Annotated in this window: 53 protein-coding genes and 3 pseudogenes (2 of these 56 cut by a window edge); 38 read left to right on the top strand and 18 right to left on the bottom strand. The window is 65.8% G+C overall.

Going from position 1 to position 57,671, the window contains the following annotated elements; genetic code table 11:
• Positions 1-298 carry the 3' portion of a 2-isopropylmalate synthase gene (locus tag MPSD_RS20830; protein ID WP_020786453.1) on the top strand. It extends 233 nt beyond the left edge of the window, so the window shows 298 of its 531 coding nt (coding positions 234-531); its start codon lies off the left edge, out of view; the stop codon is at positions 296-298.
• A 27-nt stretch (positions 299-325) separates the two neighbouring features.
• Here MPSD_RS20830 and MPSD_RS20825 read toward each other — a convergent pair whose 3' ends face one another.
• On the bottom strand, positions 326-1,804 hold the full coding sequence (locus tag MPSD_RS20825) for a cytochrome P450 (RefSeq protein ID WP_012393463.1): 1,479 nt from the start codon (positions 1,802-1,804) through the stop codon (positions 326-328).
• 113 nt (positions 1,805-1,917) lie between these two features.
• On the opposite strand from MPSD_RS20825, the gene MPSD_RS20820 reads away from it, so the two are divergent.
• Both MPSD_RS20820 and MPSD_RS20815 read left to right on the top strand, forming a co-directional pair.
• Entirely contained in the window at positions 1,918-2,568 is a 651-nt protein-coding gene (locus tag MPSD_RS20820; RefSeq protein WP_086085708.1) for a TetR/AcrR family transcriptional regulator, read from the top strand.
• A gap of 72 nt (positions 2,569-2,640) precedes the next feature.
• A complete protein-coding gene (locus MPSD_RS20815; RefSeq protein WP_020786455.1) occupies positions 2,641-3,516 on the top strand; it encodes an SDR family oxidoreductase in 876 nt (291 codons plus the stop codon).
• Positions 3,517-3,559: 43 nt separating this feature from the next.
• Here the strand turns inward: MPSD_RS20815 and MPSD_RS20810 are convergent.
• A pseudogene (locus MPSD_RS20810) lies at positions 3,560-4,159 on the bottom strand (TetR/AcrR family transcriptional regulator); the annotation flags it as partial.
• A 90-nt stretch (positions 4,160-4,249) separates the two neighbouring features.
• Here MPSD_RS20810 and MPSD_RS20805 point away from each other — a divergent pair.
• The 9 genes and pseudogenes from MPSD_RS20805 (at position 4,250) to MPSD_RS20760 (ending at position 15,099) form a co-directional block, all read left to right on the top strand.
• A complete protein-coding gene (locus MPSD_RS20805; protein ID WP_012393466.1) occupies positions 4,250-4,807 on the top strand; it encodes an NAD(P)H-dependent oxidoreductase in 558 nt (185 codons plus the stop codon).
• Between the two features lie 482 nt (positions 4,808-5,289).
• Positions 5,290-6,603, top strand: a pseudogene (locus tag MPSD_RS20800) (PPE family protein); the annotation flags it as partial.
• A gap of 345 nt (positions 6,604-6,948) precedes the next feature.
• Positions 6,949-8,151: an ISAs1-like element IS2404/ISMul1 family transposase gene (locus MPSD_RS20790; RefSeq protein WP_420811952.1), complete on the top strand. Its 1,203-nt coding sequence runs from the start codon at positions 6,949-6,951 to the stop codon at positions 8,149-8,151.
• A gap of 40 nt (positions 8,152-8,191) precedes the next feature.
• Positions 8,192-9,181 (top strand): annotated as a pseudogene (locus MPSD_RS20785) (PPE family protein); the annotation flags it as partial.
• A 511-nt stretch (positions 9,182-9,692) separates the two neighbouring features.
• Positions 9,693-9,932, top strand: coding sequence for a redoxin NrdH (locus tag MPSD_RS20780; RefSeq protein ID WP_012393468.1), 240 nt, complete (start codon positions 9,693-9,695; stop codon positions 9,930-9,932).
• Between the two features lie 46 nt (positions 9,933-9,978).
• Positions 9,979-10,437 (top strand): class Ib ribonucleoside-diphosphate reductase assembly flavoprotein NrdI, encoded by a 459-nt coding sequence (gene nrdI / locus MPSD_RS20775; protein WP_020724596.1) that lies wholly within the window; start codon positions 9,979-9,981, stop codon positions 10,435-10,437.
• On the top strand, positions 10,407-12,572 hold the full coding sequence (gene nrdE / locus MPSD_RS20770; protein WP_012393470.1) for a class 1b ribonucleoside-diphosphate reductase subunit alpha: 2,166 nt from the start codon (positions 10,407-10,409) through the stop codon (positions 12,570-12,572). Before nrdI ends, nrdE begins: the two co-directional genes overlap by 31 nt.
• Before the next feature lie 114 nt (positions 12,573-12,686).
• On the top strand, positions 12,687-13,430 hold the full coding sequence (locus MPSD_RS20765) for a TetR/AcrR family transcriptional regulator (protein ID WP_015355078.1): 744 nt from the start codon (positions 12,687-12,689) through the stop codon (positions 13,428-13,430).
• A gap of 118 nt (positions 13,431-13,548) precedes the next feature.
• On the top strand, positions 13,549-15,099 hold the full coding sequence (locus MPSD_RS20760; RefSeq protein WP_012393472.1) for a flavin-containing monooxygenase: 1,551 nt from the start codon (positions 13,549-13,551) through the stop codon (positions 15,097-15,099).
• Here the strand turns inward: MPSD_RS20760 and MPSD_RS20755 are convergent.
• Complete coding sequence (locus tag MPSD_RS20755; protein WP_020786461.1) at positions 15,089-15,628, bottom strand: TetR/AcrR family transcriptional regulator; 540 nt, start codon at positions 15,626-15,628, stop codon at positions 15,089-15,091. The two genes, MPSD_RS20760 and MPSD_RS20755, sit on opposite strands and share 11 nt — an antisense overlap.
• Entirely contained in the window at positions 15,612-16,058 is a 447-nt protein-coding gene (locus MPSD_RS20750; protein WP_036426393.1) for an SRPBCC family protein, read from the bottom strand. Before MPSD_RS20750 ends, MPSD_RS20755 begins: the two co-directional genes overlap by 17 nt.
• A 210-nt stretch (positions 16,059-16,268) precedes the next feature.
• Here MPSD_RS20750 and nrdF point away from each other — a divergent pair, with 210 nt between their 5' ends.
• Positions 16,269-17,243: a class 1b ribonucleoside-diphosphate reductase subunit beta gene (gene nrdF, locus MPSD_RS20745; protein ID WP_020786463.1), complete on the top strand. Its 975-nt coding sequence runs from the start codon at positions 16,269-16,271 to the stop codon at positions 17,241-17,243.
• A gap of 127 nt (positions 17,244-17,370) precedes the next feature.
• Positions 17,371-17,754 carry a DUF3349 domain-containing protein gene (locus MPSD_RS20740; RefSeq protein ID WP_036449685.1) on the top strand — a complete coding sequence of 128 codons (384 nt, stop codon included), beginning with the start codon at positions 17,371-17,373 and terminating at the stop codon, positions 17,752-17,754.
• Here the strand turns inward: MPSD_RS20740 and MPSD_RS20735 are convergent.
• Together MPSD_RS20735 and MPSD_RS20730 are read right to left on the bottom strand one after the other, a co-directional pair.
• A complete protein-coding gene (locus MPSD_RS20735; protein ID WP_086085173.1) occupies positions 17,743-18,783 on the bottom strand; it encodes an NAD(P)-dependent alcohol dehydrogenase in 1,041 nt (346 codons plus the stop codon). The genes MPSD_RS20740 and MPSD_RS20735 overlap by 12 nt on opposite strands.
• A 133-nt stretch (positions 18,784-18,916) precedes the next feature.
• Positions 18,917-19,996, bottom strand: coding sequence for an iron-siderophore ABC transporter substrate-binding protein (locus MPSD_RS20730; RefSeq protein WP_086085174.1), 1,080 nt, complete (start codon positions 19,994-19,996; stop codon positions 18,917-18,919).
• Positions 19,997-20,189: 193 nt separating this feature from the next.
• Between MPSD_RS20730 and ctaD the strand changes: the two genes are divergently transcribed.
• The 15 genes from ctaD (at position 20,190) to MPSD_RS20655 (ending at position 36,269) form a co-directional block, all read left to right on the top strand.
• Positions 20,190-21,911 carry an aa3-type cytochrome oxidase subunit I gene (gene ctaD / locus MPSD_RS20725; protein ID WP_012393478.1) on the top strand — a complete coding sequence of 574 codons (1,722 nt, stop codon included), beginning with the start codon at positions 20,190-20,192 and terminating at the stop codon, positions 21,909-21,911.
• Between the two features lie 58 nt (positions 21,912-21,969).
• Positions 21,970-23,199, top strand: a complete 1,230-nt coding sequence (gene serB / locus MPSD_RS20720; RefSeq protein WP_015355083.1) for a phosphoserine phosphatase SerB — start codon at positions 21,970-21,972, stop codon at positions 23,197-23,199.
• 181 nt (positions 23,200-23,380) lie between these two features.
• Complete coding sequence (locus MPSD_RS20715) at positions 23,381-23,725, top strand: ArsR/SmtB family transcription factor (RefSeq protein WP_012393480.1); 345 nt, start codon at positions 23,381-23,383, stop codon at positions 23,723-23,725.
• 14 nt (positions 23,726-23,739) lie between these two features.
• Positions 23,740-24,219 (top strand): NADH-quinone oxidoreductase subunit B family protein, encoded by a 480-nt coding sequence (locus tag MPSD_RS20710; protein WP_020786467.1) that lies wholly within the window; start codon positions 23,740-23,742, stop codon positions 24,217-24,219.
• The gene (locus tag MPSD_RS20705; protein ID WP_020786468.1) at positions 24,216-26,180 is read left to right on the top strand and encodes a proton-conducting transporter transmembrane domain-containing protein; all 1,965 of its coding nucleotides are present in this window, start codon (positions 24,216-24,218) and stop codon (positions 26,178-26,180) included. Before MPSD_RS20710 ends, MPSD_RS20705 begins: the two co-directional genes overlap by 4 nt.
• Before the next feature lie 5 nt (positions 26,181-26,185).
• Entirely contained in the window at positions 26,186-27,136 is a 951-nt protein-coding gene (locus tag MPSD_RS20700) for a respiratory chain complex I subunit 1 family protein (RefSeq protein WP_085979883.1), read from the top strand.
• 4 nt (positions 27,137-27,140) lie between these two features.
• Entirely contained in the window at positions 27,141-27,803 is a 663-nt protein-coding gene (locus MPSD_RS20695; protein WP_015355087.1) for a hydrogenase HycP_1, read from the top strand.
• Complete coding sequence (locus tag MPSD_RS20690) at positions 27,803-29,269, top strand: proton-conducting transporter transmembrane domain-containing protein (protein WP_086085172.1); 1,467 nt, start codon at positions 27,803-27,805, stop codon at positions 29,267-29,269. Before MPSD_RS20695 ends, MPSD_RS20690 begins: the two co-directional genes overlap by 1 nt.
• Positions 29,269-30,765, top strand: a complete 1,497-nt coding sequence (locus MPSD_RS20685; protein ID WP_020786471.1) for a hydrogenase large subunit — start codon at positions 29,269-29,271, stop codon at positions 30,763-30,765. The genes MPSD_RS20690 and MPSD_RS20685 overlap by 1 nt, the downstream gene beginning before the upstream one ends.
• 98 nt (positions 30,766-30,863) lie before the next feature.
• Entirely contained in the window at positions 30,864-31,706 is an 843-nt protein-coding gene (locus tag MPSD_RS20680; RefSeq protein WP_020786472.1) for an ABC transporter ATP-binding protein, read from the top strand.
• On the top strand, positions 31,703-32,545 hold the full coding sequence (locus tag MPSD_RS20675; protein ID WP_015355090.1) for an NUDIX hydrolase: 843 nt from the start codon (positions 31,703-31,705) through the stop codon (positions 32,543-32,545). The genes MPSD_RS20680 and MPSD_RS20675 overlap by 4 nt, the downstream gene beginning before the upstream one ends.
• On the top strand, positions 32,542-33,315 hold the full coding sequence (locus tag MPSD_RS20670; protein WP_012393489.1) for an enoyl-CoA hydratase: 774 nt from the start codon (positions 32,542-32,544) through the stop codon (positions 33,313-33,315). The genes MPSD_RS20675 and MPSD_RS20670 overlap by 4 nt, the downstream gene beginning before the upstream one ends.
• Before the next feature lie 10 nt (positions 33,316-33,325).
• Positions 33,326-34,309, top strand: coding sequence for a class I SAM-dependent methyltransferase (locus MPSD_RS20665; protein ID WP_020786473.1), 984 nt, complete (start codon positions 33,326-33,328; stop codon positions 34,307-34,309).
• 164 nt (positions 34,310-34,473) lie between these two features.
• On the top strand, positions 34,474-35,511 hold the full coding sequence (locus MPSD_RS20660; protein WP_020786474.1) for a THUMP-like domain-containing protein: 1,038 nt from the start codon (positions 34,474-34,476) through the stop codon (positions 35,509-35,511).
• Positions 35,512-35,585: 74 nt separating this feature from the next.
• Entirely contained in the window at positions 35,586-36,269 is a 684-nt protein-coding gene (locus tag MPSD_RS20655) for an esterase (RefSeq protein ID WP_020728139.1), read from the top strand.
• 3 nt (positions 36,270-36,272) lie between these two features.
• Here the strand turns inward: MPSD_RS20655 and MPSD_RS20650 are convergent, their stop codons facing one another.
• Both MPSD_RS20650 and MPSD_RS20645 read right to left on the bottom strand, forming a co-directional pair.
• Positions 36,273-36,662, bottom strand: a complete 390-nt coding sequence (locus MPSD_RS20650) for a DUF6264 family protein (protein ID WP_012393493.1) — start codon at positions 36,660-36,662, stop codon at positions 36,273-36,275.
• Positions 36,663-36,678: 16 nt separating this feature from the next.
• Positions 36,679-37,995, bottom strand: a complete 1,317-nt coding sequence (locus tag MPSD_RS20645; RefSeq protein ID WP_051153650.1) for an outer membrane protein assembly factor BamB family protein — start codon at positions 37,993-37,995, stop codon at positions 36,679-36,681.
• A gap of 176 nt (positions 37,996-38,171) precedes the next feature.
• Here MPSD_RS20645 and MPSD_RS20640 point away from each other — a divergent pair, with 176 nt between their 5' ends.
• Positions 38,172-38,909: an acyltransferase gene (locus MPSD_RS20640; protein ID WP_086085171.1), complete on the top strand. Its 738-nt coding sequence runs from the start codon at positions 38,172-38,174 to the stop codon at positions 38,907-38,909.
• A gap of 20 nt (positions 38,910-38,929) precedes the next feature.
• Here the strand turns inward: MPSD_RS20640 and MPSD_RS20635 are convergent, their stop codons facing one another.
• The 5 genes from MPSD_RS20635 to MPSD_RS20615 all read right to left on the bottom strand — a co-directional run bounded on the left by MPSD_RS20635 (position 38,930) and on the right by MPSD_RS20615 (position 44,348).
• Entirely contained in the window at positions 38,930-39,709 is a 780-nt protein-coding gene (locus MPSD_RS20635; protein WP_086085170.1) for an alpha/beta hydrolase, read from the bottom strand.
• Between the two features lie 24 nt (positions 39,710-39,733).
• Positions 39,734-40,279 carry an anti-apoptotic protein gene (locus MPSD_RS20630; RefSeq protein WP_020786478.1) on the bottom strand — a complete coding sequence of 182 codons (546 nt, stop codon included), beginning with the start codon at positions 40,277-40,279 and terminating at the stop codon, positions 39,734-39,736.
• A 126-nt stretch (positions 40,280-40,405) separates the two neighbouring features.
• Positions 40,406-41,749 (bottom strand): cryptochrome/photolyase family protein, encoded by a 1,344-nt coding sequence (locus MPSD_RS20625; RefSeq protein ID WP_015355096.1) that lies wholly within the window; start codon positions 41,747-41,749, stop codon positions 40,406-40,408.
• An 8-nt stretch (positions 41,750-41,757) separates the two neighbouring features.
• Positions 41,758-42,237, bottom strand: coding sequence for a TspO/MBR family protein (locus MPSD_RS20620; protein WP_012393498.1), 480 nt, complete (start codon positions 42,235-42,237; stop codon positions 41,758-41,760).
• Positions 42,234-44,348: an MMPL family transporter gene (locus MPSD_RS20615; RefSeq protein ID WP_086085169.1), complete on the bottom strand. Its 2,115-nt coding sequence runs from the start codon at positions 44,346-44,348 to the stop codon at positions 42,234-42,236. The genes MPSD_RS20620 and MPSD_RS20615 overlap by 4 nt, the downstream gene beginning before the upstream one ends.
• Before the next feature lie 213 nt (positions 44,349-44,561).
• On the opposite strand from MPSD_RS20615, the gene ampC reads away from it, so the two are divergent.
• Both ampC and MPSD_RS20605 read left to right on the top strand, forming a co-directional pair.
• Positions 44,562-45,770 carry a class C beta-lactamase gene (gene ampC / locus MPSD_RS20610; RefSeq protein WP_086085168.1) on the top strand — a complete coding sequence of 403 codons (1,209 nt, stop codon included), beginning with the start codon at positions 44,562-44,564 and terminating at the stop codon, positions 45,768-45,770.
• Positions 45,771-45,880: 110 nt separating this feature from the next.
• On the top strand, positions 45,881-46,384 hold the full coding sequence (locus MPSD_RS20605; protein ID WP_015355099.1) for a MarR family winged helix-turn-helix transcriptional regulator: 504 nt from the start codon (positions 45,881-45,883) through the stop codon (positions 46,382-46,384).
• Between the two features lie 2 nt (positions 46,385-46,386).
• On the opposite strand, the gene MPSD_RS20600 is transcribed toward MPSD_RS20605, so the two are convergent.
• Complete coding sequence (locus MPSD_RS20600; RefSeq protein ID WP_011739992.1) at positions 46,387-46,794, bottom strand: hypothetical protein; 408 nt, start codon at positions 46,792-46,794, stop codon at positions 46,387-46,389.
• 173 nt (positions 46,795-46,967) lie between these two features.
• On the opposite strand from MPSD_RS20600, the gene MPSD_RS20595 reads away from it, so the two are divergent.
• Both MPSD_RS20595 and MPSD_RS20590 read left to right on the top strand, forming a co-directional pair.
• Complete coding sequence (locus MPSD_RS20595; RefSeq protein ID WP_020786481.1) at positions 46,968-47,609, top strand: SOUL family heme-binding protein; 642 nt, start codon at positions 46,968-46,970, stop codon at positions 47,607-47,609.
• Positions 47,610-47,839: 230 nt separating this feature from the next.
• On the top strand, positions 47,840-48,493 hold the full coding sequence (locus MPSD_RS20590) for an Rv1815 family serine proteinase (RefSeq protein ID WP_232022608.1): 654 nt from the start codon (positions 47,840-47,842) through the stop codon (positions 48,491-48,493).
• Positions 48,494-48,497: 4 nt separating this feature from the next.
• Here MPSD_RS20590 and MPSD_RS20585 read toward each other — a convergent pair whose 3' ends face one another.
• A complete protein-coding gene (locus MPSD_RS20585) occupies positions 48,498-49,853 on the bottom strand; it encodes a TIGR01777 family oxidoreductase (protein WP_086085167.1) in 1,356 nt (451 codons plus the stop codon).
• A gap of 66 nt (positions 49,854-49,919) precedes the next feature.
• On the opposite strand from MPSD_RS20585, the gene MPSD_RS20580 reads away from it, so the two are divergent.
• Entirely contained in the window at positions 49,920-50,897 is a 978-nt protein-coding gene (locus MPSD_RS20580; RefSeq protein WP_020786483.1) for an SDR family NAD(P)-dependent oxidoreductase, read from the top strand.
• Here MPSD_RS20580 and MPSD_RS20575 read toward each other — a convergent pair.
• The 3 genes from MPSD_RS20575 to MPSD_RS20565 form a co-directional block, all read right to left on the bottom strand.
• Positions 50,894-52,138 (bottom strand): glycosyltransferase family 4 protein, encoded by a 1,245-nt coding sequence (locus MPSD_RS20575; protein ID WP_020786484.1) that lies wholly within the window; start codon positions 52,136-52,138, stop codon positions 50,894-50,896. The genes MPSD_RS20580 and MPSD_RS20575 overlap by 4 nt on opposite strands.
• A gap of 91 nt (positions 52,139-52,229) precedes the next feature.
• On the bottom strand, positions 52,230-53,825 hold the full coding sequence (locus MPSD_RS20570) for a 1,4-alpha-glucan branching protein domain-containing protein (protein ID WP_020786485.1): 1,596 nt from the start codon (positions 53,823-53,825) through the stop codon (positions 52,230-52,232).
• Complete coding sequence (locus MPSD_RS20565; protein ID WP_011739997.1) at positions 53,822-54,640, bottom strand: class I SAM-dependent methyltransferase; 819 nt, start codon at positions 54,638-54,640, stop codon at positions 53,822-53,824. The genes MPSD_RS20570 and MPSD_RS20565 overlap by 4 nt, the downstream gene beginning before the upstream one ends.
• A gap of 274 nt (positions 54,641-54,914) precedes the next feature.
• On the opposite strand from MPSD_RS20565, the gene MPSD_RS20560 reads away from it, so the two are divergent.
• The 3 genes from MPSD_RS20560 to MPSD_RS20550 all read left to right on the top strand — a co-directional run.
• Complete coding sequence (locus MPSD_RS20560; protein ID WP_012393508.1) at positions 54,915-55,706, top strand: electron transfer flavoprotein subunit beta/FixA family protein; 792 nt, start codon at positions 54,915-54,917, stop codon at positions 55,704-55,706.
• Positions 55,707-55,753: 47 nt separating this feature from the next.
• Positions 55,754-56,710, top strand: a complete 957-nt coding sequence (locus tag MPSD_RS20555; RefSeq protein WP_011739999.1) for an electron transfer flavoprotein subunit alpha/FixB family protein — start codon at positions 55,754-55,756, stop codon at positions 56,708-56,710.
• A 143-nt stretch (positions 56,711-56,853) separates the two neighbouring features.
• On the top strand, positions 56,854-57,671 hold the 5' portion of the coding sequence (locus MPSD_RS20550; RefSeq protein WP_020786487.1) for a GNAT family N-acetyltransferase. It continues 43 nt past the right edge of the window; 818 of the gene's 861 nt are visible here — the first part of the coding sequence; its start codon is at positions 56,854-56,856; its stop codon lies beyond the right edge, outside the window.

Raw genomic sequence — 57,671 nt, 5'->3', positions numbered from 1 at the left:
CGGGCGGCTGGGGCCGCAGGCCCGCAGCTTCCGCGCGATGATCGCCGTCGGGGATCAGATGAGCACCTCGACTGCCGCCGCGGGCGGCCCGATGGCGGCCCTGACCGCGATGCTGCACGACCGCGCGATCATGGTCGAGACGCTGAAATTCCATCAGGTGCAATCCGGCCCACACACCGCGACGTTCATCTGCGGAACCAACGGGGTGCGCTCCCAGTGGGCTATGGGCTGGTCGCAGGACCCGACTCAATCCGCGCTGCGTGCGCTGATCGCCTGCGCCAACCGGCTGCTCGACTGATGTCCGGCTCGGCTGGTGGGCGGGTGATCAGAGCGGACGCAACACGATCGGCATCCCGTCCTTGGGGACGGGCATACCTCCGTAGTCCCAGCACGCACGGTAGTCCGGCCGGGCGAGCTCCAGGCGGTAGCGGCGCAGCAATCGGTGCAGGATCGTCTTGATCTCCAATTGACCGAACACCATGCCGAGGCATTTGTGCGCGCCGCCGCCAAACGGTGTGAACGCGTAGCGGTGCCGCTTGTGTTCGTTGCGCGGCTCGGCGAACCGATCCGGGTCGAATGTCATTGGATCCGTCCAGAATTCGGGCAGGCGATGGTTCATCCCCGGGTATGCGATGACGTTGGTGCCTTTGGGTAGGTAGTAGCCCAGCAGCTCCGTATCCCGCACGGTCTGCCGCATCGCCCATTGGACCGGGGTCACCAAGCGGATCGACTCGTTCATCACCAGATCGAGGGACTCCAGCTTTTCCAGCGCCTCGATGTCGAGTGGTCCGTCACCGAGGCGGTCCGATTCGTCCCGGCAGCGCTGCTGCCACTCCGGATGGGCGGCCAGGTGGTAGGCCATCGTCGTGGCCGTCGACGTCGACGTGTCATGGGCCGCCATCATCAAGAAGATCATGTGGTTGACGATGTCCTGGTCGGAGAACCGGTTGCCGTCCTCGTCGGCGGTATGGCACAGCACCGTGAGTAGGTCGTTGCCCTCCTGGCCGCGCCGTTCGGTGACCCGGGCGGCGAAGTAGTTTTCCAGAAGCTGCCTCGCCCGTATCCCTCGCCACCAGGTGAACGGTGGCACGCTGGTGCGGATCACCGCGTTGCCCGCGCGGGTCGTCGTGGTGAACGCCCGGTTCACCTTGGTCACCAGCTCGTGGTCGGTGCCCGGTTCGTGGCCCATGAAGACCATGGACGCGATGTCAAGGGTCAGCTTCTTCATCGCGGGATAGAGCAGGAAGCGCGCGTCGTTGGTGGCCCACTCTCCGGCGATGGCTCGCGATGCCACCTCGTCCATGTGCTCGACGTAGCCAACCAGCCGGGACCGGACGAATGCCTCCTGCATGATCCGGCGGTGGAACATGTGTTCTTCGAAGTCCAGCAGCATCAGCCCGCGGCGAAAGAACGGCCCGATCACCGGGACCCAGCCTTGTTGCGAATAGTCCTTGTTGCGGTTGGAGTAGATGACCTGGGCGGCGTCGGGCCCCAGGGCGACGACGGCCGGCAGCACCGGCGAGTCGCCGAATACGACCGGGCCCTTGGTTCGGTACAGGAACATCAAGTAGTCGGGTCCGCCGCGCAACATCTCGATGAGGTGCCCCAGGATGGGCAATCCTGCATCACCGACAACCGGCTTGAGGTCACTGCCCGGTGGGGGATCGGCGAGCGTGGTTTCGGGAAATTGCGTCTTGAGTAGCCAGCGCTCGACCATGCCCATGCCGGGGAAATTGTTGAACGACGGGGTCAGCCGACGCTGGGCTTGGTCGAGGAGGTATGCCGGGGTACTGATAGTGGCCACTGGCGCTCCTTCGTTGTGGCAGCCGTCACTTCCACCTATCCTCAGGACGAACTTGACGGCTGTCAAGTTTCCTTTTCGTGCGGCTTGGTGCATGGTCGGAGGGTGATCGAATGGTGAACGGCCAGGCCGCCGATGAGAAGCAGCGTGGGCCGACGTTGCGACGACGAGGCGACAAGAAGCGACAGGCGATCTTGCAGGCGTTGCGCGAACTCCTCGAGGAGCGGCCGTTCGCGGAGTTGTCGGTCGCCACGATCAGTAACCGCGCCGGCGTGGCCCGCTCAGGCTTCTACTTCTATTTCGATTCCAAGTACTCGGTGCTCGCGCAGCTCATGGCGGAGGCGGTTGAGGAACTCGAAGAGCGCACGCAGTATTTTGCGCCCCGCCAGCCCGGTGAGTCGCCGCAGGAGTTCGCCAAGCGGATGGTTGGTAGTGCGGCGATCGTCTACACGCACAACGACCCGGTGATGATGGCCTGCAATGCCGCGAGACACACCGACATTGAGATTCGCGACATTCTCGATCAGCAATTCGACGTGGTGTTGCGCGAAATTGTCGGTGTCATCGATGCCGAGATGCGGGCCGGCACCGCGAACCCGATCAGTGAAGACCTGCCGACGCTGATTCGCACGCTGACGGCCACCACCGCACTGATGTTGACCGGGGACGCGCTGTTGGTGGGTCGCGACAGTGACTTGGAGCGCAGGGTGCGGGTGCTCGAGCAGATGTGGCTCAACGCGCTCTGGGGTGGTCCGATCCGGACCTGACGGGGCGGTCGGAAGGATCCCGGTGGTCTGGGCCGAGCGGCGCGCGCCGTTACCGCCGGTATCGTCACCGCCATGGCGCAGCGGCGGTATTTCGCGGGAAAGCGGTGTCTTGTCACGGGGGCGGCCAGCGGTATCGGCCGCGCTACCGCTTTGCGGCTTGCTGAGCAGGGCGCCGAACTGTATTTGACCGATCGCGACGGTGACGGTTTGGCGCAGACCGTGTCGGCGGCCCGCGCGCTCGGTGCGCAGGTGCCCGAGCATCGCGTTCTGGATATCTCCGACTACGACGAGGTGGCCGCCTTCGCGGCCGACATCCACGCCAGCCACCCCAGCATGGACGTGGTGCTCAACATCGCCGGCATTTCGACGTGGGGGACCGTGGACCGGCTGTCACACGAACACTGGAGCAAGATGGTCGCCGTCAATCTGATGGGTCCGATCCATGTGATCGAGACTTTCGTCCCGCCGATGGTTGCGGCTGGTCGGGGCGGGCATTTGGTCAACGTGTCCTCGGCGGCGGGGCTGGTCGCGCTGCCCTGGCACGCCGCCTACAGCGCCAGCAAGTACGGTCTGCGCGGACTGTCTGAAGTGCTGCGCTTCGACCTGGCGCGCCATCGGATCGGTGTGTCGGTCGTGGTGCCGGGTGCGGTGGACACCCCATTGGTCGATACGGTCGAAATCGCCGGCGTCGACCGCGAAGACCCGCAGGTGAACCGCTGGGTGAACCGCTTCAGCGGCCATGCCGTTTCGCCGGAAAAGGCCGCCGAGAAGATCCTGGCCGGGGTCGCCAGAAACAGGTATCTGGTCTACACCTCGGCTGATATCCGCGCGCTTTACGCGTTCAAGCGGCTCGCATGGTGGCCGTACAGCGTGGCGATGCGCCAGGTCAACGTGATCTTCACGCGCGCGCTCAAACCCAAACCGGTGGCCCTGCCGCAGCGCGAGTGACCTGTCGTCGCGAGCCTGCGTCGCAATGCTGAGCCGCTGGACATCGGCCGCACAGCTTGCGAGCCAGGTCCTCCCATGCGTCACCGAGCGTGCGCAGGGTGTGGCCGCGATCGTTGAGCTGATGTTCGACATAGTCGACGTCGAGTAGGGCCAGCAGGGCATCGGTTTGGACATCAAGATCACCCGTGGTGTCTGCCGACTCCAAGAGCACCCGCACGTGTCTACGGTGCACCGAGGCCGCCGCGCCGTAGCGGGTCAGCGGATTGCGATTGGCTTCCGAGAGCAGCTCGTGGTGAGCGTGAACGAAGCAGATCCGCTCGCGACCGAACGCGATGAGGCGGTCCAGTGGTGCGGCCTCGGGGCCCAGCGGTGGCGGACCGAACAGGAACGCCTGCTGACTGGCGCGCTCGTCTTCGTCGAGCAGCACCATCATCAGGCCGGCGCGACTGCCGAACCGGCGAAACAGGGTGCCCTTGCCGACGCCCGCCTCGGCGGCGATGTCATCGGTGGTGACGGCTTCCGCGCCGCGCTTGGCGACCAGGCGGCGTGCCGCTTGCAGCAACAGCTCACGATTGCGCGCCGCGTCACCGCGTTCCTGGCGAGCGGATACGGGCAGCTCTCCCAGCCCCTCGACGCCGCTCACCCCAGCACTGTAGCTTGGTTGGAATAAATCGGACCATAGTCCGTTTAGATATTGCAACAATGAAGACCAACCAGTGAAGGGAACGGGCCAGTGGCACAGACAACGTCCGACATCAAAGTCTTGGCGCTAGTGGGCAGCCTGCGTGTGGCGTCTATCAACCGCCAGATCGCTCAACTCGCGGCCGACGTTGCACCCGACGGCGTCAGCGTCACGGTCTTCGAAGGCCTGGGGGACTTGCCCTTCTACAACGAAGACATCGATACGCCCGACCAGGTGCCCGCGCCGGTATCCGCGTTACGCGAGGTGGCCGCGCAGTCCGATGCCGCGCTGGTGGTCACGCCGGAATACAACGGCAGCATCCCCGCAGTCATCAAGAATGCGATCGACTGGCTGTCCCGGCCGTTCGGCGACGGCGCGTTGAAGGACAAGCCATTGGCGGTCATCGGAGGGGCCTTCGGCCGGTACGGCGGGGTATGGGCACATGACGACACCCGCAAATCATTTGGCATCGCCGGTGCTCGCGTCAGCGACGCGATCAAACTCTCGGTGCCGTTCCTGACGCTGGAGGGAAACCCGCCCGCAGACAACTCCGAGCTAACGGCGAACGTACGTGACATCATTGCCAAGCTCGCGGCCGAAGTCGGCTGACCTGGCGGTCGGTGGTATTAGCGGACTGGGCCCGAACGCCGACTCGCACCCCACCGACCGAGCCGCGCTCTAGAATCGGATTCTATTGTGTGCTAGCCACTTTGCCTGCCGCAGCCAATGTGAATGATTGTGTCAGGTGACCTCTTTTGGGTGTGGCAAGATTGCTCCCAGGGGTGGTTTCTGGAAGTCGTCCAGAGGCGGCTTCGCGGATATTCACCATCCGCGCACGGCCTGTCGTAGAGTCCTCCGCAAACCACCTCCGGCTCGGCAGCTGCCGGGTTGAGACTGGAGCGATTGTGAGGAGGCGGGGGCTTGAGATGCGCGGCCAGCAAAGCGGTTAGCGGCAGGTGGCCACTTGCATCACGGCTTTGGTCGCCGGCCGAGGTGGCGCGGCGGGCTACGCGCAAGAGCGCCTCGGATCGACGCAACGCGATTAGTCTGGCCACTGGGATGGTTCCGGTCGACCACGGACCGGGTGACGAATGAATTTTGCGGTGCTGCCGCCGGAGATCAACTCGGCGCGATTATTTAGCAGCGCGGGGCCCGGGCCGGTGCTGGCTGCTGCGACCGCCTGGACCGGGTTGGCCGCCGAGTTGCGCTCGGCGGCAGCAGCGTTCTTGGCGGTGACATCGGGCCTGACGGGCAATTCGTGGCGGGGGCCGGCGGCGGCGGTGATGTCGGACGTGGCCGCTTCCTATGTCGGATGGCTGAGTGCGTCCGGGGCGCACGCCGAACAGGCGGCCGAACAGGCCAAAACCGCGGCGCAAGTGTTCGAGGCCGCGCGGGCTGTGACGGTCCAGCCGGGGCTGGTGGCTGCCAACCGTGCTCAGCTCGTGTCGTTGGTTGGCTCCAACCTGTTCGGGCAAAACGCCCCGGCCATCGCAACCGCTGAAGCTCAGTATGAGCAGATGTGGGCCCAGGACGTGGTGGCGATGCTTGATTACCATGCCGGGGCCTCGTCGGTTGCCGCCGCGCTGACCCCGTTGAGCTGGCCAACCCAAACCCTGGCGGGCCTGGCGGCTCCCGCCGCGGCCCTTGGTTCGGTCGCCAGGTCGATCAGCTTCAATGTGGGCTTCGCAAACGCCGGCCAGGGAAATGTGGGCGCGGCAAATATCGGCGATTTCAATCTGGGCTTGGGCAATATCGGTTCCGGCAACGTCGGTAGCGGCAATATCGGCGGCATCAATGTGGGCTCGGGCAACCGCGGCAGCTGCAACATCGGTCCGGGCAACCTGGGTGACTACAACATCGGCCTGGGCAACCTGGGTGATTCCAGTGTTGGTTTCGGCAATGCGGGTGACCACAACGTGGGTGTGGGCAACGCCGGCTTCAACAATTTCGGTTTCGCCAATACCGGCAGCAACAACATCGGGATTGGGCTCAGCGGGGATGGGCAGGTCGGGATCGGGGCGCTGAACTCGGGCACCGGCAACATCGGGCTGTTCAACTCCGGCACCGACAACATCGAGTTGTTCAATTCGGGGACGGGCAACTTCGGGATCGGCAACTCCGGTGACTACAACACCGGCATCGGCAACGCGGGCGCCACCAACACCGGCCTGTTGAATGCGGGCCTGGTCAACACCGGTGTGGGCAACGCGGGCAACTACAACTCCGGTGGCTTTAACGCCGGGCACACCAACACCGGCAGCTTCAACTCCGGTGACTACAACACCGGCTACCTCAACCCGGGTAACTACAACACCGGTCTGGCCAACAGCGGCGACGTCAACACCGGCGCGTTCATCTCCGGCAATTACAGCAACGGCGCCTTCTGGCGCGGCGACCACCAGGGCACCGGAATTTCTTACTCGGTCACGATCCCAGCGATTCCGATCAATATCAACGAGACTTATAGTCTGGACATACCGTTTACCGAAGACATCGGACCCAGGTCCATTGCAAGCTTTGTCATTCCCCGGCAATCGGTCACCGTGATCGGAATCGACTTGCTGTATCTGGGCCCGATCACCATCCCGCAGATCAACATTACGGGCCCAGGGCTCCGGCGTTGTTGATTAGCAGGCTTGTGAGCTGGGTTGATGATCTTTGGTGCCGCGCTATTGGGGCCGGAGTGTAGGCACGGGCTATCTGGAGAACGATCGAGTTGGTTACTGTTCGTCGTTGGTCTGGAGTTGCCCGTGCCTACCGTTTCAGTATTGCGTGTGTCGTCGGTTCCAGAGGTGTTCGACTGCTGGAGTCCTGGTGAGCGCAGCGAGTTCATCGGATCGGAGTTTCTCGATGTGTTGGCCTCGGTGCCAGACCCGAGGGGCCCACGCGGTCGGAGGTATTCGCTGGTGGCTTTGTTGGCGATCGCGGTTCTGGCCACTGCCGCGGGGATGCGCGGCTATGCTGGTTTTGCCACATGGGCGGCCACCGCTCCCGATGATGTGTTGGCCCAATTAGGGGTCCGGTTCCGGCGGCCCAGTGAGAAGACCTTCCGCGCTGTTTTGTCTCGGCTAGACCCCGCCGACCTCAACGCCAGGATGGGCAGTTACTTCACTGCACACGTGGCCAGCAGCGACCCCAGTGGATTGGTGCCGATCGCGTTGGACGGCAAGATGCTGCGTGGTGCTTTACGCGCCAAAGCGACAGCCACGCATCTCGTGTCGGTGTTCGCCCACCGTGCCCGATTGGTGCTCGGTCAACTCGCTGTCGCCGAGAAAAGCAATGAAATTCCCTGCGTACGTGCCCTGCTCACGCTGCTGCCGGGTAGCTTGCGGTGGCTGGTCACCGTGGATGCGATGCATACCCAGGTCGTCACCGCGAAGTTGATCTGCGCCACCTTGAAGTCGCACTACCTGATGATCGTCAAGTCCAACCAAGCCAAAATACTTGCGCGTATCACCGCGCTGCCCTGGGCCGAGGTGCCCACAGCCGCTACCGACGACTCCCGCGGCCACGGCCGTGTCGAGACCCGCACCCCGCAAATCATCACCGCTGCACGAGGAATCGGCTTCCCCTACGCAAAACAAATCATCCGGATCACTCGTGAACGCTTGATCACCGCCACCGACCAGCGCAGCGTGGAGGTGGTCTATGCCATCTGCAGCCTGCCGTTCGAGCACGCCCGCCCTACCGCGATCATGACCTGGATGCGTCAACACTGGGGAATCGAGAACAGCCTGCACTGGATACGCGACGTCACCTTCGACGAAGACCGTCAAAGGGCACATACCGGAAACGGCGCACAGGTCCTAGCAACGCTACGCAACACCGCGATCAATCTGCACCGCCTCAACGGCGCCGACAACATCGCCGAAGCCTGCCGGATCACCGCTTTGACCGCCAACCGCCGCCTAGACCTCCTCAATCCACAATTCCCCAGCTCACAAGCCTGCTAATCAACAACGCCGGAGCCCTGGCGGCAATGTGGGCAGCCTCAACCTTGGCTTCGGGAACCTGGGCGACCACAACATCGGTCCGGGCAACCTGGGTGACTACAACATCGGCCTGGGGAACCTGGGTGACTCGAATGTTGGTTTCGGCAATGCGGGTGACCACAACGTGGGTGTGGGCAACGCCGGCTTCAACAATTTCGGTTTCGCCAATACGGGCAGCAACAACATCGGGATTGGGCTCAGTGGGGATGGGCAGGTCGGGTTCGGGGCGCTGAACTCGGGCACCGGCAACATCGGGTTGTTCAACTCGGGCACCGGCAACATCGGGTTGTTCAACTCGGGCACCGGCAACATCGGGTTGTTCAACTCGGGCACCGGCAACATCGGGTTGTTCAACTCGGGCACCGGCAGCTTCGGGATCGGCAACTCCGGGAACTACAACACCGGCATCGGCAACGCGGGCGCCACCAACACCGGCCTGTTCAACACGGGCCTGGTCAACACCGGTGTGGGCAACGCGGGCAACTACAACTCCGGCGGCTTCAACACGGGCAGCACCAACACCGGCAGCTTCAACTCCGGTGATCACAACACCGGTTACCTCAACTCGGGCGACTACAACACCGGCCTGGCCAACAGCGGCGACGTCAACACCGGCGCGTTCATTTCCGGCAACTACAGCAACGGCTTCTTCGTCGATGGCGACCACCAAGGTCTGATCGACGGGACTCCGGGCTTCTTCAACTCGACCACCAACCCATCGTCTGGTCTGCTCAACTCGGGGGAGGGCAGCGAGTCCGGGGTGGGCAACTACGGCGTCGGCAATTCAGGCTTCCTGAACTTCGCCTCGGTTACCGGTGCGGGCAGCTCCGGCCTACTCAATGTCGGCGCACTGCAGTCGGGCATCTTGAACCTGGGCAGTACTATCGCCGGGTTCGGCAACACGGGCTCGGTGACGCCGGCCTTCGTCTCCGGGGTCGCCAACGCCGGAACCAGACTCTCCGGCTTCTTCTTCAGGGGGACCGGTCCCTAGTCGCACGTAGCGCGGCCGGCGTTTGCGCCGGTGGCCCGGGCGCCAGGGGCTACGAGCGCAGCGCCGCCGGACGGCACATCGGCGCGTTTGCTGCTGGTCGGATCGGTGCGACTGGACCGCGCCGCTGTCGGTGGTCGGTGGTACACCATTCGTGGACGACGCGGCCGGCGGATTTGTGATCTGCGACACGCCGTGCCGACGTCCGACACAGCCTCACGACCAGGGAATTTCAAAAATGTCATTCCGAACATCTTGTATCTCTTCTCGTTGTCACCCCCTAGGTGTAGTGTTTCGAGGACCGACAGAACCCAGGTTCACCGGTTCCCAGCAGATTCACGGGATTCGAGGAACTTCCCGGGATCGGCATCGCCAGGTCGACGGACATGGCGGCCGCGCAACGGGAATCTGGGGGCTTGCCGGGCCGCTGAAACATAGCGAAGATGCACAACCCAAATCGTTGCCAGTCCCAACAGGCCAGACTCCCCGACTTCCGCAAAGGAGCGGTACACCCATGACCATCACCGTGTACACCAAGCCCGCATGCGTCCAGTGCAGCGCCACCTACAAGGCGCTGGACAAGCAGGGCATCGACTACGACAAGGTCGACATCAGCCTGGACCCGGAGGCGCGCGACTACGTGATGGCGCTGGGCTACCTGCAGGCGCCCGTCGTGGTGGCCGGCGACGACCACTGGTCCGGTTTTCGGCCCGACCGCATCAAGGCGCTCGCCAAGTCGGCGCTGAGCGCATAGCGGCGCCGAGCGCACAGCGGGGCAGACGATAGCGAAGGAGGCTGTGGTGGAGCCGTGCAACCTGGTCTATTTCTCCAGCGTCTCGGAGAACACCCACCGCTTCGTGCAGAAGCTAGGTCTTCCCGCCACGCGGATACCCCTGCACGGCCGTATCGAGGTCGACGAGCCGTACGTGCTGATACTGCCCACCTACGGGGGCGGCCGGGCTAACCCGGACCTCGATCTGGGCTCCAATGCCGGCGGCTATGTCCCCAAACAGGTCATCGCCTTTTTGAACAACGAACACAACCGGTCGCTGATCCGGGGCGTGATCGCCGCCGGCAACAACAACTTCGGTGCCGAATTCGCCTATGCGGGCAACGTGGTGTCCCGCAAATGCGGTGTTCCGTATCTCTACCGCTTCGAACTGATGGGTACCGCGGACGACGTCGCCGCCGTCCGCGCGGGACTTGCCGATTTCTGGAAGGAACAGACGTGTCACCAACCGTCACTGCAGAGCCTGTAACCACCAGCGCGCACGCGCTGCCGGGGGAAACGGACTACCACGCGCTCAACGCGATGCTGAATCTGTACGACGCGGACGGCAAGATTCAGTTCGACAGGGACGTTCTTGCCGCACGTCAGTTTTTCCTGCAGCACGTCAACCAGAACACGGTCTTCTTCCATAACCAGGACGAGAAGCTCGACTATCTGATCCGCGAGAACTACTACGAGCGTGAGGTGCTCGATCAGTACTCGCGCAACTTCGTCAAGACGCTGCTCGATCGCGCCTATGCAAAGAAGTTCCGGTTCCCGACGTTCTTGGGGGCGTTCAAGTACTACACCTCCTACACGTTGAAGACCTTCGACGGCAAGCGCTACCTGGAACGCTTCGAGGACCGCGTGGTCATGGTGGCGCTGACGCTGGCCTCCGGTGACGCGACGTTGGCCGAGAAGCTCGTCGACGAAATCATCGACGGTCGGTTCCAGCCGGCCACGCCGACCTTTTTGAACTCCGGCAAGAAGCAGCGCGGCGAGCCGGTGAGCTGCTTTCTGCTGCGCATCGAGGACAACATGGAGTCGATCGGACGATCGATCAACTCCGCGTTGCAGCTGTCCAAGCGGGGTGGGGGAGTAGCGCTGCTGCTGACCAACATCCGCGAGCATGGTGCGCCGATCAAAAACATCGAGAATCAGTCGTCGGGCGTCATCCCGATCATGAAGCTGCTCGAGGACTCGTTCTCCTACGCCAATCAGTTGGGGGCGCGTCAGGGTGCCGGCGCGGTGTACCTGCACGCGCACCATCCCGACATCTACCGCTTCCTGGACACCAAGCGCGAGAACGCCGACGAGAAGATCCGGATCAAGACCCTGAGCCTGGGGGTGGTGATCCCGGACATCACCTTCGAGTTGGCCAAGCGCAACGACGACATGTACCTCTTCTCGCCCTACGACGTCGAACGCGTCTACGGTGTGCCGTTCGCCGACATCTCGGTGACCGAGAAGTACTACGAGATGGTCGACGACTCGCGCATCCGCAAGACCAAGATCAAAGCGCGAGAGTTCTTTCAGACGCTGGCCGAGCTGCAGTTCGAGTCCGGCTACCCCTACATCATGTTCGAAGACACGGTGAACCGGGCCAACCCCATTGAGGGCAAGATCACCCACAGCAACCTGTGCTCGGAGATCCTGCAGGTGTCCACGCCGTCGTTGTTCAACGACGACTTGTCGTACGCCAAGGTGGGCAAGGACATTTCCTGCAACCTGGGCTCACTGAACATCGCCAGGACCATGGATTCCCCGGACTTCGCCCAGACCATCGAGGTGGCGATCCGGGCGCTGACGGCGGTCAGCGACCAGACGCACATCACCTCGGTGCCCTCAATCGAGCAGGGGAACAACGACTCCCACGCCATCGGTCTGGGACAGATGAATCTGCACGGCTACCTGGCCCGCGAACACATCTTCTACGGCTCCGAAGAAGGCGTTGACTTCACCAACATCTACTTCTATGCGGTGCTCTACCACGCGCTGCGGGCGTCCAACCGAATCGCGGTCGAACGCGGCACGCGCTTCAAGGGTTTCGACCAATCCAAGTACGCATCGGGGGAGTTCTTCGACAAGTACACCGAACGGGTTTGGGAGCCGAAAACCGAGAAGGTGCGCCAGCTCTTCGCCGACGCGGGCATCCGCATTCCCAACCAGGACGACTGGCAGCGGTTGAAGGAGTCCGTGCAAGCTCACGGCATCTACAACCAGAACCTGCAAGCGGTGCCGCCGACCGGGTCGATTTCCTACATCAACCACTCGACCTCGTCGATCCACCCCATCGTCTCCAAGGTCGAGATCCGCAAAGAAGGCAAGATCGGTCGCGTCTACTACCCGGCGCCCTACATGACCAACGAGAACCTGGACTACTACCAGGATGCCTATGAAATCGGCTACGAGAAGATCATCGACACCTATGCGGCCGCCACTGAGCATGTGGACCAAGGGCTTTCGTTGACGTTGTTCTTCAAGGACACCGCCACCACCCGCGACGTCAACAAGGCGCAGATTTACGCCTGGCGCAAAGGGATCAAAACCCTGTACTACATCAGGCTGCGGCAGATGGCGCTGGAGGGAACCGAGGTCGCCGGCTGCGTGTCCTGCATGCTCTAGGCCCGCAGAAGGTAAGTCGACCGCGGGTTCGAGGCGTCTCGAGCCGCGCGATCCGCCCTGGCGGCATGTCATGTCTGCCCAGGTCAGCAACTGCTACACGGTAAGGTATTTGACGTGCGGAGAATAAGCCGAGCCCACCCCAATGCAGACGCGGGGGTGAAAGTTGACGCACGCAGTGAACGGTGGCGCGAGCACCGCAAGAAGGTCCGCAACGAGATCGTCGAAGCGGCCTTTCGCGCCATCGACCGGTTGGGGCCCGAACTCAGTGTCCGCGAAATCGCTGAGGAAGCCGGCACCGCCAAGCCCAAGATCTACCGGCACTTCACCGACAAGTCCGATCTCTTCGTCGCGATCAGGGAGCGTCTGCGCGACATGTTGTGGACGTCGATCTTCCCGTCGATCAACCTGGCCACCGACTCGGCCCGCGAGGTGATCCGGCGCAGTGTCGAAGAGTACGTCAGCCTGGTCGACAAACATCCCAACGTGCTGCGCGTGTTCATCCAGGGTCGCTTCGCGACCCAATCCGAGGCGACGGTGCGGACCCTCAACGAAGGCCGAGAGATCACGCTGACCTTCGCGGAGATGTTCAACAACGAGCTGCGCGAGATGGAGCTGAACCGTGCGGCCTTCGAACTCGCCGCCTTCGCCGCCTTCGGGTCGGCGGCGTCGGCCACCGAATGGTGGTTGGGGCCGGAACCGGACAGTCCGCGGCGCATGCCGCACGATCAGTTCGTCGCGCATCTGACCACGATCATGATGGGCGTCATCGTGGGCACCGCGGAAGCGCTCGGCATTGCGATGGACCCCGACAAGCCGATTCACGACGCGGTACCTGCGCCGACTGCCGACCGCCGTTGACATCGTTGCGGCTATCGATAACACTCGTGTTATCCGATACCGGGGGTACCGGGTATTCGCGTTCAGGTAGACGCCTATCGTCGTAACTGCGCGTACTCACACAACAGGAAAGACCGCCATGACCGATGTCGTGATCCCCAGCACAGAAACAACAGCATCCGGGGAACCGCAGGCGCCCACACCGCCAGTCAAGACCCGCGCGGTCATCATCGGCACCGGGTTCTCCGGTCTCGGCATGGCCATCGCGCTCCAAAAACAAGGCGTTGACTTCGTCATCTTGGAGAAATCCGATGACGTGGGTGGAACCTGGCGTGACAACAGCTATCCAGGTTGTGCCTGCGATATCCCTTCACACCTGTACTCGTTCTCGTTCGAGCCCAAGCCGGACTGGCGCAACCCGTTCTCCTATCAACCCGAGATCTGGGACTACCTCAAAGGGGTTACCGAGAAATACGGGCTGCGCCGCTACGTCGAGTTCAACTCCCTGGTCGACCGCGCCTATTGGGATGACGAAGAGTGCCGTTGGCATGTGTTCACCAGCGATGGGCGCGAATATGTCGCCCAGTTCCTCATCTCGGGGGCCGGTGCGCTGCACATTCCTTCCTTGCCCGAGATCGAGGGCCGCGAAGAATTCGCGGGACCGGCGTTCCATTCAGCCGAGTGGGACCACAGCGTGGATCTGACCGGCAAGCGGGTGGCGATCATCGGCACCGGCGCCAGCGCGATCCAGATCGTTCCCGAGATCGTCGAGCAGGTCGGCGAACTGCAGCTCTACCAGCGCACCCCGCCGTGGGTGGTACCGCGCTCCAATCCGGAGATTCCGCCGGCGCTGCGCCGGGCCATGGAGAACGTTCCAGGGCTGCGCGCACTGGCGCGCCTGGGGATCTACTGGGCGCAGGAGGCGTTGGCCTTCGGCATGACCAAGCGGCCGAATGTGCTCAAAGTCGGTGAGGCCTATGCCAAGTACAACATCCGCCGCTCGGTGAAGGATCGTGAGCTGCGCCGCAAACTCACCCCGCATTACCGCATCGGCTGTAAGCGAATCCTGAACTCGTCGAGCTACTACCCGGCCGTTGCGAACCCGAAGACGCGCCTGATCACCGACCGCATCGCGCGAATCACCCGCAATGGCATCGTGACCGCCGACGGTGTCGAACATCAGGCCGACGTGATCGTGTACGCCACCGGGTTTCACGTCACCGACTCCTATACCTACGTTCAGATCAAGGGGCAGCACGGCGAGGACCTGGTCGACCGGTGGAACCGGGAGGGCATCGGCGCTCACCGCGGCATCGCCGTCGCCGATGTCCCCAACCTGTTTTTCCTGCTCGGCCCGAACACCGGATTGGGGCACAATTCGGTGGTCTTCATGATCGAATCGCAGATCCACTACGTCGCCGATGCGATCGCCAAGTGCGACAAGCGGGGTGCCCAAGCGCTGGCTCCCACTCGGGCTGCGCAGGATCGTTTCAACGAGGAGCTGCAACGCAGGCTGGCGGGCTCGGTGTGGAACAGCGGCGGATGCAGCAGCTGGTATCTCGATGAGCACGGGCGCAACACCGTGCTCTGGTGTGGCTACACCTGGCAGTACTGGCTGGCCACTCGGTCGGTCAAACCCGAGGAGTATCAATTCTTCAAGGCCGGCGCTAAGAGCTCGGTCAACGGCTGAGTAGTTGGGCGAAGGCCCGTGCGGCCGCGTCCACGCCGGCGTCGTCGTCGGTGGCAACGAGGTCGAGCAACAGGCCACGGATGACCGCCAGCCCGAGTCGTACCAGCGCGGGATCGGCCGACCCCTCGGTGACGGCGTTGGCCTCGGCCAGCCAGCCGTAGACCGCGCGGGGAACCATCTGAGCGAATCGCTTTTCGCCCTGCGCGGCGCGGGAGTAACACTCGAAGAACAGACGCTCGAGCTGGCGCAGCTCGGGCCGACGCACATCGGCCCACATCGCGGTGAAACTTTCCGCCGGGCTGGTCGGCAATTCGGGCAACAGACTCATCTGTCGACGCTCGACCTCTTCGACCACGGCCACCAGTAGATTGTCTCGAGATCCAAAGTGGTGCAGCAGCATTCGATGGCTTGTGCCGACCGCCGCCGCAACGTCGCGCAGCGATCGGTCGCCGACCCCGTGCGTGGCGAAGTCCTCGACCAGAGCGTCCAGTAGCTGTCTGCGCCGCTGTAGGTCAGGCGTGCGCGCCACGGGCACGCCCGAGTTGCTCGGCTCTGCTCTTCAGGCCGCTGGCCTCCATGTCGAGGTAGCGCTTGGTCATGCTGGTCATCAGCCGGCCGACCACGGAGCCGAATGCGCCGCGCTGGTCGATTTGCTGGCGCACCAGCGTCCGGCCGCCGGGCAGGGGGGTGACGTCGTGGCGTGCGTAGGCCAGGGCACCGGGGCCTCGCTGTTCCCATGTCCACGAGACGCCCGGATCGATCTCGGTGACCTTCCAGACGAGTTTGGTCATCCTCGGTTGCTTGATCGCGAACCGTTTGCCCACGGCGAGGCCGGGCCCATCCGGTGCGGCCAGCGAGGTCACCGAGGCGGTCCATTCGGGCCAGCGTTCAACATCGCTGAAAACCGCCCAGACGGTTTCTGGTGGCGCATCGATTTCGACACTGTGTTCGGTAATCATGTACCAAACGGTACATGATTGATCGGCTTCTGGATAGGCCCTGGTAGCGCGGCTGCCCTGGATTCCGGGCCGCTTGGTTGGCGACACGCAAACACAACTTCTTGTGTTGCGCTGCCTTGTCGGCCCCTACGGGTAGTGTTTGTGGCCTAAGCAACGCGCTGGCCAATTCGTCCCAATTTGGCCCAATCGCCCTGGAGGAGTGGAGTTCCGGTGACTGGAAATGCAAAGCTGATCGACCGCGTCTCCGCGATCAACTGGAACCGCGTTGAAGACGATAAAGACGCCGAGGTCTGGGACCGGTTGACCGGCAACTTCTGGCTGCCAGAGAAGGTCCCGGTATCCAACGACATCCCCTCCTGGGGCACGCTGACCGCCGGTGAAAAGCAGCTGACCATGCGGGTGTTCACGGGTCTGACGATGCTGGACACGATTCAGGGCACCGTGGGTGCGGTCAGCTTGATCCCCGACGCGCTGACTCCCCACGAGGAGGCGGTGCTGACCAACATCGCGTTCATGGAGTCGGTGCACGCCAAGAGCTACAGCCAGATTTTCTCCACCCTGTGCTCGACCGCCGAGATTGACGACGCGTTCCGCTGGTCGGAGGAAAACTCCAACCTGCAGCGCAAGGCGGAGATCGTGCTCGAGTACTACCGGGGCGATGACCCGCTCAAGCGCAAGGTGGCCTCCACGCTGCTGGAAAGCTTCCTGTTCTACTCGGGCTTCTACCTGCCGATGTACTGGTCGAGCCGGGCCAAGCTGACCAACACGGCTGACATGATCCGGCTGATCATCCGCGATGAGGCCGTGCACGGCTACTACATCGGCTACAAGTTCCAGCGCGGGCTTGCGGCCGCCGACGAGGCCCGGCGTACCGAGCTCAAGGACTACACCTACGAGCTGCTCTTCGAGCTATATGACAACGAAGTCGAGTACACCCAGGATCTCTACGACGAGGTCGGGCTGACCGAGGATGTCAAGAAGTTCTTGCGCTACAACGCAAACAAGGCGTTGATGAACCTCGGCTACGAGGCCCTGTTCCCGCGCGATGAGACCGACGTGAACCCGGCGATCCTTTCGGCGCTGTCGCCCAATGCCGACGAGAACCACGACTTCTTCTCCGGCTCGGGGTCGAGCTACGTGATCGGCAAGGCCGTGGTCACTCAAGACGAGGACTGGGACTTCTAGGGCGCCACCAGGCGCCATAGTCGGGCCCCGCCATATGCGTGCGGTCCGTGAACGGCCGGTGAATTGTGCGCACGACGGGACCCCGCGGTGGCGCCGGCGAGGCGCCTACCGTGACACTGGTGGGGTGATGAAAACCTTGTCTTCTCACCCCCGGTTCGTCCGCTCAGTGGTTCGTTGGCTGCAGGCGGGCTACCCTGACGGCGTTCCGGGGCCCGATCGGGTGCCCCTGTTGGCGTTGTTGCGCAGCACACCGCTGACCGAGGACCAAATCCGGCAGGTGGTGCGCGATATCACCGCGGAGGGTTCACCCGCGACGGCCGACGGGGTGATCAACCGCGACGAGATTGCGGAATTCATTACCGACGTGACTCACCACGATGCGGGACCGGAAAACATCCAGCGGGTAGCCGGCGTGCTCGCCGCCGCCGGCTGGCCGCTGGCCGGCATCGACCTCAGCGAGACCGAGGATGGCGACGCCGAGACACCCGAAGGGCTTTCGTCACAGGCTTGATGTATCGATGACGAATCGATAGCGCACGTCGCTGGCCAGCACCCGCTCGTAGGCTTCGTTGATGTAATCGGGCTCGATGAGCTCGATTTCGGGCGTGACGCCGTGCTCGGCGCAGAAGTCCAACATCTCCTGGGTCTCGGCGATCCCGCCGATGTTCGATCCGGACAGGCTGCGCCGCATCAGCGCCAGCGCGAATGCCGGCACCTCCATGGGGTGCTCCGGGATGCCCAGCTCCACCAGCGTGCCGTCCACGTCCAGCAAGTTGAGGTACTGGCCCATGTCCAGGTTCGCCGACACGGTGTTCAGGATCAGATCGAAGCTGCCGCGCAGCTTGCGGAAGGTGTCCGGGTCCGATGTTGCGTAGTAGTGGCTGGCGCCCAGCCGCAACCCGTCTTCCATTTTCTTGAGTGACTGCGACAACACGGTCACCTCGGCGCCCATCGCGGTGGCCAGCTTCACGCCCATGTGCCCGAGCCCGCCCAGGCCGATCACCGCAATTCGCTTGCCCGGCCCGGCGTTCCAGTGCCGAAGCGGTGAAAACAGCGTGATGCCCGCGCACAACAGTGGGGCGGCCGCATCCAGCGGCAGTGCGTCGGGGATGCGCAGCACGTAACTCTCGTCGACGATGATCGCCTTGCTGTAGCCGCCCTGCGTCGGTTGGCCGTCTTTGCCGACCGAGTTGTACGTGAAGGTCGCGCCGCGCTTGCAGTATTGCTCGATGCCGCGCTCGCAACAGCTGCACTCGCGGCAGGAGTCCACGAAGCAGCCGACACCGACGTGGTCGCCCACCTTGTGCTTGGTTACCTGCGAACCCACCGCGCTCACCACGCCGGCGATCTCGTGGCCCGGAACCACGGGGTAGTTCGGCTGGCCCCACTCGGCTTTGACGGTGTGGATGTCGGAGTGGCAGATGCCGGCGAACTTGATGTCGATTGCCACATCGTGCGGGCCGGGGTCGCGACGGGTGATTGTGGTCTTGGTCAGCGGTTCGGTGGCCGACAGGGCGGCGTATGCGGAGACGGTGTTCATGGAAGTCCTCTTCGAATCCTCGGGAGCATCGCTTTTTGTAAAGATTAGCTAAGTTAAAGTTCTGGGGCTAGGTGAGGGCGCTCACTCACCAGCCTATGACTCGGCCCGCGGTCCGGTCTGACCGGTCGAGCGTTCAGTTGATCGGTGCGTTCACCCAGCGCAGGTCATCGACAATGCCCCGAGCGGCGACTAAACCCTCACCCGTCTGCCATATCTCGTCGTTGACGATCAGGACCCGGTTGTCGTGGTTGGCGGACAGCTTGCGCCACGGACCGCTGTCCAGCACGGTAGCGGCTCGTTCGGCGGCCGCGGGGGAGGCGCAGGACACGTAGATGATGTCGGCGTCAGCGGCCGAAAAGTCCGGTCCTTTGGCAAATTCGGCGTCGGTGGTGCCCATCTCGAGATAAGGCTTGTCGGTGAACCGCTGCGACGCGGGCCGATCCACCCCGACCGCGGCGAGCACACTGGCCGCAAAGTTGCGGGACCCATAGATCCGCATGCTGTCGCGGGTCAGCTGGACGATCGACGCTTGGAAATGGGTTGCGTCATGTTTGGTCCCCACCTGTCTGGCTCGCTGGGTGAATCCGCTGAGCAGCTCCTCGAGCGCGGCGCTGCGGGCGGTCGCAGCCCCGACGCCGCGCAGATTGTCCTCCCACGCCGCCCCCGGTGCCGCCGTGAACACGGTGGGGGCGATCGCCGCCAACTGCGCATACAAATTCGGTGTCAGCGCTTCTGAGCCCAGGATCAGATCCGGGTGGGCCGCATCGATCGCCTTCAGATCTGGCGCGGTCCGGCTGCCGACCCCCGGCAGGTCGTGCACGGCGGTGCCGAGGTAGGAGGGCTGGCTATTGGAACCGTCCGGGAAGGCGGCACCGACCACCCGGGATTGCAGTCCCAGCGCACACAGCGCGTCGAGCTGGTCGCCGGAGAGCACCACGATGCGCTGCGGTTCGGCGGAGATCTGGGCGACATCCGGGGTGACGCCCGCGGCGTTGTGCGCCGGGCGGGTTGCCGGCCCCGGGTCGGGTGCGGCCGCCTCGCGCGCGCACGACTCATCGGCCTTGCGGTCGTTGCCCAGCACCCCGGCGCCCGCGATCTGGGTGGTAGGAGTGGCCACCGAACGCGACGCTTTGGTGGCGGGTTGGTTTGACCCGCAACCGGAGCACACCACGATTGCGACACTCAGAGATACCGCGACCAGACCCAGTCGCATCCGGCCGAATTGCACGCGTTCGACGTTAACATCTGCCCAGGTGCGGGCGATCCGCCCGAGCTCGATGGGCGCCGCCGGAACCCAATTACGACAGTTTGTAGGACCAGGCCTGCCGGCCGGCTGATAGCGGGCTAAGATTCGTACCAGTGTTGGGTAAAGCGACCCTGTCCGCGCTGGATGTTTGGAGGAGCTGTTGACAGCCGAAGCGCCCCCTTTGGGAGAACTCGAGGCCATTCGTCCGTATCCGGCCCGCACCGGTCCCAAAGGGAATCTGGTCTACAAGCTGCTGACGACGACCGATCACAAGCTGATCGGCATCATGTACGTCGTCACCTGCTTCATCTTTTTCCTGATCGGCGGGTTGCTGGCGCTGCTGATGCGTACGGAGCTGGCCACGCCGGGCCTGCAGTTCTTGTCGAATGAGCAGTTCAACCAGCTGTTCACCATGCACGGCACGGTCATGCTGCTGTTCTATGCGACCCCGATCGTGTTCGGCTTCGCGAACCTGGTGCTTCCGCTGCAGATCGGGGCGCCCGACGTCGCGTTCCCGCGGCTGAACGCCTTTTCGTTCTGGCTGTTCCTGTTCGGCGCCACGCTGGGTATGGCCGGCTTCATCACGCCCGGTGGCGCCGCCGACTTCGGCTGGACCGCCTACACCCCGTTGACCGACGCCATCCACTCACCCGGCGTCGGCGGTGACCTGTGGATCATGGGCATCGCGGTCGGTGGTCTGGGCACCATCCTGGGCGCGGTCAACATGATCACGACCGTCGTGTGCATGCGTGCACCCGGCATGACGATGTTCCGGATGCCGATCTTCACCTGGAACATCCTGGTGACATCGATCCTGGTGCTGATCGCGTTCCCGTTGCTGACCGCGGCGCTGTTCGGGCTGGCCGCCGATCGCCACCTGGGCGCCCACATCTACGACCCGGCCAACGGCGGGGTGCTGTTGTGGCAACACCTCTTCTGGTTCTTCGGTCACCCCGAGGTGTACATCCTCGCGCTGCCGTTCTTCGGGGTGGTCTCCGAGATCTTCCCGGTGTTCTCGCGCAAGCCGATCTTCGGCTACACCACGCTGGTCTACGCGACCTTGTCGATCGCGGCCCTGTCCGTTGCCGTGTGGGCGCACCACATGTTCGCCACCGGTGCGGTGCTGCTGCCGTTCTTCTCCTTCATGACCTTCCTCATCGCGGTACCGACCGGGATCAAGTTCTTCAACTGGGTCGGCACCATGTGGAAGGGGCAGTTGACCTTTGAGACGCCGATGCTGTTCTCGGTGGGCTTTGCGGTCACGTTCCTGCTGGGCGGTCTGAGTGGGGTGCTGCTGGCCAGCCCGCCGCTGGACTTCCACGTGACCGACAGCTATTTCGTGGTCGCGCACTTCCACTACGTGCTGTTCGGCACCATCGTGTTCTCCACCTTCGCCGGGATCTACTTCTGGTTCCCCAAGATGACCGGTCGACTGCTGGACGAGCGGCTGGGCAAGCTGCACTTCTGGTTGACGTTCATCGGGTTCCACACCACGTTCCTGGTGCAGCACTGGCTCGGCGACGAGGGCATGCCTCGCCGGTACGCCGACTACCTGCCCACCGACGGCTTCCAGGGCCTGAACATCGTCTCGACCATCGGGGCGTTCATCCTGGGCGTGGCGATGATCCCGTTCGTGTGGAACGTGTTCAAGAGCTGGCGCTACGGCGAGGTGGTGACCGTCGACGACCCGTGGGGCTACGGCAACTCGCTGGAGTGGGCGACCAGCTGCCCGCCGCCGCGGCACAACTTCACCGAGCTGCCCCGCATCCGTTCGGAGCGCCCGGCGTTCGAGCTGCACTACCCGCACATGGTGGAGCGTCTTCGGGCCGAGGCCCACGTGGGTCGTCACCACGACGAGTTGGCCAAGGCAACGTCGAGCTGATGGAAACGCACCGCCTGGGCCGGTGCTCGGCGTGGCTGGGTGGTAATCGCGAGTGAGCGTGCCCGCCAAAGTGTCGGTGTTGATCACTGTCACCGGCATCGACCAGCCGGGTGTGACCTCCGCGCTCTTCGAGGTGCTCTCCAAGCATGGCGTGGAGCTCCTCAACGTCGAACAGGTCGTCATCCGGCGCCGGCTCACGCTGGGAGTGCTGGTGTCCTGCGCACCGGAAGTCGCCGACGGCGCCGCGCTGCGCGAGGACGTCGAAGCCGCGATCCATGAGGTGGGCCTGGACGTAACGGTGGAGCGCAGCGACGACCTACCGGTCATCCGGGAACCGTCGACGCACACCATCTTCGTGCTGGGCCGCCCGGTGACCGCCGGGGCATTCGGTGCGGTGGCCAAAGAGGTGGCGGCGCTGGGCGTCAACATCGACTTCATCCGCGGCATCTCCGACTATCCGGTCACCGGCCTGGAGCTGCGGGTCTCGGTGCCGCCCGGCACCTATCGACCCTTGCAGACGGCCCTGACCAAGGTCGCCGTCGACGAGCGGGTCGATGTCGCCGTCGAAGACTACGGGCTGGCCTGGCGGACCAAGCGACTGATCGTGTTCGATGTCGATTCGACACTGGTTCAGGGTGAGGTCATCGAGATGCTCGCGGCCCGGGCCGGTGCCGAGGGCACCGTGGCGGCGATCACCGAGGCCGCCATGCGCGGGGAACTGGACTTCGCGCAGTCGCTGCAACAGCGGGTGGCCACCCTGGAGGGCCTGCCGGCCACCGTCATCGACGATGTCGCCGCACAACTGCAACTGATGCCCGGCGCACGCACCACGCTGCGCACCTTGCAGCGGTTGGGGTTTCGCTGCGGCGTGGTCTCCGGTGGCTTCCGCCGGATCATCGAGCCACTGGCGCAAGAGCTGAACCTGGACTTCGTCGCCGCCAACGAGCTGGAGATCATCGACGGCACACTGACCGGCCGGGTCGTCGGCTCCATCGTCGATCGGCCGGGTAAGGCCGCGGCGTTGCGAGAATTCGCGGGGCGCTTCGGCGTTCCGATGGAACAGACCGTCGCGGTGGGCGACGGCGCCAATGACATCGACATGCTGGCCGCCGCCGGCCTGGGCGTCGCGTTCAACGCCAAGCCGGCCTTGCGCGCCGTGGCCGACGCGTCGTTGAGCCATCCATACCTGGATACCGTGCTATTTCTGCTGGGGGTGACTCGCGGCGAGATTGAAGCCGCCGACAACGTCGACGGCGTGATGCGCCGCGTCGAGATCCCCGAGGACTAAGCCGCCGCGCGCAATCGCGCTGAGCAGACGCAGACTCGCAGCAAAATCACCGATTTTGTGCGAGTCTGCGTCTGCTCGCGGGTGGGGGAGCGGGTAGCGCGCGAGTCTGTCGAACGCCTGATAAAGTTTTCAACTGATAAATTCACAGAATCTGAAATTGTGGAATTTTAAGCGAGGTCGGGTGACGGAGCCGCTCTACAAGCTCAAGGCCGAGTTCTTCAAGACGCTGGGGCATCCGGCCCGGGTCAGGATTCTCGAACTGCTCTCCGAGCGGGACCATACGGTGGCCGAGCTGTTGCCGGAGGTGGGCCTGGAGTCGTCCAATCTGTCTCAGCAGCTCGGCGTCCTGCGCCGGGCTGGAGTGGTGAGCGCGACCAAGGATGGCAACACGGTCATCTACTCGATCACTTCGCCATTGATCGCCGAACTGATGGCCGTGGCGCGCCGGGTGTTGACCGGGATGCTCAGCGGTCAGGTCGCCATGCTCGAGGATCTGCGGGCCGGCGTTCCGGGCGCGGACAACTAGCGGGGCGGCGGGCAATGGGTTGGATCGCCAGAATCATGCGGCTGGGCCGGGTGGCCGAGAAGCTGGGGGACGAATCCACCCCGGCGGTGGCGGCGCCGGCCGGGTTGCGGGGGTCCCTGCAGGTGCGCCACGTCGATGCCGGGTCCTGCAATGGCTGCGAGGTGGAGATCTCCGGAGCGTTCGGGCCGGTCTATGACGCCGAGCGGGTTGGGGCGCGGCTGGTGGCCTCGCCGCGGCACGCGGATGCGCTGCTGGTCACCGGGGTGGTGACCAGGAACATGGCGCAACCTTTGAAGAACATCTTGGCGGCCACACCCCAACCGCGGGTGGTGATCGCGTGCGGCGACTGCGCCCTCAACCGTGGGGTGTTTGCCGACGCCTATGGGGTGGTGGGTGCGGTCAGCGAGGTCGTCCCCGTCGATGTCGAAGTCCCGGGCTGTCCACCCACGCCCGACCAGGTGGTTGCCGCGCTGCGATCGGTGACCGGCCGGTGACGGCGACACTGTCGGACGCACCGCCCGAGCATCAGGTTGCGCTGTCGGGCAACGGCTTCGGGGCGGTGCTGAGCGGCGCGACCACGGCGGGCATCGGCGCGTGCGGTACCGCCCTGGGGCTCACCGCGGTCTTCGGCGTGGTGCGGCAGGTTCACATTGCCTGGCTGGTGCCGCTGATCGGCGTCGATTTCGATATCGGGCGCCTCGGTGGGTTCTTCATTGCCCTCACGGGTGCGGTGGCCGTGGTCGCCGGCATTCACAGCATCGGGTATGCGCGCCGTGAGCACCTCGGTGCGGTCGCGCTGACCATGCTGCCGGTGTTTGTCACCGCGATGCTGCTGGTGCCCGCGGCCGGATCGGTGAGCACGTTCCTGCTGGCGTGGGAGCTGATGGCGATTTCCTCGCTGGTGCTGGTTGCGACGGATCATCGCCGCGCGCAGGTTCGTTCGGCGGCGGGCTACTACGCGGTGATGACCCAGCTGGGCTTCGCGACACTGCTGCTCGGACTGATGGTGCTGGCCGCCGCGGCCGGTACCGATCGCTTCGCCGACATGGCGGTGCCGTCGGAGGGGGTACGCACCTTCGTTTTCGTTGCGACATTGCTCGGATTCGGATCGAAGGCGGGCTTGCTGCCGTTGCATGCATGGTTGCCGCGGGCACACCCGGAGTCGCCCAGTCCGGTGTCGGCGTTGATGAGTGCCGCCATGGTCAACCTCGGCATCTATGGTCTGGTGCGGATTGATCTGCAGTTGCTCGGGCCGGGGCCCAAGTGGTGGGGCGTGACACTGCTTGTGATCGGCGCTTTTTCGGCCATGTACGGGGTGCTGCAGGCGTCGGTGGCCACCGATCTCAAGCGTCTGCTCGGGCATTCGACGATTGAAAACATGGGCCTGGTGACCCTCGGGCTGGGGGCGGCCACGCTGTTGTCGGCGGCCGGTGCCGGCCCGGCGGCCGTCATCGCGATGACCGCGGCCCTGCTACACCTGATCGCCCATGCGGCGTTCAAGAGTCTCGGATTCCTGGCCGCCGGTTCGGTTCTGGTGGCGACGCAACAGCGCGACCTGGACATGCTGGGCGGCCTTGCGCATCGGATGCGCTGCACCACCACATTCTTCGGTATCGCCGCACTCGGCGCTTCCGGATTGCCGCTCGGCGCCGGCTTCGTCAGCGAATGGCTGCTGGTGCAGTCGCTGATTCACGCCCGGCCCGAACACAACACCATCGTGGGCTTGGCCACCCCACTGGGAGTCGGTGCCGTCGCACTGACGACGGGGCTGGGGGTGGCCGCCATGGTGAAGGCATTCGGTACCGGGTTTCTGGCGCGACCCCGCTCGGGGTCGGCCGAGCGGGCGCGGGAAGCCCCGGCCACCATGCTCGTGGGCATGGCGGTCGCCGCCCTCGGGTGTGTGGTCATCGCGATCGCGCCGGCGGTCGTCACGGGACCGCTGCAATCGGTGCTGGACACCCTGCCCGCATCCAGGAATGCCGATCTGACCGACCTGGGCACGGTGTTGCGACTACCGGGGATGGACGGCTCGATCGCACCGGCACTGCTGGCCGCGGCCCTGCTGGTGGTGCTGGTGCTGGCTCGCTGGGGGTCACGTCACCGCCCGGAGCCGGTGACCTCGCCGCTATGGGCATGCGGCGCAGACGAACTCACCGCCCGGATGGAATGCACGCCGACCTCCTTTGCGCAACCGCTGCAACGCGTCTTCGACGACGTGCTGCGGCCCGATACCGACATCGAGGTGACTCACCTGGAAGCAACCCGCTATCACGTCGAGCAGATCGCCTATCGCGCCCATCTCAGCGATGCCATCGAAGACCGCGTCTACGCCCCGGTGTTGCGGGCACTGGCGTGGTGCGCGCAGGTGATCCGTCGCGCGCACAACGGAAGCGTGCACATCTACCTGGGCTACGGCGCCCTGGGCGTGCTCATAGTGCTGGTGGTGGCGCGATGAACCTGATGTCGGCGATGGCCGGGGCGGCGCAGATCGGCGCCGTCATTCTCGGTGCCCCGTTGGTGATCGGGCTGATGCGACAGATCCGGGCGCGATCCGAAGGGCGCTGTGGCGCGGGAATTCTGCAGCCCTGGCGCGATCTGCGCAAGCAGTTGCGCAAGCAGCAGGTCACCCCGGAGGGGACCACGGCGGTGTTTGCCGTGGCACCGGCCGTGGTGGCGGCAACCACCCTGCTGATCGCGGCGATCGCACCGCTGGTCGCCACCGGCTCACCGCTGGACCCGGTGGGCGACTTGTTTGTGGTGGTGGGCCTGCTGTTCTTGGGTACCGTCGCGTTGACCCTGGCCGGAATCGACACCGGGACTTCCTTCGGCGGCATGGGCGCCAGCCGTGAGATCACCATCGCCGCCTTGGTTGAACCCACCATCCTGTTAGCGGTCTTCGCGCTGTCCATTCCCGCGAAATCGGCCAATCTTGGCGCCATCGTCGCCTTTAGCCTCGAGAACCCGGCCGAAGTGGTGTCACTGGCCGGAATACTGGCCTTCGTAGCCTTGGTGATCGTCGTCATCGCGGAGACCGGCCGGCTCCCGGTCGACAACCCCGCCACCCACCTGGAGCTGACCATGGTGCACGAGGCGATGGTGCTGGAATACGCGGGACCACGGCTGGGCGTCATCGAGTGGGCCAGCGGCATGCGGCTCACCGTGCTACTGGCACTGCTGGCGAATCTCTTTGTGCCGTGGGGGATCGCGGGTGCGGACCCCAGCCTGATCGGGATTGCGGTCGGCATCGCGGCGATCAGTATCAAGGTCGCGATTGCCGCCGGTGTGCTGGCTACCGTGGAGGTGTTCATCGCCAAGCTGCGATTGTTCCGGGTGCCCGAATTGCTGGCGGGCTCGTTCCTGCTGGCGCTGCTGGCGGTCACGTCAGCCAATTTCTTTACGGCCCAGGTGTGATGCGATGACCGATCTCAACTACGCCGGTGTGCTTGACCTCGCCCCAGCAGGGCTGGTCCTGACCGCAGTGCTGATCGTGTGGCGGCGCGACCTGCGCTCGATCGTGTGGCTGCTGGCGGCGCAGGGTCTTGCGCTGGCCGCGATCCCGATGATTCTTGGTGTGCACTCCCATGACTGGGAGCTCGTTGGCATCGGTCTGGCCCTTTTCGCGCTGCGCGCAGTGGTCCTGCCGTGGCTGCTGGCCCGTGCGCTGGGAGCCGAGAAACATGAGCAACGGGAGGCGACCCCGCTGGTCAACACCACCGCGTCACTACTGATTGCGGCGGTGCTGACGGTGGTCGCGTTGGCGGTCACCCGCCCCATCGTGGACCTGGACTCCAGCGCGGCGGTCAGTGCCGTACCGGGAGGTCTGGCGGTGGTGCTGATCGCGCTGTTCGTGATGGTGACCCGGCGCCACGCCATCTCACAGGCCGCGGGATTTCTCATGTTGGACAACGGGATCGCGGCCACGGCGTTTCTGCTCACGGCTGGGGTGCCGCTGATTGTCGAAATGGGTGCTTCGCTGGACGTGCTTTTCGCGCTGATCGTGCTGGGTGTGCTCACCGGACGACTGCGGCGGACGTTCGGCGGCACCGACCTGGACCGGCTACAGGAACTGCGGGACTGATGACTGCTTTGATTCTGGTGCCGATCGTGGCGCCACTGGTGGCGGCAGCCTTCGCACTGGCCGGCGGCTGGCGGCGCGCAACCGCGGTCCTCACCGTGCTGTCGGCGGTCGCTGTGCTCGGATCGGGCATTGCGCTTGGTCTTCAGGCAACGCCGCAACCACACCTGGTGCTGGGCGGCTTGCTGCGCGTCGACGCGTTGTCGGTGATCATGCTGATCGTCATCGGGGCCGTCGGCACCTTGGCGACCTGGGCGAGCATCGGCTACATCGATGCCGAACTCGAACACGGCCACACCGATCGCCGCGATGCCCGGCTGTACGGGGCGCTGATGCCGGCGTTCTTGGCGGCAATGGCGATCGCGCTGTCCGCCAACAACATCGGGTTGATCTGGGTCGCGGTGGAAGCCACCACGGTTGTCACCGCGTTTCTGATCGGACACCGTAGGACTCGCACCGCGCTGGAAGCCACCTGGAAGTACGTGGTGATCTGCTCGGTCGGCATCGCGGTGGCATTTCTGGGCACGGTGCTGTTGTACTTCGCGGCGCAACACGCCGGCGCCGACGGTGCCAACGCGCTCAACCTCGATGTCCTGACGGCCTGTGCGGCACACCTCAACCCGGCCGTCACGCGGCTCGCCGGTGGTCTGCTGCTGATCGGGTACGGCGCTAAAGTCGGCCTGGCGCCCTTTCACGGTTGGCTGGCCGACGCGCACAGCCAGGCCCCGGCACCGGTCTCGGCATTGATGAGCGGGGTGTTGCTTTCGGTGGCCTTCTCGGTGCTGATCCGCCTACGGCCGGTCATTGATGCCGCGGTGGGGCCGGGTTACCTGCGCGCCGGGCTATTGACGGTTGGGCTCACCACGGTGCTCATCGCGGCCTTCCTGCTCACCGTCGTCACCGATCTCAAGCGGATGCTGGCCTACTCCTCGATGGAGAACATGGGCCTGATCGCGATTGCGGCCGCGGCGGGAACCAAGCTGGCGATCGCGGCCCTGCTGTTGCATGTGCTTACGCACGGCATCGGCAAGACGGTGTTGTTCCTGGCCGGTGGGCAGCTGCAGTCCGCGCATGACTCGGCGAGCATCGCCGACATCACCGCGGTGTTGTCGCGGTCGCGGGTGGTCGGCGTCTCGTTTGCCGTTGGTGTCGTTGTGCTGCTCGGGTTGCCGCCGTTTGCAATGTTTGCCAGCGAGGTGTCGATCGCCCGGTCGCTGGCCAACTCCGGGCTGGCCTGGGTACTCGGTGTGACATTGCTGTTGATGGTGGTGGCTTTCGCTGCGCTGGTGGCGAATTCGCGGCGGATGCTGCTCGGCGCCGCCAGCGAGGGTGCTCCGCGGATCGCGGTGCCCGCGACGGTGGCGGCGGCCCTGGTGACCGGCGTCGTGGCCTGCATCGCGTTGGGGGTCACCGCGGGACCGCTGGGCGGGCTTTTCGATGCGGCCGCGGGTCAGTTCGGAGCGAACTGATGGCACACAAGACGGTCAGCCGCACGGTTTCGGATGCCGAATTCGCCGAATCGGTGGCGGAACTACTGGCCGAGGGCTACCGGCTTGCGTTGGTCGTGGCGCACGACGATGGCGACGCACTGCGGGTGGTCTACCTGCTGGTGGCGGGACAGCCGGATCGGCGAGTCGAGCTGACGCTGCGCACCGGCGCGGCGAATCCGTCGGTGCCGTCGCTGGCGGAGTTGTCCATCCCGGCGGGCCGCTTCGAGCGGGAAATGATGGACCTGTACGGGATTTCGCCAGTGGGGCATCCGCAGCCACGACGGCTGGTGCGCCACGCGCATTGGCCGCAGGATTGGCATCCGATGCGCCGCGACGCCGGTGACCCGCCGCCCTTCGATGCGGTGGGACGCTTTCCATTCGTGACCGTTGAGGGCCCGGGGGTCTACGAGATCCCGGTCGGGCCGGTCCATGCCGGCCTGATCGAGCCCGGGCACTTCCGGTTCTCGGTGATCGGTGAATCGATACTGCGGCTCAAGGCGCGACTATGGTTCGTACACCGGGGCGTCGAGAAGCTCTTCGAGGGGCGAAATGCGCTGGGCGCCAGGGAGGCTGTGGAACTCGCCGAACGAATCAGCGGAGACAGTTCGGCGGCGCATTCGCTGGCGCACTGCCTGGCCGTCGAGGACGCGCTGGGATTGGATGTGCCCGAACCGGTGCACCGGCTGCGCGCCCTGCTGGTGGAATTGGAGCGGCTTTACAACCACGTGACCGATCTGGGTGCGCTGGCCAACGATGTGGGTTTTGCCCTGGCCAACGCCCATGCGCAGGGCATCCGCGAGCGGGTGTTGCGGATCAACCGGCGGGTCACCGGACATCGCCTGCTGAGGGCCGCGATGGCGCCTGGAGGCGTTGTGCTGCAGGAGCTTCCGGATCCGGCGGAGCTGCACGCGGTGGCCGCAGAGGTTGCCGAGATCAGCGAGCTGACGCTGCGAAATTCGGTCGTCTACGACCGGTTCGCCGAGACCGCGGTGCTGCACAGCGAGGATGCGCGCGCGCTCGGGTGCCTCGGCTACGTTGCGCGCGCCAGCGGCATCGCTACCGATGCCCGGCTGGATCACCCGACGGCCGAGCTGCCGGTCACCGCGGTTGCGGCCGGCGGAGGTGACGTCCTGGCTCGCTACACGATTCGGCGCGACGAGTTCGCCGCATCGGTCGCGTTGGCCTGCCACCTGGTCGAGAACCACCACGGTCGAACCCGGTTCGCGCCGCCGCCGGCGGCCAACGGCGCGCGGTCGGCGCTGACATCGGGCGTGGGGATCGTCGAAGGCTGGCGCGGCGCGGTGCTGCATCGGGTCGAAGTCGACGGCGCGGGCCGCATCACCCGATGCAAGATCGTCGATCCCTCGTGGTTCAACTGGCCCGCGTTGCCGGTCGCCATGGCCGACACCATCGTCCCGGACTTTCCCTTGGCGAATAAGAGCTTCAATTTGTCCTATGCCGGCAATGACCTCTAGTGCGGTGTAGGCCCCTCGCGGGGCCCGGCCCGGCGAACCCGGGCGGGGCGAGACGACCCGGCAACGGTTGCGGTGGCGCGGTACGGCACGATGGTCGAGTGTCTGAAGCTGGGCCTGATACAGCCGATCCCGACCTGTTGATCGACTTCAGAGACGTTTCGCTGCGTCGCGGCGGACGCACCTTGGTCGGTCCGCTGGACTGGGCCGTCGAAATCGACGAGCGTTGGGTGATCCTGGGCCCCAACGGCGCCGGCAAGACCTCCTTGCTTCGGATGGCCGCCGCCTCCGAGCACCCGTCCTCGGGGGTTGCCTTCGTCCTGGGCGAACGGCTGGGCCGGGTCGACGTGTCGGAGCTGCGCGCGCGCATCGGGCTGAGTTCCTCGGCCCTGGCGCAGCGCATACCCACCGACGAAGTGGTGCGAGACCTCGTCGTATCGGCCGGCTACGCGGTGTTGGGCAGGTGGCGGGAGCGCTACGAGGACGTCGACTACCGCCGGGCCGTCGACATGCTAGAGAGCCTGGGCGCCGAGCATCTGGCCGACCGCACCTACGGAACCCTGTCCGAGGGGGAGCGCAAGCGGGTCCTGATCGCCCGTGCGTTGATGACCGACCCCGAACTGTTGCTGCTCGATGAGCCCGCGGCCGGCCTCGACTTGGGCGGCCGCGAGGAATTGGTGGCGCGGCTGGCCGATCTGGCCGCCGACCCGGATGCGCCCGCCCTGGTGCTGGTCACCCACCATGTCGAAGAGGTTCCTCCCGGCTTCAGCCACTGCCTGCTGCTGGCGGAGGGCCACGTCGTGGCATCGGGCCTATTGTCCGACGTGCTCACCGCCGAAAACCTGTCGGCCGCATTCGGCCAACAGATTGCCGTCGATTTCGTCGACGGGCGATATTTCGCCCGCCGGATCCGCGCCCGCGCAGCCCACCGGAGGCAGCAATGAATTCCCCGCCAGACCCCGTTCCATTGCAGGCCAGGCCCGCAGCAACCGTGATGCTGGTCCGCGACACCGGGCTCGACACCGGACTCTCGGTATTCCTGATGCGACGACACGCGGCGATGGATTTCGCTGCCGGGGTGATGGTGTTTCCCGGCGGCGGCGTCGACGACCGGGACCGCAACGCCGACCTGGGCGGGCTGGGGGCCTGGGCCGGCCCGCCGCCGTTGTGGTGGGCCCAGCGCTTCGGCATCCAACCCGATCTGGCTGAGGCGCTGGTCTGCGCCGCGGCGCGCGAGACGTTCGAGGAATCCGGGGTGTTGTTCGCCGGACCGGCCGACGACCCCGACGGCATCGTCGGTGACGCCTCGATATACAGCGAGTCCCGCGCGGCGCTGGCCGACCACACGCTGTCCTTCGCGGACTTCCTGCGCCGCGAAAACCTGGTGCTGCGCGCCGATCTGCTGCGGCCCTGGGCGAACTGGATTACCCCGGAGGCGGAACGGACCCGTCGCTACGACACCTTTTTCTTCGTCGGAGCCCTGCCGGAGGGGCAGCGCGCCGACGGCGAGAACACCGAATCCGATCGGGCGGAGTGGATGCTGCCCCGTGATGCCATCGCCGACTTCGCCGCGGGCCGAAACTTCCTCTTGCCGCCGACCTGGACTCAGCTGGACGCGCTGGCCGGCCATACCGTCGCCGATGTGCTCGCCGTGGAACGCAAGATCGTGCCGGTGCAACCCAACCTCGCGCTCAAGGGCGACAACTGGGAGATCGAGTTTTTCGACTCCGATCGCTACAACCAGGCGCGGATCTCCGGCGGATCGACCGTTTGGCCGTTATGAACGAGTTCGTCAGCGTCGTGGCTGACCAGGGACTGGCCACCTTGGTGGTGTCCAGGCCACCCACCAATGCGATGACCCGCCAGGTCTACCGGGAGATCGTCGCGGCCGCCGACGAGCTGGGACGCCGCGACGACATCGGCGCAGTTGTGCTCTTCGGCGGCCACGAGATTTTCTCCGCCGGCGACGACATGCCCGAACTGCGGACCCTCAACGCCCCGGAGGCCGACACCGCCGCCCGGGTCCGGCTGGAGGCCATCGATGCGGTGGCGGCGATTCCGAAACCAACCGTGGCGGCCGTCACTGGATACGCGTTGGGCGCGGGGCTGACCCTGGCGCTGGCGGCCGACTGGCGGGTCAGCGGTGACAACGTGAAGTTCGGCGCGACCGAGATCCTCGCCGGCCTGATTCCCGGCGGCGGCGGCATGGGGCGCCTGACCCGCGTGGTCGGGTCCAGCAGAGCGAAGGAGCTGGTTTTCAGCGGGCGATTCTTCGACGCCGAGGAGGCCCTCGCGTTGGGCCTGATCGACGACATGGTGGCCCCCGACGACGTCTACGACTCCGCCGTCGCGTGGGCCCGCCGCTATCTGGAATGCCCGCCGCGCGCCTTGGCCGCCGCCAAGGCGGTCATCAACGACGTCTTCGAACTGGAAGCCACCGAGCGGGCCGCCGCGGAACGGCGCCGCTATGTCGAGCTGTTTGCCGCTGGTCAGCGCGGTCCTGACGGCCGTGGGCCGGGCGGTGGTAACACGGGCGACCAAGACGGTCGTTAGGCTGCCCTGCATGACGAGGAGCTCGGAGATACCTGCCGACGCGGCGCCCAACCCGCACGCCACTGCCGAAGAGGTGGAGGCCGCCCGGCACGACAGCAAGCTCGCCCAGGTGCTCTACCACGATTGGGAAGCCGAGAACTACGACGAGAAGTGGTCGATCTCGTATGACCAGCGTTGCGTCGAGTACGCCCGGGGCCGCTTCGACGCCATCGTGCCCGCCCAAGTCCACGCCGATCTGCCGTATGAGCGGGCGTTGGAGCTTGGCTGTGGTACCGGGTTTTTTCTGCTCAACCTGATCCAGGCGGGGGTCGCCCGGCGCGGCTCGGTGACCGACCTATCCCCGGGCATGGTCAAGGTCGCCACCCGCAACGGGCAGTCACTGGGGCTCGACATCGATGGCCGAGTGGCCGACGCCGAGGGCATCCCCTACGACGACGACACGTTCGACCTGGTGGTCGGGCACGCCGTGCTACACCACATCCCCGATGTCGAGTTGTCGCTGCGTGAAGTGATGCGTGTGTTGAAACCGGGCGGCCGGTTCGTGTTCGCGGGGGAGCCCACCACGGTGGGCAACGAGTACGCCCGCACGCTGTCCACCCTGACCTGGCGAATCGCCACCAACGTCACCAAACTGCCCGGCCTGGGCGGCTGGCGGCGGCCGCAGGAAGAGCTCGACGAATCCTCGCGGGCCGCGGCCCTGGAGGCCATCGTCGACCTGCATACCTTCGCCCCCGAGGACCTGGAACGGATGGCGAAAAACGCCGGGGCGATCCGGGTCGAGACGGCCAGCGAAGAGTTCAGTGCCGCCATGTTCGGCTGGCCGGTGCGCACGTTCGAATCCTCGGCGCCGCCCGGGCGACTGGGCTGGAACTGGGCGAGGTTCGCCTTCAACGGCTGGAAGGCACTGAGCTGGATGGACGCCAACGTCTGGCGGCATGTGGCGCCCAAAGGCTGGTTCTACAACGTGATGGTCACCGGGGTTAAGCCCTCCTGAGCCCTGCGGGCACCGGCGTCGTTTTCGGCGTCGACGACGTCGCCTACCTGCGCTCCGACGCAGGTACCGCCGCCCTTCGCGCGGTCGCCGATCTGGAACTGCGGGACGCGACCCGAATCGCCGACATCACCGCGGCGCGCGCCCGCTTCGGCGAGCGCACCCCCATGCTGATCGAGACGACCCTGCTACGACGCCGGGCCGTGGCAAAACTGGGTGGGCTGTGCCCGAGTACGCCGGTGTCGGACTGGCTGTTCACCGACACCGCCTTGCAGCAGGCCACGGTGGCGGCGGTGGCCCTGCACCGGGCCAGGCGATTGGCCGATCTGACGGTGCACGACGCGACCTGCTCCATCGGCACTGAGCTGGCCGCGCTGTGCCGATCGGCGGCGACGGTGATCGGCAGCGACATCGACCCGGTACGGCTGGCGATGGCGCGCCACAACCTGGGGGGCGCGGTCGGGTTGTGCCGTGCCGACGCGCTGCGGCCGGTGACCCGGGACACGGTCGTCCTGGTCGATCCGGCGCGTCGCAGCAAGGGGCGCCGGCGCTTCAGTCCGGCCGATTATCAGCCCGGGCTGGGGCCCGTTCTCGACGTCTACCGCGATCGGCCGCTGGTGGTGAAGTGCGCGCCCGGGATCGATTTCGATCAGGTGAGTCGCCTGGGTTTCGACGGCGAAATCGAGGTGACGTCCTACCAGGGCTCGGTTCGCGAGGCGTGCCTGTGGTCGCGGGGCCTGGCCGCAGCTGGGGTGCGCCGTCGGGCCAGCATCCTCGACAGCGGCGAACAGATCACCGATTCCGAGCCCGACGACTGCGACGTGCGTCCCGCCGGGCGCTGGATCATCGATCCCGACGGAGCGGTGGTCCGGGGCGGCCTGGTGCGCCACTACGGCGCCAGGCACCGGCTGTGGCAGCTCGATCCCAATATCGCCTATCTGTCCGGCGACACCCTGCCAGAAGGGATACGGGGCTTCGAGGTGCTCGAGGCGCTACCGTTCGACGAGCGGCGGCTGCGTCAGGCCCTGAACGCGCTGGACTGCGGAGCGCTGGAGATTCTGGTCCGGGGCGTGCAGGTCGATCCTGACGCCCTGCGCCGGCGGCTACGGCCGCGTGGCGGCCGCGCGCTGTCGGTGGTGATCACGCGCATCGGTACGGGAAGCGCCAGCCACGTGACGGCATACGTTTGCTGTCCGTCGCGGTAGCGTCCGGGTACGCTGGCGGCGGTTACCCCTTTGCAACGCCACCGTCCGTTTTGGTCTGCGAGGAAAAATCAACGATGCGCTTAATGATTGCGGCCGCAATGCTTGTCAGTGCGGTCCTATTGGCTTGGCCGGCTGCCGCCGAGCCGCCGTCCTGTGCCAGCCTCGGCGGCAACGTCGAAGGCGCTCAGATGTGCCACATCCACGCGACGGGATCCACGTACACGTTGGACATCACGTTTCCCCAGGACTACCCGGATCAGCAGGCGCTGACCGACTACATCACCCAGAACCGGGACGGGTTCGTCAGCGTGGCGACCGGGTCCGGGCGACGTGATCAGCCCTATCAGATGGACGCCACCACCGAACAACACGCCGCCGGCCAGCCGCCGCACAACACCCGCAGCGTGGTGCTGAAGTTCTTCCAGGATCTCGGTGGCGCACACCCCTTCACCTGGTACAAGGCTTTCAACTACAACCTCGGGACCAAGCAGCCGATCACCTTCGACACCTTGTTCGCGCCGGGGACCACCCCGCTGGACGCCATCTACCCGATCGTCCAGCGCGAGCTGGCGCACCAGACCGGGCTCGGTGTGGCGATCCTGCCCTCCAATGGTCTGGACCCGACGCACTACCAGAACTTCGCCATCACCGACACCGACGTGATCTTCTATTTTGCTCAGGGTGAGCTGCTGCCGTCGTTTGCCGGCGCTACCCAGGCCCAGGTGCCGCGCAATGCCATCCCGCCCCTGGCGATCTGAGGTTCACACGGGGCCGGCCAGCGATTCCATCGCCGCGGCGCCGATGCCCAGCGTCAGCTGGGCCACACACCCGATGATCGGCACCACGAAGGCCACGTTGTGCCGTGCGAGCCGGTACACGCTGATGATGAGATCGGCGAGAAATATCACGATGCCGCCCCAAAAACCCAGCCCGATCGCTTTGTCGACCCAGGAGGGATCACCGCAGGTCTGGTAGCCGCACGGGTCGGTACCCATGACGAGCAGGCCCAACACCAACATCGTCACCACGAATAAGAAGGCGTGCAGGACCAGCAGGGCGATGGTGAGGGTGACATTTACCGCTCGATGGGCCTTGGCGCGACGGCTGCCGGCGCCGCCGGTGTGCACCGGGGCGAGATCGTCGGTAGACACCCAACAAGTATGGCCGCTAGGCCGGCGCGAAGCTGTATACCTGGCCGTCGCTGGTCGCAGTTACCACGCGGCCGTCGACGGCGATCGACACCCCGACCGGATATCCGGTCGCCGCGGGCAGCGAATAGCTGTTGATCGTGTGGCCGTCCGCCGGGTTGAACACCAGCAACGACATACCGGGTCCGCCTTCGTGGGGCGGACCCGCGACGATCGTGTAGCCGACGTTTCCGGCCGCCAGGCTGGACGTCGATAGGGGCGTGACGTCATCGCGGCGCCAGGCCTGGTCGGCATGGTCGCCCGCGTCGCGAAACGCCGCCAGCCGGGTGTCGGGGCCGCCGCCGGAAACGATCAGGCCCTCCGGGGTGACCGTCGACGGTGTCTGAGCCAGAAATCCCAACGGCACCGACCACTTCACCTTGCCGTCCGTTGCGTGCAGGGCCCACAGCCGTTGGTCGCAGCCGTTGACGTACACGGTTTCGCCGTCGGCCGATAGCACCGGACTGGCAAGTACGCCGTCTTTGACGGCGTCGCTGGTCCACTCCCGAACCAGTTGCTGCGCGTGGTACTTGAGCCCGACCAGCCCCGCCGCCGGCGCTCCGGGTTGCCAGACGCCGACCACCACCGTGCCGTTGACCTTCGAGAACGCCGGGGCCGCCGCCACCGGGCAGCCCTGTCGTGCCGGAGCGCAGTCGGCCAGACCACGCGCCGGATCAGTCGGATCGACGCCCTCCACCAGATCCATCGGGCTGCCTACGATCTTGCCGCGGTGGGCGTCGAACACCAGCATCTGTCCCAGATGGGTGGCCACGAGTAGGTGGCCGTTGCCCAAAAATCGCGGGGTGGACGGCATGCCGATCACCGGTTGGCGCCAGCGCGTCCACTGGGTGACGGGGAAGGCAACGATCGCGCCCGGCTGGCCGACGTAGAGGTTGTCGAATCCGTCGAACAACGGACCGGCGAAGCCGCCGCCCTGGACCAGCCGAACACACCAGCGTTGCCGGCCGTTGTCGTTGTTCTCCCACTCCATCAGCGAACACCCGGCCGGGGTCTGCGAGTTGAGCGCGAGGTAGCCGCGCCCGCTCAACGCCGGCCCGGCGGCCAGACTTCCCTTGACCGAACGCGTCCACTTCAGCGCCAGCTTGCTGGAGCCGGCGGTGGTGGTGTAGCTGCTGTTGGCGGCGTCGCCGTACTGTGCGGGCCAACCTAGCGCGGGTGCGGCGTCCACCCACGAATCGGTATTGCCGCAGCCGCCCAGCCCGATCGTGAGTGCAGCCGCGAGAGCGGTCGTCAGGAGACGTCGGGCAAACACCGGATGATTTCGCAGGGTTCCCAAATCCTTCCGCTACGCGGTAGCTCACGGGGTCCGGCCCGTCTGCATGAGCAGCGATCGAGTACAGGTGAGGGTAACGCGTGGCGGTGTACTCGTGGCGATTGCCCGACGTCCTTCGGGGTGGTCAGGCCTCGGGACGCTGTGCGTCGTGCATCGGCGTCACGCTAGGCTTTCCGCCCATGACGACCATGTGGGGTGCGCCGCTTCATCGCCGCTGGCACGGGTCGCGGTTGCGGGACCCCCGCCAGGCCAAGTTCCTGACGCTGGCATCGCTGAAATGGGTGCTGGCCAACCGCGCGTACACGCCGTGGTACCTGGTGCGGTACTGGCGGCTGCTCAAGTTCAAACTCGCCAACCCGCACATCATTACCCGGGGCATGGTCTTCCTCGGGAAGGGCGTGGAAATCCATGCGACACCTGAGCTGGCGCAGCTCGAGATTGGCCGCTGGGTGCACATCGGGGACAAGAACACCATTCGTGCCCACGAGGGATCGCTGCGCTTCGGCGACAAGGTGGTGCTGGGCCGCGACAACGTCATCAACTGCTACCTCGACATCGAGTTGGGGGACTCGGCGTTGATGGCCGATTGGTGCTACGTCTGCGACTTCGATCACCGGATGGACGACATCAACGTCCCGATCAAAGACCAGGGGATCATCAAGTCGCCGGTGCGGATCGGGCCTGACACCTGGGTCGGTGTCAAAGTGACGGTGCTGCGTGGCACGTCGGTGGGGTGCGGTTGTGTGCTGGGCGCGCATGCGGTGGTCCGTGGTGACATCCCCGACTATTCGATCGCGGTGGGATCACCGGCCAAGGTGGTCAAGAACCGCCAGCTGTCCTGGGAGACCTCGGCGGCTCAGCGCGCGGAGCTGGCCGCGGCGCTGGCCGACATCGAGCGCAAGAAGGCGGCTCACTAGTCGGCGGTGCGCCTGGCGCCTCAGGCGGTGGCGAACAGATGATTGTGTGCGATCCACTCGCTGATCCGAGCCATGGTGGCCGGTAGCACTCGCGCCGAGAACACGAGATGGTCGGAGCCGGGAATCTCGACGAAGGTGCCGTTGCGGTACCGGCCGGCCGTTTGGCGTGCGATCCCGCTCCCCACGATGCGGTCGTACTCGCCGCCTAACACCAGAACCGGACCCGTGACCGCGGGGTAGTCGACGCGCGCGACCTTGGAGCGGTCCAGCCAGGGCAGGGCCAGCTCGAAGAACAACACGCGTCCGGACTCGCAGACCAGATCATCGAACATTTCGCGGGCCGCGCCGGCCGACTGGGCTCCGGCGATACCGGTCCGAAACCGGGGCCACGACGGGGGCGCTACCGGCTTGGTCCATGGCCGCGGCCGCAGCGCGTGCCGCATCGAAAGGCCCGCCGTTGTGCGGTTCAGACCAACGGGTCCGACCGGCGAGGGGCAGGCGGCGACCACGCCGATGTGGCGGGTTCGCGCTGCCACCAGCTGGACCAGCAGGCCGCCCAGGGAGTGTCCGACCAGCAGGGGCGCGGAGTCGAGCGAGGCCACCAGCTCGACCAGGTCATCGGCGTAGTCACGCAGGCTCAGCGTGGCAATGCGGGCCGCGCCGTCGGGCAACGGCAATTCGTGATGGCGCAACGTCGGAGTGTGGACCGTGTAGCCGTGGTGTTCGAAAGCGGACCGGGCGCCGGCCAGCTGCCGGCCGCGGCTCCATGCGCCATGAATCAGGACGACATGTTTGCGCACTCCTGCAGTATTGCTGTCGCGGTCCTACTCGGGGTGGTCGTCGACCTTGAAGTCGAACCGGACATCGCCGGCGTCGATGCTGGTCACGGTCACATTGACGCCATAGGTCTTGCTGCCGTCGATGAGCTTACACCGCAGTGTCGCGCCCACCACGCCCTTGAGGTTGTCGGGGCAGGTCACCGAGTCGGGTCGTTGGCCCACCTTCTGATACAGCTTGTTGCTGATGATGTGTGCGACCTTGTCCTTGTCGACGGTCTCCACCATGTCGAACTTGACGTCTTTGCCGTCGACGCTGGTCACGGTGACGTTGACGTTGTATGTGGAGTCTTTGACCTTCATTTCGCAGTTGAGCTGAGCCCCGACCTTGGCCGGGAGATCTCCCGGGCAGGTCACCGACTCGGGCTTGTTGCCGGAAGCGTCGGTCATCTTGGCCTTGATCTGCTCGGCCACATCGCTTTTGCTCACCGAATGCGATCCGGTTCCGATCGAACAGGAACAGGCGCCGGCGCTGGCCATCAGGCCCACCGCGGCGCCTGAGACCAGAAACGTCCGCACGATCGAATGAGCCATATCGCCTCCCTGGCGTCGACAACTGGGAATCGGCTGATAATTACATGTCAAACAGCTCCGGAAAGGCGAATCAGCCAAACACCAAGCAAACGCTACTGTTTGGCAAAGAGATCCGGCGCCCGCAGGTCAGCCGATGTCGTGATAGCGGCGCAACGCCTCGGCGCGTTCGGTGCCGTGATCCACGATCGGCGCCGGATATGTTGACGGGCATGGGCCGCCGCGCCGCTGAATCCGATGCACGTTGTCGACATCGCGCAGTTCGGGGACCCAACGTCGAATGTAATCGCCCGCGGGATCGAACTTTTCGGCTTGTGCGCTCGGATTGAAGATCCGAAAGTACGGCGCGGCGTCGGTGCCGCATCCCGCCGACCACTGCCAGCCGTGCTGATTGCTGGCCAGGTCACCGTCGGTGAGTTGGTCAAGGAACCAGGCGGCCCCCCATTGCCAGGGCAGGTGCAGGTCTTTGACCAGGAAGGATGCGGCGATCATCCGGACCCGGTTGTGCATGAACCCGGTTTCGCGCAACTGACGCATCCCGGCATCGACCAATGGATATCCGGTTTCTCCGGCCTTCCAGCACTCGAAAAGGCGTCTGGCGTTGGCGTCGGTGTCGGTCACGATGCCGTCGAAGTTGCTGTTCCAGTTGTGCCAGGCGCTGGCCGGCCAGTGGTGCAGGACGGCGCCATAAAAATCCCGGAACGCCAACTCACGTAGGTAACTACGCGCTCCGGTGCCGGTCAGGTCCATGCCCGCGACCATGGTCCGGGGATGGATGGTGCCGAACTTCAGGTGCGCCGACATCCGGCTGGTGCCCTCGAAGTCCGGCCTGTCGCGGTCATGCTCATAGCGGTCCAGCTTGGCGGTGCGGAATGCTGTCCATTCCCGGATGGCCGCGGCCTCACCGGCGGCCAGGTCAAGCTCAGTGCCCGGATCGGGGATCTCGCACTGCTCGATGTCGGTCTGCGCCGGATCCAGCCAACACGCCGATCCGGGCCCCGTGTCAGCCGGTGCTCGCCATCGCGCGTCCTGCCATTTGCGGAAGAACGGGGTGAACACCTGGTAGGGGCTGCCATCGTTTTTGACGACTCGACCCGGTGAAACCAGATACGGCGAGCCCGTCGCTACCAGTGGCACGCGGCCCAGCCCCGCTGCAACCCGTTCGTCGCGACGCCGCCCAAACGGCGCGAAATCGCCGGTAACGTGCACCGATGATGCCTCGATTGCTTTGGCTATCAGCGGAATCCGCTGCTCGGGCCGACCGCGTGTCACCAGTAGGCGGCCCTGCAGTGCATCGTTGAGTTGGCGAAGTGAGTCGCCGAGGAACTGCAGGCGGCGCAGGCCTGAGGAAGCTTCCAGGCGCGGGTCGACCACGAAGCAGGCGAGCACTTCCTCGCTATCGGCGGCAGCGGCCAGTGCCGGATGATCGCCAAGCCGCAGATCGCGGCGAAACCACAACAGAGCCCTTGTCATTGGGTGGTTCAGCGGTTGAGTCGCCAGACGTGGGTGGCCAGCACGGTGGCGAACGCGCACCACACGGCGTAGGGGAGCATCGCCAGCCCGGCGCGCCGATCGGCGTCGGCGGTTCGCCGCACCAGGTCGGCGCTGCTGGTTGCCAGGACCGCGGCACCGAGCGCTGACGCTCCCAGCCGGTGGAACCGGAAGAACAGCCAACTCCACCCGGCGTTGAGTACCAAGTTGATGCTCAACGCGCCGATGTAGCGGCGTGCCTTGTCGCGCTGGCCAGTTGCGTTCAACCGGTCGATGGCCACTGCCGAACTGGCGGCGATATCGCCGTAGAGCGTGGTCCACACCATGGGGAAGGCGACCGAAGGTGGCTGGTAGGACGGTTTGCGCAGTCGCGCGTACCAGTCTGAGGTTCGTGGCGGGCTGGCAATGCTTCCGCTACCGGCCGCCGCGGTGACCGCAAGCGCGGTGCCGGCCAGTGTCGATTTGTTCATTCTGATCCTCCGTCCGCGTGCGAATACGCTAAATCAGGTTGGTGAGCAGTGGTTTTGGGATCACTGGGCCACCAGATGCGATCGCCGATCAAGGTGAACAGCGCCGGAATTACCAGGGTACGTACGACGAAGGTGTCCAACAGAATTCCCAGGCCGACGATGATGCCCAACTGGGTCAGCACGATCAGGGGCAGCACAGCGAGCACGCAGAAGACGGCGGCTAGAACGATTCCCGCGCTGGTGATGACCCCGCCGGTGGCGGACACCGCCCGGACCATCCCGGCGCGCGCGCCATTTCGTGCCGACTCCTCACGGGCTCGGGTGACCAGGAATATCGTGTAGTCCACCCCGAGGGCGGCCAGGAACAGGAACGCGAACAGTGGGGTGCTGTTGTCCAGGGGGGGAAAGCCGAATACGTGGATGCTGGCCCAGCCGCCGAGTCCCAACGCGGCCAGCGCGCCGAGAATGGTGGCGGCCAGCAGGATCAGCGGAGCCAATGCGGAGCGCAGCAGCGCGTAGAGCACCACCAAGATGACGGCAAGGATGGCCGGAATCAGCAGGGCACGGTCGTGCTCGGCCGCGTCGCGTACGTCAAGTGCCTGCGCATCCGGCCCGCCGACCAACGCGGAGGGGGACGCTTGGCTGGCCGAATGTCGAAGCGCTGCAATCGTTGTGAACGCCCGTTCGGAGGATGGTGGGGCGTCGATCACCACCGACCACTTGGTCAGTCCGGCCCCGAACTTGCCGGAGCGGCCCGACTCGGTAACCGAGACCACGCCCGGTGTTGCGCCAATGGCTTGCCGCACTTGCGTCGCCTGCGCCGAGGGGGCTACCACCAGTGTGGGGTTAACCAGGCCCGCGGGGAAGTGCTGGGCCACGACGTCGTAGCCGGAAACCGAATCAGCTTTGACCCGGAACTGCTCGGTCTGAGACAGCCCGATGCGGGTGCCGAGCAGCCCGGTCGCCAACCCGATCAACAGGGCGACGGTGACCAGGGCGACCGGAGCGGGTCGGCGAGCCACCCGTTGGGCGACCGCATGCCAAAAGCCGGAATCGAGCGCCGTGGTGTCCTCGGCGCGGGGAATGAAGGGCCAGAACAGTCTTCGCCCACACAGCGCCAGCAGCGGTGGCAGCACCACTAGCACCGATACCGCCGCGACGACCAGCCCGCACGCCGCCAGGGCGCCCAGACTGCGGTTGCTGGGGGTTGCCGCGAAGACCAGCGTGAGCAGCGCCAGCACCACGGTGGCATTGCTGGCGGCGATCGGCGGTCCGGCCATGCGCACCGCCCGGGCCAGCGCGTCGCGGTGATCGCGGTGAACCGGAAGTTCCTGCCGGTATCGAGAAATCAGCAGCAGCGCGTAGTTGGTCCCGGCGCCGAAGACCAGCACACTGGTGATCCCCGAGGTGGATCCGTCGAAGTTCAGCCCGGTCAGGGCGGCGACCGCGGTCCCGACTGTGGTCGCGACCCGATCGGCGAAGGCGATCACCAGCAATGGCAGCAGCCATAGCACCGGCGAGCGGTAGGTGAGGATGAGCAGCAGCGCTACCAACGATGCCGTCACCGCCAGCAGGGTGATGTTTGCGTTGGTGAATGCATTGGCGATGTCGGCGCCGAAGGCCGGTCCGCCGGTGACATGGGCGTCCAGGTCCGCCGGCAGTCCCTCGTGTGCCGCCTCGCGCAACGCCTTGACAGCGTCGTTGAGGGCCAGGCCCGACAGGTTCGCGCTGATGGGCACCACCGAGATTGCCGCTTTTGTGTCGGCCGAGATCAACGGAGCTGCCGGTCGCGGGTTCGCGCCGGGGTGTGCCGAGGCCTGCATGCGCTGTGCTGCCTGTTGTGCCGCGCGGCGATCGGCGGCGTCCAGCGTGGTCCCGTCCGAGCGAGTGACGACCAGGATCAGTGGGGCCCGGTCGCCGCCGGGGAAGCGGCCCAGCTCGGATTCGACTTTCGCCGACTCCGCGTCGGCGGGTACCGACTGCGGTGCTTGCCCGGCCGCGGAGTTTCCTCCTACCAACACCATGAACACCGTGGCCAGTGCGACGACACCCACCGAGATCAGCCACGACCTCTTGGCCGCTAGCGCCGCCGCAAGTCTGTCCCAAACCACGTGCGCAAGTATTTCAGTTATTAAGTAATTTTGAATCAAGGGTGCACCCGGTGTGCTCCGCTGGTGCCGCACCAAATGCCAAAAGCTATGGGGAGTAGCGTAATTCATGCAGATCGTCTGATCGCATGCCGGTCGGCGCCGGGTAGCGCCGCGCGAGGCGCCGGTGCTGCCCGCCGGGTTTGGCCAGTAGTGTCGTCGGCTTAGCGGGCAGTCATGCCCGGTAAGGGCATTCGGGCCGGCGAAGGGACTCCGTTGGGCATCATCACCAGGGCGGCCACACCGCTAATCCTGGCCATCGCCTCGCTGTGCGCGCTGGTCGCCACCCCGGCGGTAGCGGCGCCCGATGCGCTGTCCGCGGCCGTGGACAGCGCGTTTCGACCGCTGCTGGTCCAGTACGACATACCCGGTATGGCCGTAGCGGTGACGGTCAACGGCCAACAGCGCTACTTCAACTATGGAGTTGCCGCCAAGCAAAGCGGTGCCCCCGTGACGGCGGACACCATCTTCGAGATCGGTTCGGTGAGCAAGACGTTCACCGCAACGCTGGCCTGCTACGCGCAGGAACTCGGCAGAATATCGCTGGCGGGGCACCCCTCCGCGTACATGCCGCAGCTCGCGGGCAGCGCCATCGACAAGGCCACCCTGCTGAACTTGGGTACCTACACCGCTGGCGGACTGCCCCTGCAATTTCCGCCCGAGATCACCGACGACGCCCAGATGCAGGCCTACTTTCAGCAATGGACACCCGATGACGCCCCGGGCCAACAGCGGCGCTACTCCAACCCGAGCATCGGGCTGCTGGGCCACCTCACCGCGCTGGCGATGAACAGCGATTTTGCCGATTTGGTCCAAACCCAGGTCTTTCGCAAGCTGGGGCTGTCCCACAGCTTCATCCGGGTGCCGCAAGCCCAGATGGACGACTACGCGTGGGGGTACAACGCCAGCAACGAACCGGTTCGGGTGAACCCGGGGGTTTTTGCTGCCGAAGCTTACGGCGTCAAGTCATCTGCACCTGACATGCTGCGCTTCGTCGAGGCTAACATCTCACCCGAGGGCCTACCGGCGTCGATGCGCCGTGCCGTGCAAGCAACCCACCTCGACGACTTTAATGTCGCTGACATGGTCCAGGGGCTTGGCTGGGAGCAGTATTCCTACCCGGTCACCCTCGATCAGCTGCTGGCCGGCAACTCCAACACCATTGCCATGCAGCCAAACCCGGTTACCCTGGTCGCCGGGGTGCCCCCGTCCGGCCCGAGGCTGTTCAACAAGACCGGTTCCACCGACGGGTTCGGCGCCTATGCCGCGTTCGTACCCGACAAAAGGATCGGCATTGTGATGCTGGCGAACAAGAACTTCCCCAACGCCGCACGCATCACGGCGGCCCATGCGGTGCTCGAAAAACTCGCGGCCGAGTCGCGATAGATTGGATCAATGGTCGAGCCCGCACGGGCCTTCGCGAGCCGGCGCCCGCCTCCGTCAGCTAATTCAACTGGTTAAAGATTAATGAACTGAAATTAATTGCCGATGCGGATATGCTGCACATTGCCATGGATGCGGATGAACAGGCCTGCAGCCGCCAGGGGCTCGAGTCGGCGATTTCGGCCGATCTGCGGGAGTTATCGACCGAATCCGATCAGATCGGCCACTTGTTTGCGGTGTCACACAGCGTGCGCCCCAACGATTTTCGGGCGCTGCTACACATCATGGTCGCCGAAACCGGCGGTCGGCCGCTGACCTCGGGGCAACTCGGGGAGTGGATGGGTCTATCGGCCGCCGCGATTACCTATTTGGTGGATCGGCTCATCGAATCCGGCCACATTCGACGCGATACTCACCCCGAAGACCGTCGCAAGGTCGTCCTACGGTATTCCGAACCCGGCCTGGCGACCGCCCGGTCTTTCTTCACTCCGCTGGGAATGCACACCCGTGCCGCGCTGGACGGCGTTGCCGACCCGGATCTGGTGGCGGCGCATCGAGTCTTTACCGCCCTTATCGCCGCGATGCGCGTGTTTCGGACCGATCTGAGCTCGCCGTAGCGCTAGGGCGCGCTCTGGCCGATCTTCTTCAGGGCGGCCACCAGGCCCGCGGGATCGGCGACGGTCACGGTCAGTGCCGAGTGATCCCGCAAACCCAGCACCCGGTGGATCCGCGGCTCGAAGTGGACACACGCCCCGGCCTGCGCATTGGTGCCAAAGGTAAGGCCGTCGTCGACCATCGACAGTCGCGGGCCTACCGCGGTCCACCATCGGTATGGCCCGGTGACGTGGGAGTCGGTCACGCTCGACAGTGGCGCTTCGGCATGAAAGGGCCCATAGCGGGCCACGAAACGGCCGTCGTCGGTCAGCGTGACGCCTTGGCGGCCCGGCCACCGGAACGGGAGCCACATGGGGGCCAGGCGGGCGTCGTAGCGGTAGGGAAAGTACTCGCCCCGGTCTTGCGGCGTCATTGCATGGCTCCGATCGTTGGCGCCCCAGCTGCCTGTGTCCCCTCGAGGCTACTGGTCGAACCGCATGGTTTCGACGTGGTGGTTGGGTCGGTGGCTGTTCCACAATTGACGGGCCGGCGGGCTCGACTTGCCGGGGCGTAGCGTCGACAGACACACGAAAGGTAGATCCCCAGATGCTGGGATGCATTGTGCCGCGTTTGGCCCAATTCCTGGAGGCGGTCGGTCTCGTCGTTGGGGTGCGGGTTACCGAAGAACCGGCCCACACCGTCGAACAACTCGGCAAGGGCCTAGAGGTCCGTCGTTATGGTCCGCGCGTTGCGGCCGAAACCGTGGTCGACGACACCGAGGAAGGCGCCCGAAATCGCGGATTCCGCGTCCTGGCCGGCTATATTTTCGGCGCCAACCACGCCAAGTCGAAACTGGCGATGACGGCTCCCGTGAGCCAACACCGCGATCAGACCGGCGCGGGCGAACCCATCGCCATGACAGCGCCGGTGGCGCAGCAAGCCGGCGACGGCGGCACGTGGACGATACGGTTTTTCATGCCGGCCAAGTGGACCCTGGATACCCTGCCGGTGCCGAACGACAACGCCGTCGCCCTGGTAGCGGTGCCGGCGGAGACTTACGCGGTGCTGCGCTTCAGCGGTGATCGCGGCGCGGGCGCGGTGGCGGCGCGCACCACGGAGCTACTCGGCTTGCTCGACGGCACCGATCTGCAACCGGTTGGTTCGCCGGTGGCGTGGTTCTACGATCCGCCGTGGACAATTCCATGCCTTCGTCGCAACGAAATCGCCGTTCCGGTGACCAGGCGCTGACCAGGCCTTCGGTAGAGTCATTACTTCTGCATCGAGCGTGGCTTTTGCACTGTGGTGATCGACCGAGCTGCGATTGAGCAGTAGTGTTTGACTACGCCAAGAATGGGTAACCGGTTTCCGCCGGATAATGTCGTTGCCAATAGAAGTGGGGTTGGTCGCGGCTGGATTGCCGTGACCGGTTGGAAATCATGTATCACCGATGGTGTCGCGCAGCGATCGCGGTCGTGTTCGTGCTGGTGAGCGTTGAGACGCCGGCACTGGGGCGGGCCGCCGTTGGAGTGACGGCATATCCCGGATTGGAAATCCATCAGGGCTCGGTGGTGTGCGTGATTGGATTCGTCGAACCGCAGATGCGGATAGCCTTCAGTGCCGGTCGATGCAATGGCGATCCGATGGTGACCGACCGCTACGGCAATGCGGTCGGTGCCGTGACGCTGGCCGGCCAGGCGACGGTCAGTGAAGTGGCGGTCGACGGTGCGGCTGCCGGTGTCGACTATGAAGTCATCACCTTGGCCCCCGAAGTGGCCGCTACCGACCTGCTGCCCACCGGACTTCGACTGCAGTCGAAACCAGGGTTTCGGGTCCAGCCCGGTGCACGGGTGTGTGAGGCCACCGCGGCGAGGCAACGCTGCGGCCGCGTCGACACCGTCACCGAGAGCCGCTTCGTCATTGCCGGCATGGACGCGGATCAGCACGAGATTGGTGCACCCGTATACGTGCTGGACGACGACAACCACGCCTTGATCGCCGGCTTGCTCGACGGTGTGCGCGGCTCGATATCCGAAGCCCAGTCCTGGCCGGCGGTCATGCGGCAGGTCTACCTCGATTCACGCTCGGTGGACTCCACGCAGCCACCCCCGCAGGGGCGCACGATCGGCAGCTAGCTGATCACCGATGACGCCCCAGCAAGTGGCGCAGGGCCGTGTCGAGGTCGGGCTGGCGGAACCGGTGCTCAGCCAGCGCCAGCCGCGCCGGCAGGACGCGCTGACTGGCACACGCGAGTTCGCGGGCGCCCTGATCGCCCAGCAATAGCCGCGGTCCCAGTGCCGGGACCGGCAACACCGCGGGTCGGTGCAAGACCTGGGCCAGGGTGCGCGTGTACTCGGCGTTACGCACCGGTTGTGGTGCAACAGCGTTCACCGGACCCGATAGCCCGGTGTCCCACAAGGCGCGGTGATAGATGTCGACCAGGTCGTCGATCCCGATCCAGGACAGCCACTGACGACCGTCGCCAAGGCGGCCGCCCAGCCCGGCGCTGAACAGGGGGCGCAGCAACTGCAGGGTGCCGCCGCGGGGAGACTGCACGATGCCGGTGCGTACCAGCACCACTCGCACGCCGTCTTGTCGGGCGGGGCCGGTCGCCGCTTCCCACTCGGCGACGACATCGGCGAGAAACCCCTCGCCGCGACCGCTTTCCTCGGTCAGTATCTCGTCGGCACGGTCGTAGCCGTAATACCCGACAGCCGAGGCCGAGATCAGCACGCGAGGCCCGTCAGCGCCGCGGCCCAGTAACTCGGCAAGCCGACGCGTCGGACCAATTCGGCTCTCGCGTATAGCGTTTCGATGCGCTGTGGTGAACCGCCCGGCGATTGAGGCGCCGGCCAGATGAATCACCGCGTCGATCCCCGTCAGTAACTCGGGGTCAGGATCGTGCGGGTCCCAGTGCCGCTCGTCGGCGCCGCGTGGGGTGCCACGAACCAAGCGCACGACCCGGTGCCCGCCAGTGCTCAAAAAGGCGGTCAGCGCCGAACCGACCAGCCCGGAGGACCCCGTGACCGCAATTGTTGTGGGGCCCAGGCCAGCAGCGGCGGCAAGTTTGTGTGCGGCCAGATCATCGGCAAGCTGCTGGTGGCGGTATACGAACATCGGCCGCAATGCCGATGCCGGTATCGGGGTGTCGACACGGTCGATCACCCGGGTCCGGCCCGCGCCGGCGTCCTCGAAGTCGTGAGTGTGCCGCCACCGCACCGCGATTCGGGCCGGCAGCGAAGCCAGCCCGCCGCTTGCGATGGTGTCGACGAAACGCCTTGGGGGATCGTAGGAATCGGGCTGGTGCTGGGCCAACCAGCGCAGGCCGCCGGGAAGCGCCAGCGTCGCGCGACCATCTTCGAGTGATCGTGCCTCGGTTACCAACCGCATGGGTTGCCAGGGCGGTGACAGTCGGCTGAATGCTCCAGGCCTGCTGTGCCACTCGAACACCTCATCGCGTGGCGCGTCGACCACGCTGGAATACACCACGCCCATCGTTGCACGTTACCGCCGCGGGTGGCCGCGCGGCGACGGCGTGCCCGATAGCGGATAGTGATCAGCATGAGCGTTGTCGATGGCATCCGTTCTTTGCTGGATACCACCCTGGATCGGGCACTCGATCGCACCATCGTTGGGGGATACACCCGTGTCGGCTATCAGCTTCGCCATTCGGGCTGGTCCGACGATCCCTCACCGGCAGCCCTGCGGGGCCGCACCGCGATGGTCACCGGCGCAAATCGCGGCCTGGGTAAGGCCATTGCCGCCGGGTTGGCCGAGCTGGGAGCCGCCGTTGTGTTGACCGTGCGCGATCGCGACAGTGGGCAGCGCGCACGCGACGAGATCGCCGCGGCCTCCGGCGCCGACGTGCGGGTGGAGGTCTGCGATGTCTCCAGCCTCAGTGCCGTTCGGGCCTTCGCGACAGACCTGCGCACCCGGGTGTCCCGGCTGGACGTGCTGGTCCACAATGCCGGGTTGCTGCCCGCGGCCCGCGCCGAGACCGACGAGGGCCATGAGATCACGCTGGCCACCCACGTCTTGGGGCCGATACTGCTGACCGAACTGCTGGTTCCGATGCTGGCCGAGTCCGACGACCCGAGAGTGATCCTGATGTCTTCGGGCGGCATGTACACCCAACCGCTGCCGATCGAGGATCCCGAATACCGTGCCGGTGGCTACCGCGGGGCGGTCGCATACGCCCGCACCAAGCGCATGCAGGTGGCATTGACGCCGCTGCTTGCCCGGCGCTGGAGCGGCGAGCGCATCCGCGTCTACTCCATGCATCCCGGCTGGGCCGACACTCCGGGGGTGGCCACATCACTGCCGGGTTTTCGCGCGGTCATCGGGCCGCTACTGCGCACCGCCGAACAGGGCGCCGACACCGCGGTGTGGTTGGCGGCCACCAGACCGGCACCGCTGAGCGGCACCTTCTGGCATGACCGTCGGACTCGCCCGGAGCACTACCTGCCGTGGACCCGGTACAGCGACGATGACCGTCAACGGCTGTGGCGGTACTGCGCGGACGCGATCGGCATCGACTAGCGATCAGGCAGCGCGTGCTCGACGATCGGCAACCGGGGCAGCGGCTGCCGTTCTCCGCGCTTGGCCGCCAGGTACACCTGCGCGGTCTGCTCGGCCACGGTCTGCCAATCGAAGTCGGAGTTGAGCCGTTCCCGCGCGGCCCGGGCACGTTGCTGCGCGGCGGCCGGATCATCGAGCACACCGCACACCGCGGCGGCCAGCGCCGCCACGTCGCGGGGTGGGCACGATACCCCGGTGACCCCGTCGATCACCGCTTCGCCCAACCCGCCGATATTCGACGTCACCAACGGTGTTCCGGCCGCGGTGGCCTCCAGCGCGACCAGTCCGAACGGCTCGTAGTGGCTGGGGAACACCGCGGCGTCGGCCCGATGTAGCAGGGTCAGCAGTTCGGCGTGCTCGAGGTAGCCCAGGAACTTGGTGGCCTTGAGCACCCGGTGTTTGCGTGCCTGCTCGACCAGCCAATCCTGTTGGGTGCCTTCGCCGGCGATGGTAAGTGTGGTGCCTGGGTGCGCGCGCCTGATCCGCGGCAGTGCGGCAATGGCATTGTGCACACCCTTCTCGTACTCCAGCCGACCGACGTAGAGCAGTTCCGGTGGCCCGGTGCGTGGTTTACGGACCGCAAAAGGCCAGCGCGCCGCGTCGATACCGTTGCGAATCACCGCCGTTTCGGCCAGCCCTGGGCCGAACAGCTCGGTGATCTCATCGCTCATCGATCCCGAACATGTGATCAGCGAATCGGATTCACGCACCAGCCAGGATTCGACCGCGTGCACCTGGCGACTCAGATCTCCCGAAACCCAACCGGAATGCCGCCCGGCTTCGGTCGCATGAATCGTGGAAACCATTGGCACGTCGTAGTAGTCGGCGAGCGCAATCGCCGGATGTGCCACCAGCCAGTCATGCGCGTGCACGATGTCGGGTTGCCAGGGTTGCTCCGCGCCGGGACCGCTGAGGGTAAGGCCGGCCCGGACCATGGCGTGACCCATGGCCAGGGTCCAAGCCATCATGTCGCTACCGAAGCTGAATTCGTGCGGATCCTGCGCGGCCGCGATCACCCGGACTCCCTCGCTGATCAGATCAGACGGTGGGTGGGTGCTGGGGTCGGTGCCCGAGGGCCGGCGGGACAGCACCACGACTTCGTGGCCGGCCGCGACCAATGCGGTGGCGAGGTGGTGGACATGGCGGCCGAGCCCGCCGATCACCACCGGTGGGTACTCCCACGACACCATCAGGATCTTCATGAACGTGGCCCCCTCCACGAACGTGCACAAAATGTCGGCCGCAGCGGCGTGTCGCTGTACAGCCGCGCACGCTCGTCGGTCGCCGGCGCGCTCACTTGGGCAGCCTTCGTGCGTCCAGAGCCCCGAACAGGCCATCGGCGCGGTTCCAGCCTTGGGCCAGTCGCTGGGCGTTGTCGCGCCGGCCCGACGCCAGCGCCCCGGCGATCTCTCGGGTGGCGTGCGCATGCAAGTGCGCGCGATAGCGCGCATAGTCGGCGGCGGAGTCCTTGCTCACCATGAACGGCCAGTCGCTCGAGACGGTCAGCAGCGTCTCACGCAGGATCTGATCGGCGACGTGATCGCGGGGGATCGGGCCATCCAGGGACGCGGTCTGGGCCAGCGCCTTATCGACGGTGGTCAGTGCGGTGTCGACCACTTCGGAGTTGAGCTGGACCAGATCGGACACCTTGGGGCCGTTCCAGACTTGCCAGTCCTTGCCGGAACCCCAAGAGCTGGGGGGCAATTCGACCGGAGCGCCCACGAATCCGTTGGCCATGGCATCGTGCAGCGTTCCCACCCGCACGCCGGCGGCAGGCAGGGCGCGCAGCACCCGCTGCAACCAGGTCGGCCCCTCGTACCACCAATGGCCGAACAACTCGGTGTCGAACGCGGCGACCACGTGCGCGGGCCGGCCGATGCGCTGTGACTCGGCAATCAGCCGGCCGCGCACCACTTCGACGAAGTCGGCGACGTGGACGTCGATCGCGCGGTCGGCGCGCTGCGGGTCGTAGGGGGCTTTGGCCTCCGATGCCACATTGCGGCCGGTGACGCGGGCCGGTTTGAGGCCGGTCAGGTGATCGTAGGTGTGGAAATCGCGGTATGCGGCATGCCCGGGGTAGCCGGATTTCGGTGACCACACCCGGTAGCTGACCTGCAGATCACGCCCGAACGCGACCACGTCGGTGTCGCCGACCGGTCGGCCCAGTGCGGTGTCGCCGTGCAGGGATGGGCCGTCCACCATGAAATGGCTGACCGCGGCGGCCGCGTAGTCGTGCTCCATGCCGGGGGCGTATGCGCATTCGGGTGCCCAGATCCCCGATGGGCTGTGCGCCATCCCCAGCCGTGCGTCGGCCAAACCTTCGCGCAGCGCGAACTCCCGCAGCCGCGGATTCAGCAACGGCTGGAACGGGTGGGCCAGTGGGCCGCCGAGCAACTCGACCGTGCCGGCGTCGATCAGGGCGCGCAGCAGCGGGCTTGCGCCATGGCGCCAGGCGGCGGCGAAGTCGTCAAGCGCCTGATCGGCCTCGGCGCACTCGCGGGTTCCGAAGTCGCGTAGGGCCTCTGGTGTGCAGGAGAGGTGTTTGGCCGACTTCGATGCGGGCGCAGACCGGACGCTGGTGGCCTCGGCCGCGCGCAGCCGCCAGTTGGCCAGCCAGTGATGCATTCCGTCCAGGCAATAGGGGTCGTCGAGTTGGGCGTTGACTACCGGAGTCATCCCCAGCGTGATGAGCCCGCGGCGCCCCTCGTCGGCCAGGGTGCGCAGCACCCGGAACAACGGCAGGTAGGCGGCCGACCAGGACTGGTAGAGCCACTCCTCGCCGACCGGCCATCGGCCGTGGTGGGCAAGCCAGGGCAGATGGGTGTGCAGCACCAGGGTGAACAACCCGGGCACCCGGTCTGGCGAATTGGTGTTGTCCCAATTGGTCAATGCCGCACCGCGATCGCAATCAGATCCAGGCTGTCGTCAATTTCGTGGGCGGGTTCCAGCCCCGCCCCGATGATGTCGAAGTCCGCGGTGGTGACCGCCGCGACATCGGCGGTCAGTTCGGCTGACCACGGTTGGTCGGCGACCGCGCGGGCGATCTGGGCGTCGATGATCGAGCCGCCATGGCGTTCATCTATCGCGCGCAGCTGCGGCCCGTGGAACAACCCGTACATCGTCACCTCGGCAAAACCCGCTTCTAGCAGCAGTTCGGTGAGTTCGGCGGCGTTGAGTTCGCGAGTGTGGAAGGGGTTGATCGGGGTGTCGCGGCCGGGGGAGAAGGTGATCCGGTTCGGCGTGGACACCATCAATACGCCCGACGGGCGCAGCACCCGCGCGCATTCGCGGACGAATTGGCCCTGATCCCACAGGTGCTCAATGACCTGGAAGTTGACCACCACGTCCATCGATGCGTCGGGAAGGGGCAAGTCCGCCAGGTTCGCCTGCATTACCTCGACCCGGGGGTAGCGGTGGCGGACATGCGCTACCGCGGCCTCGTCGTAGTCCACGGCCACAACGCGGCGCGCGACATCGGCGATCATGTCGGCGCCGTAGCCTTCGCCGCAGCCCGCTTCCAGCACGTCGCGGCCCTCGCAACGAGGCGCCAGCCGTTCGTATACGACCTCGTGGCGACGGAACCAGTAGTTCTCGATGTCCAGATCGGGGATGGTGCGTTCGCCCGTCAGCGTCAACACCGCATCGACCGGCGGCGCACTGGCGGTCGGGATCTGGTCGGGAACGTCGGGGACGAATGAGCTCATTGCTAACGCAGGCTAGTGCCTAGCGCCCGATTCGCGAACCGTAGCCAGAAATGCCAGGAATGCTCGAGCCCCCGACGCGGGGGTCTGGCGGGGTGGGATAGCCGCGGGTTATGGAGGGGGTGAGCGGGCAATTGAGCAACTGCCACCCGCTAAGGTGTGAGGGCAGACCGCGAGAAGTTACCGCCTAGTAACATGCCGTGCGGTTGCGAACCGCGTGACCGAAGTCCTGCAGTCGACGGCTGCGGGACTCCTTCGAGGAGGACGAGCCACACCCATGACAAACATTGTGGTCCTGATCAAGCAGGTCCCAGACACCTGGTCGGAGCGCAAGCTGACCGAGGGCGACTGGACGCTAGACCGCGAGGCCGCCGATGCGGTCCTGGACGAGATCAACGAACGAGCGGTGGAAGAAGCGCTGCAGATCCGCGAGCGCGAAGGCGGCGAGGGTTCGGTGACCGTGCTGACCGCGGGTCCCGAGCGCGCCACCGAGGCGATCCGCAAGGCCCTGTCCATGGGCGCGGACAAGGCCGTCCACCTCAAGGACGACGGCATGCACGGCTCGGACGTCATCCAGACCGGGTGGGCGCTGGCACGTGCGCTGGGCGCCATCGAGGGCACCGAGCTGGTGATCGCGGGCAACGAGTCCACCGATGGCGTGGGCGGCGCGGTGCCGGCCATCATCGCCGAGTACCTGGGCCTGCCGCAGCTCACCCACGTGCGCAAACTGTCGGTCGAGGGTGGCAAGGTCACCGGCGAGCGTGAGACCGACGAGGGCCTGTTCACCCTGGAAGCCTCTCTTCCGGCTGTGGTCAGCGTCAACGAGAAGATCAACGAGCCGCGCTTCCCGTCCTTCAAGGGCATCATGGCCGCCAAGAAGAAGGAAGTCACCGTGCTGACCCTCGCCGAGATCGGGGTTGAAGCCGACGAGGTGGGCCTGGCCAACGCCGGGTCGACGGTGCTGTCGTCGACCCCGAAGCCTGCCAAGACTGCCGGTGAAAAGGTCACCGACGAAGGTGAAGGCGGCAACCAGATCGTGCAGTACCTGGTTGCGCAGAAAATCATCTAGCGAGTGCCCTGCATTTCAGGCCCAATGACGAAAGAGCGATAAACCCCATGGCTGAAGTATTGGTGCTCGTTGAGCACGCGGAAGGCGCGCTGAAGAAGGTCAGCGCCGAATTGATCACCGCCGCCCGTGCGTTGGGTGAGCCGGCCGCCGTTGTGATCGGCGCCCCCGGCACCGCCGCGCCGCTGGTCGACGGACTGAAGGCGGCCGGTGCCGCCAAGATTTACGTCGCTGAGTCCGACGTCGTCGACCAGTACCTGATCACCCCGTTCGTCGACGTGCTGGCGGGACTGGCTGAATCCTCGGCCCCGGCGGCCGTGCTGGTGGCTGCCACCGCCGACGGCAAGGAGATCGCCGGGCGGCTTGCTGCCCGGATCGGGTCGGGTCTGCTCGTCGACGTGGTGGGGATCAACGACGGTGGCAAGGCCGTCCACTCCATCTTCGGTGGCGCGTTCACCGTCGAGGCCCAGGCCACCGGTGACACCCCGGTGATTTCGGTGCGTGCCGGTGCGATCGAGGCCGAGCCGGCCGATGGCGCCGGTGAGCAGGTCAGCGTGGACGTCCCGGCCCCTGCCGAGAACGCCACCAAGATCACCTCGCGTGAGCCGGCGGTCGCCGGCGACCGCCCCGAGCTGACGGAAGCCACGGTGGTGGTGTCCGGTGGCCGTGGTGTCGGCAGTGCCGAGAACTTCAGCGTGGTCGAGGCGCTGGCCGACTCGCTGGGGGGTGCGGTCGGTGCTTCGCGTGCCGCGGTCGACTCCGGCTACTACCCGGGTCAGTTCCAGGTGGGGCAGACCGGCAAGACGGTTTCGCCGCAGCTCTACATCGCGCTGGGTATCTCCGGGGCGATCCAGCACCGCGCGGGCATGCAGACGTCCAAGACCATCGTTGCGGTCAACAAGGACGAAGAGGCGCCGATTTTCGAGATCGCCGACTACGGCGTGATCGGCGACCTGTTCAAGGTTGCCCCGCAATTGACCGAGGGGGTCAAGGCTCGCAAGGGCTGATCGGCCGATTCAGTAGTAGTAACGGCCCCGCAGGCTTGCCTGCGGGGCCGTTATCGTCGGCTGCGACATTTCGTCATCTGACGTGCACCGACATGTCACAGCGCTGATGCCGGTTAGCTGACCGGTTAGGCCACGTTGGTGGCATGAGCATCGCTTCTGTCCTCATACCCAGCGACAAGCCGCGTGGCCCGGCGACCGATGCGGGTGCCGGCCCGCGCTATTCCCTATTGCTGTCCACCGATTCCGCGCTGATCGAGGCCGCTCAGCGCCTGCGCTATGACGTGTTCGCCGCCACGCCGGGCTTCGCGCTACCGGCGGCCGACGACCGCAGGGATGTCGACCGCTTCGACGAGTACTGCGATCACCTGCTGGTCCGCGACGACGACACCGGTGAGCTGGTGGGGTGCTACCGGATGTTGCCACCGGCAGGGGCCATCGCCGCGGGAGGCCTCTATACCGCTACCGAGTTCGACGTGGGTGCCTTCGACCCGCTGCGGCCGTCGCTGGTGGAAATGGGTCGCGCCGCGGTGCGTGACGGGCACCGCAATGGCGCGGTGGTGCTGTTGATGTGGGCGGGAATTCTTGCCTACCTGGACCGCTGTGACTACGACTACGTAACCGGCTGCGTGTCGGTGCCGATCGTCGAGCCAACCGGTCGGGACGGCATCACGCCGGGCCGCGAGCTGCGGGGCGTGCGTGACTTCGTGCTGAGGCGCCACCCGGCTTCCTACCGGGTGGACCCCTACCGGCCGGTGCGCATCGACGGCAAGAGCCTGGATGACATTGCCCCACCGCCGCGGCCGGCGATCCCGCCGTTGCTGCGTGGCTATCTGCCGCTGGGCGCGCAGGCCTGCGGCGAGCCCGCCCACGATCCGGACTTCGGGGTGGGGGATTTCTGTGTGCTGCTCGGCAAGCGTGACGCCGACATCCGCTACCTCAAGCGGCTCAGATCGGTGTCCGC

It is taken from the genome of Mycobacterium pseudoshottsii JCM 15466 (assembly GCF_003584745.1).
Taxonomy (GTDB): domain Bacteria; phylum Actinomycetota; class Actinomycetes; order Mycobacteriales; family Mycobacteriaceae; genus Mycobacterium; species Mycobacterium marinum.
The sequence above is the reverse complement of the archived record's forward strand: the minus strand, read 5'-3'. Positions and strand labels throughout refer to the sequence as shown.

Bases quoted from the DNA above. Each gene is read 5' to 3' on its own strand.
- MPSD_RS20575 (WP_020786484.1), bottom strand. From the start codon at position 52,138: ATGAAGATCCTGATGGTGTCGTGGGAGTACCCACCGGTGGTGATCGGC.
- MPSD_RS20560 (WP_012393508.1), top strand. From the start codon at position 54,915: ATGACAAACATTGTGGTCCTGATCAAGCAGGTCCCAGACACCTGGTCG.
- MPSD_RS20605 (WP_015355099.1), top strand. From the start codon at position 45,881: ATGCTGCACATTGCCATGGATGCGGATGAACAGGCCTGCAGCCGCCAG.
- MPSD_RS20655 (WP_020728139.1), top strand. From the start codon at position 35,586: ATGCGCTTAATGATTGCGGCCGCAATGCTTGTCAGTGCGGTCCTATTG.
- MPSD_RS20690 (WP_086085172.1), top strand. From the start codon at position 27,803: ATGACTGCTTTGATTCTGGTGCCGATCGTGGCGCCACTGGTGGCGGCA.
- MPSD_RS20660 (WP_020786474.1), top strand. From the start codon at position 34,474: ATGCTGATCGAGACGACCCTGCTACGACGCCGGGCCGTGGCAAAACTG.
- MPSD_RS20625 (WP_015355096.1), bottom strand. From the start codon at position 41,749: ATGACAAGGGCTCTGTTGTGGTTTCGCCGCGATCTGCGGCTTGGCGAT.
- MPSD_RS20730 (WP_086085174.1), bottom strand. From the start codon at position 19,996: ATGCGACTGGGTCTGGTCGCGGTATCTCTGAGTGTCGCAATCGTGGTG.
- MPSD_RS20580 (WP_020786483.1), top strand. From the start codon at position 49,920: ATGAGCGTTGTCGATGGCATCCGTTCTTTGCTGGATACCACCCTGGAT.
- MPSD_RS20700 (WP_085979883.1), top strand. From the start codon at position 26,186: ATGTCGGCGATGGCCGGGGCGGCGCAGATCGGCGCCGTCATTCTCGGT.
- MPSD_RS20780 (WP_012393468.1), top strand. From the start codon at position 9,693: ATGACCATCACCGTGTACACCAAGCCCGCATGCGTCCAGTGCAGCGCC.
- MPSD_RS20670 (WP_012393489.1), top strand. From the start codon at position 32,542: ATGAACGAGTTCGTCAGCGTCGTGGCTGACCAGGGACTGGCCACCTTG.
- MPSD_RS20565 (WP_011739997.1), bottom strand. From the start codon at position 54,640: ATGAGCTCATTCGTCCCCGACGTTCCCGACCAGATCCCGACCGCCAGT.
- MPSD_RS20675 (WP_015355090.1), top strand. From the start codon at position 31,703: ATGAATTCCCCGCCAGACCCCGTTCCATTGCAGGCCAGGCCCGCAGCA.
- MPSD_RS20735 (WP_086085173.1), bottom strand. From the start codon at position 18,783: ATGAACACCGTCTCCGCATACGCCGCCCTGTCGGCCACCGAACCGCTG.
- MPSD_RS20555 (WP_011739999.1), top strand. From the start codon at position 55,754: ATGGCTGAAGTATTGGTGCTCGTTGAGCACGCGGAAGGCGCGCTGAAG.
- ampC (WP_086085168.1), top strand. From the start codon at position 44,562: ATGCCCGGTAAGGGCATTCGGGCCGGCGAAGGGACTCCGTTGGGCATC.
- MPSD_RS20630 (WP_020786478.1), bottom strand. From the start codon at position 40,279: ATGGCTCATTCGATCGTGCGGACGTTTCTGGTCTCAGGCGCCGCGGTG.
- MPSD_RS20685 (WP_020786471.1), top strand. From the start codon at position 29,269: ATGGCACACAAGACGGTCAGCCGCACGGTTTCGGATGCCGAATTCGCC.
- MPSD_RS20585 (WP_086085167.1), bottom strand. From the start codon at position 49,853: ATGGGCGTGGTGTATTCCAGCGTGGTCGACGCGCCACGCGATGAGGTG.
- MPSD_RS20595 (WP_020786481.1), top strand. From the start codon at position 46,968: ATGCTGGGATGCATTGTGCCGCGTTTGGCCCAATTCCTGGAGGCGGTC.
- MPSD_RS20815 (WP_020786455.1), top strand. From the start codon at position 2,641: ATGGCGCAGCGGCGGTATTTCGCGGGAAAGCGGTGTCTTGTCACGGGG.
- MPSD_RS20740 (WP_036449685.1), top strand. From the start codon at position 17,371: ATGAAAACCTTGTCTTCTCACCCCCGGTTCGTCCGCTCAGTGGTTCGT.
- MPSD_RS20710 (WP_020786467.1), top strand. From the start codon at position 23,740: ATGGGTTGGATCGCCAGAATCATGCGGCTGGGCCGGGTGGCCGAGAAG.
- MPSD_RS20620 (WP_012393498.1), bottom strand. From the start codon at position 42,237: ATGAACAAATCGACACTGGCCGGCACCGCGCTTGCGGTCACCGCGGCG.
- MPSD_RS20760 (WP_012393472.1), top strand. From the start codon at position 13,549: ATGACCGATGTCGTGATCCCCAGCACAGAAACAACAGCATCCGGGGAA.
- MPSD_RS20695 (WP_015355087.1), top strand. From the start codon at position 27,141: ATGACCGATCTCAACTACGCCGGTGTGCTTGACCTCGCCCCAGCAGGG.
- MPSD_RS20600 (WP_011739992.1), bottom strand. From the start codon at position 46,794: ATGACGCCGCAAGACCGGGGCGAGTACTTTCCCTACCGCTACGACGCC.
- MPSD_RS20665 (WP_020786473.1), top strand. From the start codon at position 33,326: ATGACGAGGAGCTCGGAGATACCTGCCGACGCGGCGCCCAACCCGCAC.
- MPSD_RS20640 (WP_086085171.1), top strand. From the start codon at position 38,172: ATGACGACCATGTGGGGTGCGCCGCTTCATCGCCGCTGGCACGGGTCG.
- MPSD_RS20750 (WP_036426393.1), bottom strand. From the start codon at position 16,058: ATGATTACCGAACACAGTGTCGAAATCGATGCGCCACCAGAAACCGTC.